Source organism: Humibacter albus DSM 18994 (assembly GCF_000421825.1).
GTDB classification, from domain to species: Bacteria; Actinomycetota; Actinomycetes; order Actinomycetales; family Microbacteriaceae; genus Humibacter; species Humibacter albus.
Genome location: NZ_ATXT01000013.1, coordinates 459204 through 516874, shown reverse-complemented (window position 1 = coordinate 516874; position 57671 = coordinate 459204). Strand labels below are relative to the sequence as shown.

Sequence of the window (57671 nt, the reverse complement as noted above, 5' to 3'; positions counted from 1 at the left end):
GCACCAGGCCGATCGAGGTGATGATCGTGCCGATGAACGTGAGGATCAGGCCGATGATGGCGGGGAGCATCACCCAGGAGGTCTTGAGATCCGGGTTGAACAGCGTCGAGACAGTGAGAGTCAGGGGTGCGGCGGATGCCTGTTGCGCGGATGCCTGTGCGCTCGTTCCCGACGCGTCGCTCTGCGACCCGGCACCCTGCTTCTCGCCGAGCGCGCTCCGCTCAGCGGCTTGGGCCCGCCCCGTCTGCTGCGCCAGCTGCTGCTGCACCTGCGCGAAGATCGTCTTCGCCGACTGCGCCGCGAACAGGTTCGATCCGTCGATGTAGACATGTGCCTTGGCCGAAGGAGCAGCGGCGCTCGCGGAGGTGCCGGATGGGATCGCGTAGATCGCGACATCGGCGAGGTCATCGCGAAGCTGCCGGGCGCCATCCGCTTTCGTTCCGTGGGTGTCGGTGACTGTCACGTTCAGGTGGTCGTTCAGCTTGGCGTTGTCGTGGATCAGCTTCGTCACCGTCTGCGCCTCGCTGCCGTAGACGGCGACCGAGAGGTGGTCGACGGTGAAGTTGGCGGCGTATCCGAAGATGACGAGCAGCAACAGGGGCATGACGACCAGGAGTGCGAGCGTGCGGCGATCACGTCGCAGTTCCTGGAACTCTTTCAGCACGATGGCGCGCATGGCGGCCTCCCCTGTGACGCATCGGCGGTGTCACGCCGACGGCACGTCGACGACGCGTGTGCGCCGTCCCGGTTAACAATTCATCGCGTGATGAATTCTGTCAAGAGCTGCGTCTGCTGCCCGGAGTGTGCTGCTTCAGTCGCTTGCGTTCTTGAGAGCCACCGAGTGCCTTTGGGCACGGACAAGGCCCGCGCAAGCCTGACGGTGGCCTGCGCAGCACAAAGCGCTGGAGCCGAGGCGGTCAGACCCCGGCTCCAGCGCTCGGCGACATCAGAAGTTGTACTTCGAGTAGTTGTCCTTCGTGAACTCGAGCGGCTTCGAGAAGATGATGGTCCCCTTGGCCGGGTCGTTCGATACCGTGAACGACCCCAAGTCACCCGCGGTGAAGGTCGGAGTCGCACCCTTGATGGTTCCGTCGGCGACACCCCGGGCGAGGTAGGCGATGAGCTGCCCTTGCTTGACCTCGTCCCAGAGGAAGAGGCCCGTCAGCGAACCGTCCTCGAAGTACTGCTTGTTCGGGTTGGGGTCGCCGATGCCGAAGACGCTGATCTTGCCGACCGCGCCCTGGGACTTCACGGCGGCCAGTGCACCGGGCACCGCCGCTCCGTCGATCGGGATGAGCGCCTTCAGGTCCGGGTTCGAGTTGATCAGGTTCGTCGCCTGGCTCTGGCTCGTAGCCTGGTTCGACTGGCCGTATGCGATGTCGGCGAGCCGGAGGTTCGGGTACTTCTTGGCCGCATACGACTTCATCGCATCGATCCAGGCGTTCTGCACCGTGGCATCCTTCGTCGACGAGAGGATCGCATATGAACCGGTGTCGCCGTCCTTCTTGGCGACCGCATCGATCAAGGCCTGTCCCATCGCGGGGTACGACGTGTCCTGGATGAAGTAGCTACGGGCGGATGCCGTGACATCCGAGTCGAAGCCGATCACCTTGATGCCGGCCTTCGTCGCTGCGTTCAGGGCGGGAACAATCGATGTCGGGTCGTTGGCCGAGTACGCGATGACGTCGGGCCTGTTGTTGCTGTTGACCAGGCCCATGATGACCTGCGCCTGATCCGCGCCGCTCGCCTTGACCGACGCGGTGTAGTCGATCTTCTCCTTCAGCTTGCTTGCGACCTGCTTCGCGCCCTTGACGTTGGCTTCGAACACGGGCAGTCCGAGAAGCTTCGGGACGATGGCGACCGTGATCTCCTGACCCTTCTTCGAGGCGCTGTCGTTCGCCGAGGCCGACGTTCCCGTGGCAGAACATCCGACCAGCGCCAGTGCGAGGGCGGTCATGGCGGCAGCGGTGACTCCCGCTCGCCGGTACTTCTTCGAGTGCGTCATTGGAACTCCTTGAGCTGTGATGTGTGTTGGGCCGGTTGGCCCGGATCAGGAATGCGCTGGGTCTCTCGGTTCTGCTGCGGCTTTTTCGGAACCTCCCTTCGCACCACGGCCGACTCCGGGCGAACCACCCGTTCGTGCGGCGAATCGGCGCCGGAGCGTTCCGAGGAACGACTCTCCCGACCGTCGTTCGAAGGCGATCTTCACGACGAGGGCGACGATGAGGAGCAGGCCGGTCACCATGGTTGCGGTGAGGGAGCTGACGCCCGAGTTGAGCAGGCCCTGTGTGAGGTACCCGAGCACCAGTACCGCCAACACAACCTCACCGATCCGTCCGCGCCCGCCGAAGATGTCGACGCCGCCCAGTACCACGCAGGTGATGGCGGGGAGGAGCAGGCTCATGCCCGAGTCAGATCTGCCCGCGTTGAAGTACGCGGCGAGAACGATGCCCGCGATGCCTGCCACCAACCCGCTCATAGTGAAAACGCCGACGAAGGTTCGCATCACTCGAACACCGGTGAAGCGGGCCGCAGATGGGTTGTAGCCGATCAGGACGATGCGCCTGCCGAACCCGGTGCGTCCGATGAGGAGCATCACCAGGGCGGCGATGACCAGAAAGATCAAGAGCGCGATAGGCACCGGCCCGACCGTGCCTTCGCCGAGGGCGAGGAACATGTCAGGGAAGCCGAACGGCGGATTGTCTCCGGCGACCGAAACCGCCAGGCTGCTGGCGATGAACTGCGTCGCCAGCGTGACGAGCAGAGAGTCGATCCCGAACAGCGTGATGATCAGCCCGTTGACCAGTCCGATGATGGTGCTGACCGCGAGAGCGATACCGATGGCGAGCACCGGATTGACGTGATGCAGGATGAGCACCCCTACCAGCACCGAGGACAAGCTCGCGGTCGCGCCGACCGACAGGTCGATGGCCCCCGTGAGGATGACCGGGGCCAAGCCCAGCGCCACGATGCCAGTGGGTAGGAAGAGTTCGATCTGGCTGAGCATCCCGGCACCGCCGCCGAAGAAGTGCGTGTTCGTCAGCGAGAACACCATGAGTTCGACGACGAGAGCCGCTGCCAGCACGGTGCCCCAGACCGGGAGCCGCCGGCGGCTGGGCGCGATCGTGGTCGTCGTCATCGTCTTCTCCTTCTGCGGCCGGTGAACAGCCCCTTGAGTGTTCCGCCTTGCCGCGCGCGCGGGTCGGCGATGACGGCGAGCAGGATCAGGACACCGATTCCCGCGGGCTGCCATTCGTCGGGTATGTGGGCGGCGATGCCCATCGCCGACACGGTGAGGGCGAGGAAGATGCTGCCGAGCAGCGCTCCCGCCGCATTCCCCCGACCGCCGGTGAGTGCGGCGCCGCCGATGAGCGCCGCGGCGATCGCATTGAGGTTCTCGTTGGTCTGCGTCCCGGTCAGGGCGTCCGCCGAGCCGGTCCTAGCGAGGTAGACGACGCCGGCGATGCCGGACAGCAGACCGCACAGCACGTACGCGATGAAGATGACGCGGCGCGTCGGTATGCCGGCCCGGAACGCCGCCTCGAAGTCGTCTCCGGTCGCGTAGACATTGCGCCCGTAGACGGTGTAGCGCAGAAGCAGGCCGACGCAGACCGTGGCGAAGACGCCGACCACGAGCAGCATCGGGACACCGGGAATGATCGTGTTGGTCGCGACGCCGAGGTTCGTGTACTCGGCGGGAACCTGGTTCACCTGACTGCCGCCCGTGATGATGAACTGCAGGCCGCCATACACGCTGAACGTGCCGAGCGTCGCAATGATCGGCGGCAGACCGAGAAGGCTCACGAGCACGGCGTTGCCCGCCCCCAGTACCGCCCCTACCCCCGCGCCGACGAGGAGGCCGAGCCACAGCGGCATGCCGTGGTCTTGCGCCTGGAATCCGACGATCACGGCGGCGAGGCCGAGGATCGGTGCGACCGAGAGATCGATGCCCTTCGTCAGCATGACCACGGTCTGGCCGAGCGCCACGAACGTGGTGACCATCGCCGTGATGAAGATGCTGGAGATAACACGAGAGCTGAGGAAGTCCGGGCTGGCGATGGCGCTGACGATCGCGATGACGAGCATGATCGGGACGAGCTGGACATCCCGCCGCCCGATGAATTCCCGAACGGAACGACCGAACGCGATCGAGGAGAATGAGGTGACGTTCGGGGTGGTCATGCCGCACCCACCGCCAGCTGTCCGACGGCGTCGCTGGTGATCGCATCGCCACGCAGCTCTCCGACGACACGACCCTCGTACACCGCATACACGCGGTCGCACAGCCGCACGAGCTCGTCCAGTTCGGAGGAGATCACGAGTGTGGCGAGTCCGTCATCGGTGAGCGACTCGATCATCTCGTAGATGCCCTCTTTGGCGCCGACGTCGACGCCTCGAGTGGGCTCGTCGAAGATTGCGACCTTCGGCTGGGCCATCATCCAGCGTGCGAGAAGCACCTTCTGCTGGTTGCCGCCGGACAGCGACTTGATCGGAAGGCCCATGTTCGCAGCCTTGACGCCCGCGTTCTGCAGCGCCCCTTGCGTCATGGTCTCCTCCTGCCTCTTCCGAATGAGACGGCCCTTGCGCGGCAGCCGACCGATGACGGATGCGCTCGCATTCCGCGTCAGATCGACGTCAGCGAAGATGCCGTTGCGACCGCGGTCCTCGCCGAGGTAGATCAGCCCGGCGTCGATGCAGTCCTGAGGTGCACGACCCGTCACATCGACTCCATCGACCGTGACGACGCCGGCCGACGACGGCCGAAGCCCGAAGACCGCCTCGCTGAGTTCGGTTCGGCCGCTGCCGACGAGGCCGCCGAGTCCGACGATCTCCCCCGCCCGCACCTGGATCGAGATGTCTTCGACCTCGGGCTTGCTGACCACGTGACGGACATCCAGGATCGGAGCGCCGCTTCGCTCGGGCCTGGTCTTCCGCTTCGCCATCGTCAGTTCACGACCGACCATTGCGTTGATGATGCTGGCGCGATCGGACTCGCCTCGGAGGTGATGTGCGACGACCGCCCCGTCGCGCATGACGGAGATCCGGTCGGACAGCTCTTCGACCTCGTCGAAGCGATGGCTGATGAATCCCAGCGTCATCTGCTGGCGCCGCAGGTCGTCCATCACTGAGAAGAGCGTCTCGGCCTCGTGCGAGGTGAGCGGCGAGGTTGGCTCGTCGAAGAAGATGATCGTGCAGCCATGCGCGAGCGCCCGAGCGCATTCGAGTAGCTGCTGGTGGGCCAGAGGCAGCCGGCCGGCGAGAGACCGCGGATCGACGCTGAGCCCCACGCGGGACAGCACGTCGCCCGCCGAGTTATTGATCATCTTCCAGTTCACGGTGAAGCCGAAGCGGCCCCGCGGCAGCGATCCGAGGTAGAGGTTTTCCGCGATCGACAGGTCGGGCATGAGCCGCGGCTCCTGCGGAACCAGGTAAATGCCGCGGCGCTGGGCCGTCGCGGGAGAGAGCGGGCCGAGCGCCTCCCCCTCCAGCTCAAGCGATCCGGAGTCGGCGGAGTAGACCCCGGACATGATTTTGAGGAGGGTGGACTTGCCCGCGCCGTTCTCACCGACGAGGGTGTGGATCTCTCCCGGACGGAATGCGAGGTCGATGCCTTCGAGCACCGGGACGCCGGAAAACGCCTTGCTGACATTCCGCGCGCTGTACGTACGGGCTGTCGTGTCGGCGTCTGCGGACACGGGAACCGGGCGCGGCCTTTCCATGCTCACGCTCACCGCGCGGCGGCCGACGTCGGGGCGCCGCTCCGAGCGCGGATTGCCGGGTCGAACTTCTTCGTCAAGTCGCAACATCTCCTTCGATCTGTGACATCCGGCCACCATTGGCGAGCCTTCACTGACTCACATTCAACATTGTGAGCGTTAACAGTCGAAGGCAGTAAAGCAGAGGTTCCGTCAACAAGTCAAGGAACGGCTGGTGCGAAGGGGAGACTCTGCCCTCAACCTGAAACGACATGCCGTGAGCGTTCACACGATCCCAGATCGTGCTGGCATCCGCCGACTCTCGAGGAGGTCATTCGGCGCGTCCCGTTCGGGCCGAGCTCAGACCGAGACCCGGTTGACTGTTGGCACTCCTGTCGAAGCCCGCACGACGAGCTGCGGGATGATCGGGGCGCGTTCATCGCCCGCCTCCCCCGACAGCAACTCAGCGAGGCTGTCCATGATCTGCCGTCCGAGGGTGGCGAAGTCCTGACGCAGGGTCGTTAACGGCGGTGCGAGATGCGCCGCCTCGGGGATGTCATCGAACCCGACGAGGCTCACCTCGTCCGGCACTCGGCGCCCGTGCGCGCGCAGGCTGTGCATGAGACCGAGTGCCATCTGGTCGTTGGCGACGAAAACCGCCGAGAAGTCGGCTGCTGAGAGCGTCTCGCCTGCCCGGAACCCGCTGTCGGGACTCCAATCGCCTACTAGAGGCTCGACGGCCGCCAAGCCGCTGGCCGCCATCACGTCACGCCACCCGCGCGCCCGTTCGCCGGCGTCCACCGAATCGAGAGGTCCCGCTAGGTGCAGGATCTTCCGGTGTCCGAGGGAGAGAAGATGCTCGACGGCGATCCGTGCGCCCTGATATTGGTCGATGGCGACCGCATGCTCGGCTCGACCCGTTGGATCGACGGCGACCAGCGGGATACCGGTCTCGATGCGCAGCACCGCATCGAGCACGCCGACACGTTCGGTGATGAGCACCAGCGCCTCGACGTTCTGACGGAGCAGAAGCTCGACCGCTTCGCGAACTGACGCGAGGTCCGACTCGACCACATTGGCCATGCTGACGGCATAGCGTTGCGCACGTGCGGCCTCGTTGAAGCCCAGCATGGTACTGGAGGGACCGTAATCAGGGCCGCCCGTTGCGATAGCGCCGATCGTGCGCGTGCGGCGCGTGACGAGCGCGCGGGCCGCAGGGGACGGCACATACCGCAGCTGCTTGATCGCAAGCTCGACGCGCTGTTTCGTCGATGCTCGGACGTTCGGCAGATCGTTGAGCACACGTGAGACCGTCTGATGCGACACACCGGCAAGGCGCGCGACGTCGAAGATGGTGGCCGGCCGCCCCGGCTTCTCAGCCATCCCGAAGCCCTCCTCGCCCGACGTCACTGGCCCACGCCCGGGCCCGTGCGCCCGGCTCCTCGGGCTTCGAGCCACCGCTGTCCGCCCGACGACGGCGCAGGACGAGCCGCTGCACCAGCACGAAGACCAAGAGCAGGGCGCCCGCGATGATCTTGGACCACCATGTTCCGAGAGTCCCGTCGAACGTGATCAGCGCGTTCACGGTGCCGAGCACGAGCACACCGAGAATCGAGCCCCACAAATAGCCGGAACCTCCGCTGAGTACAGTGCCGCCGATGACGACGGCCGCGATCGTGTCCAGCTCGAGACCGACGCCCGTCAAGCTGTACCCCGACAGTGTATAGAAGGAGAACAGGATGCCCGCCAGCGCGGCACAGAAACCGCTGATGACGTAGACGAGAACGACCGTGCGGGCCACCGGCACACCCATCAGCGACGCCGCGCGTCCCCCGTTACCGACCGCGTACACCGTGCGACCGAACATGGTCCAGTGCAGGACCAGCACACCGGCCAGCACCACGAGGAGCGCAACCGGCACGCTGGGGCTCACCTCGAGGCCGAATCCGACAGGCAGCTGCGCCTGCGCCATGCCGAGGAAGAAGGGGTCCGAGATCGCGATCGAGTCCGGACTCAACACGTAGCACAGTCCTCGAGCGAAGAACATCGAGATGAGGGTCGCAACGAAGGGCTGGATGCTCAAGTAGTGAATGCCCAGGCCCACGAGAAGGCCGAGAGCCGACCCGACGAGCAGCACCACGATGATCACCGCACCGGGGCTCCAGTGCGCGCGCAGCAGCGCCGCGGCGATGACGGTGGAGAGCCCGAGGACCGATCCGACCGACAGATCGAGTCCGCCGCTGATCACGACGAACGTCATCCCTACCGCGAGGACGATCAGGTAGGCGTTGTCCACGAAGAGATCGAGGACGACCTGCCCGGATACGAACCCGGGAAAGCGGATCGCGCCGAAGATGAACAGCACGATCAGTAGCCCCAGCGACACGGTCCACGAGAGATGTCGCCGCTTCGGCAGGCGTCGGAGCCCGTTCGGCCCGGCGCCGCTCACGAGCGGACTCCCGCGCGTGGTCTCGACGGGACGCGCCGCTGCGCCCTCGAGCGCACACGCGGTGCCTGCATGACACACACGGCCGCGACGACGATCGCCTTGAGCACGAGCATCACCCCGGGCGCGATGCCCGCCGTGTACGCCGTAGCGGTGAGCGTCTGGATGATGAACGCGCCCACCAGCGTGCCGCTCAGCGAGAAGCGGCCACCGCCGACAGGCGTGCCTCCGATGACGACCGCAAGGATGGCATCCAGCTCGATCCAAAGCCCTGCGCTGTTCGAGTCGGCCGCGGTCACGTTCGAGCTGATCATGAGCCCGGCGACGCCCGCACAGAGGCCGCTGAACGCGTATACGCTCCAGTTGATGCCCTTGACGGGCACGCCGGCGATCCGGCTGGCGATCGGGTTGACGCCAACCGCATCGATGAGCATGCCGAGCGCCGTCTTGCGGGTGAGTAGGGCTGCCGCAGCGTAGATCACGGCTGCGATCAGGATGGACACCGGAAGCCCGAGTGCGAACCCGGCACCGATCACGCGATACGCCGCGCTGGAGACCGTCACGATCTGGCCCTGCGTGATCAGCAGCGCGAGACCACGTCCGGCCGTCATCAGGATCAGTGTCGCGACGATGGGCGGGATCCCGACGACGGCAACCAGAAAGCCGTTCCAGGCGCCGAGGACGAGTGCGGCGGCGAGGGCGGCAGCCACGGCGACGATGACGACGGGAACGTTCGCCTCAGACCCCGAGGACGCGAGGATCGAACATGCCACGGCTCCGGCTATGGCGACGATGGAACCCACCGAGAGATCCAGCCCCCTGGTCGCGATGACGAGCGTCATGCCGAGCGCGACGAGCACGGTCGGCGCCCCGTTGCGCACGATGTCGATCAGGCTTCCGTACAGGTGGCCGTCCTGCACGCGGATCGAGAAGAAGTTGGGCTGGAGCACGAAGTTCAGGAGCAGCAGTGCGGCAAGCGCGACTACCGGCCAGGTGAGCCGAGCGGCGAGCAGATTCTTCACGGGGCCCCTCCACCGGCGATCATGGTGAGGACCTTTCCAGATGACGCGCCGTCGTTCGCGATGTCGGCCATCATTTCGCGGTCGCGCATGACGACGATCCGCGTGCTGAGTCTCAGCACTTCGTCCAGCTCGGCCGAAATGAAGACGACGGCCATGCCGTTGGCTGCGAGGTCATTGACGAGACGCTGCACCTCCGCCTTGGTGCCGATATCGATGCCGCGGGTCGGCTCGTCGAGGATCAGCAGGCGCGGCGCAATGGCGAGCCACCGTGCCAGGAGGACTTTCTGCTGGTTTCCGCCGCTCAGATCGCGCACCACGGCATCCGGATCGGCAGGTCTGATGTTCAGCGCCTGGATGTAACTCGTGGCCAGTTCCTCCTGCCGACGCCGAGAGATGGGCCGGTACCAGCCGCGATCCGCCTGGAGCGCGATCAGGATGTTGTCCCGCACCGAGAAGCTCTCGATGATTCCCTCGTTCTGGCGGTTCTCGGACGCGTACACGATGCGGTGTCTCAGGGCGGTCCGCGGCGTCCGAACCCGGCGTCCGGCGCCGGAGACCCTCAATCTGCCCGTATCCGGACGGTCGACAGCCGACAACAGTCGGGCGACCTCCGTGCGACCGGAGCCGAGGAGGCCGGCGATCCCCACGACTTCGCCCTCCCGCGCGACGAAATCGAACGGGGCGACGCGCCCGCGGCGTCCCAGCCCGACGGCCTCGACGACGGGACCCGAGTCACCGGCGAACTGCTGCGAGAAGTCGACCGGAGCAACGTCCTCGATGGCCGCATACTGCGGTCCGATCATCTTGTGCACGAGCTCGATCCGCAGGATGTCGTCGGTGCGGTACTCGCCCACGAGGGCGCCGTCGCGCAGCACCGTCAGGCGGTCGGCGATCTCGTAGACCTGGTCGAGGAAATGGGAGACGAAAAGGATCGCCGTCCCTCGTCTCTTGAGGTGACGGATGACGCGGAAAAGGTCGGCGACCTCGTCACCGTCGAGGCTCGCCGTGGGCTCGTCGAGCACGAGCACCTTGGCATCGATTCCGATGGCTCGCGCGACCGCCACCAGCTGCTGGAGCGCGAACGGTAGCTCTCCTAGCTCCGCGGCGGGGTCGATGTCGAGGGCGAGCTCTTTTAGCAGGGCCCGCGCTCGAGCCTGGGTTGCGCTCCGGTCGATGAAGGGTCCCCACCGGGACTCTCGTCCCAGCATGATGTTCTCCGTGACTGAGAGTGTGGGCAGGAGGTTCGTGTCCTGATAGACGGTGCTCACGCCCAAAGCCTGCGATTTGCGAGGGCTCGCCTGCTCCAGGGGTCTACCGTCGACGGCGATGCTGCCGGAGTCGGGGCGCAGCGCACCGGTGAGTGCCTTGACGAGCGTAGACTTTCCCGCGCCGTTTTCGCCCATCAGCGAATGGACCTCTCCGGGAAACATCCGAAAGTCCACCCCGTCCAATGCGCGCACGCCGGGGAACGTCACGGTCACGTCGCGCATCTCCACGACGGGCGTTGCTGCTGGCACGTCAGTACTTCCTCGTCGGCAGCGCGGCGATCGCCTGCTCCTGGGTGAACGTCCTCTCCGGCGGCTCGATCCGCCTCGGCACGGACTTTCCTGCCGTCACCTTTTTCACGAGCTTGACGAGCTCGTCACCGAGCAGCGGATTGCACTCCACGATGAAGTTGATCTTGCCCTGGGCGAGCGCCTCCATGCCGTCATGAGTCGCGTCAACCGAGATCACCTTGATCTGTTTGCCCGGGCGCTCACCTGCCCCCTCGATCGCCTGTATCGCCCCGAGCGCCATGTCGTCATTCTGGGCATAGACGAGATCGACGTCGGGGTGCGCCTTCAGCTGGGCCTCCATGACCTGTTCACCGCCCGCGCGCGTGAAACCGCCGTCTTGCGAGTCGACGATCGAGAACTTGCTGTCGTCGCCGATCTCCTTCTCGAACCCTTTCGTGCGGCCGATGGCGGGCGCGGACCCCGTCGTCCCCTCGATCTCGAGCACCTTGACAGAGGATGCCGCGGCGAACTCCTTCTTTGCCCAGACTCCCGCTTTCTCGCCCTCTTTGGTGAAGTCGCTGCCGAGCCTGGTCACGTACAGCGACGGGTCGTCGGTCGAGATGGCGCGGTCAGTCAGGATGACGGGAATTCCTGCGGCCTTGGCCTCTTGCAGCACCGTGTCCCAGCCCGACTCGACGACGGGTGAGAATGCGATGACACTCACGCGCTGCTGGATGTACGAGCGAATGGCGGCGATCTGGTTCGCCTGCTGCTGTTCGGCATCCGAGAACCGGAGCGTTATTCCTGCGTGCTGGAATGCCGACTCGATGTCCTTCGTGTTCGCGGTGCGCCAACTGCTCTCCGCTCCGACCTGGGCGAACCCGACAACGAGGTGGGAGGTCCCAGGCGATCCCCCGTGGCCCGCTTGGCAACCCGCGAGCAGGATCGTCGCACAGGCGGCAATCGCGGCTCCGATCAGTCTCCTTCGACTCACGGCGTCAAACCTCCTCGTTTGTGTCGGGTCTACGAGGTCTCCGACCGTGGTCTCCGACCGTGGTCTCCGACCGTGGTCTCCGCACGCATCGCGACGATCGGCCCGGGCTGTGAGCGCTAACAGCAGACGCTATCCACCGCGGTGAAGGGCTGTCAAGTTCTCCGCGAACCACCGCGCGTTGGATGGTGGCGGGCCGTCTCGCGCGATAACGCGCGCGGTGCCCCAGTAGAACGCGCGGTGCCCCCAGTAGAAAGAGGGCTACTCCAGCGAATCCAGAGTCGGCTCATCAGAAGTCAGTAGAAAAATAACGAACAGGCAACTAGCGCCCCGTTACCTGTTCGTTATAGAGTGCAAGAGCACCGGTTGTTTGCTGTGGCGGCCGGTGTGGAATGTGATTGCAGGACACTCTTGGTGCAAGGGAGAGGGCCGGTCGTAAGCCTCTACGACCGGCCCTCGTTTTGCGTTCTGAGGCACGGGCGTCCACAGCTGCACGCGCGGCAGATCGTCTCGGCGGAGTACGTCAACAGGACATCAGCGCGAAAACATGCCCATTCGGCATGTCGCCGGCGAGAGAGCGCGAACCGTCGTGCCGACCTGCTGCATTGCGCGGGAGCGCAGCCGGCCGGGCGCAACGGAGGCGACACGATGGCGCCGAACGCGGCGGCGCGGGAACCGGCGGTTCTGCACGGCACGAAGCTCACACCGCGCCGCAGCCACCGGGGTGGGGCAGCTCAGGCGTAGTGACCGTTCGTCAGCAGCGTGACGACGAACCCGGCGGCGGCGATCACCGCGATGACGACGGCGGTCCACATCCAGGCTCCGGATGCTCCGGTGCGGGCGGGATAGGTGGGGTGACGGTCATCCATGCTTCGAGGCTAACGCTCCGGCGAGAGAACAGACGACCTCCGGGGTCGCTGGCCTTTGCATGGTCGGCATCCCTGCGCGGCTTCGAGCGGGCAGCACGGAAAGCACGGAAAGCACGGGAAGCACGCGAAACAGCCCAAGCAGTACCAGGGCCGTACGCTGGGAGACGACGTTCCCCCGATGCACCCGAAGGGAGCAGCAGCGTGACCAAGAAGTCTGCGATCAGCGCATGGGAGTCGCTGTTCCGCGCCCAGGTGACGGTGATGCGCACGCTCACTGCCGAGTTCCCGCGCGATGCCGACCTGAGCCTGACCGAATACGACGTGCTGTTCACCATCTCGAAGCAGCAGGACCGGAGCATCCGCATGCGCGATCTGCGCAGGCAGGTGCTGCTCACCCAGCCGAGCGTGAGCCGTCTGGTCGACCGGCTCATCGAGCGCGGGCTGCTGTCGAAGTGCCCCGAGCCGGATGACGGCCGAGGCTCCATCGTCCGCCTCACCGATGCCGGATACGAGCTGTACCGGCACTGCGCCGTGCTGCACGGGCGTTCGATCATCGACCATGTCGGCAGCGCGCTGAGCCCCGACGAACTGGCACAGCTGGAAGCGCTCTGCGAGAAGCTGCGGCTCTCGGTCGAGTCCTGACGCTCGCCCCCCGCCCCGCCTCTCTCGCCCCATCCCCTCGTCCCGCCCTGCCTCGCGCACCCGGCCGGCCAGCCGGGCGCGCCGTGAGACATACCGATTCGGCCGAAACGGCCCGCGAGGACTGATGTTTCGGCCGAATCGGTATGTCTCGCTGCGGTAGGTGGCACGCGCGGCATCGTGGGCACGTGCGCGCGGCAGCGCAGGCGCGCCGTGGCGTGCGGCAGCGCAGGCGCATCGTGGCGCGCCGCGGCCCGGCGCACCGCAGGCGCACCTAGGGTGTCGCCATGAGCGACAACACCGCCGTGCCCGCTTCGTCGACGGGCGCGAGCTCGGGTACCGGGCGCACGGCGTCCCCTTCGGCGAGCGAGCCGATCGGAACGAATGCATCAGGAGCATCCGACGACACGCGGTCCGCGAGCCCAGAAGTCCCGAGCCCAAAGACGTCCGGACCGGCGTCGGATGCGGCCGCCGTCGCCTCACACGAGGCCGTGCCTTCGCGCACATTCTGGGCCAACCTGAACCATCCGTTCGTGATGGGCTTCAGCCTCACCCTCGGCGGGCTCGTCGCACTGCTGCTCGGACTCGCCTTCCAGAACCTCTCCACGGTCATCATCTACATCGTGTTCGGCATCTTCGCGGCGCTCGGCCTCGACCCGATCGTGCGCATGCTGGAGCGGCACAGCGTGAAGCGGCCGTGGGGCATCGTGATCGTGTTCACCGGATTCGCGATCGTGCTGGTCGGCGTGCTCTGGCTGATCATTCCCACGATCGTGCGCCAGATTACGCAGTTCGTGAGCAACTTCCCGCAGACGATCACCGCATTCCAGCACTCCGACTTCTACGACTGGCTGCAGGCCAACTTCGGCGACCAGGTGGGCTCGATCACCGATCAGATCAAGGACTTCATCACCAATCCGTCGAACATCGCGGCCATCGGCGGCGGCGTGGTGCAGGTGGGTCTGACTATCGGCAGCATCATCTCCGGCATCATCATCGTGCTGGTGCTGAGCCTGTACTTCCTGGCCTCGCTTCCGACCGTCAAGACGTCGTTCACCAGGCTCGCCCCCGCACGGAGCCGCCCGACCGTCTCCTCGATGATCGAGCAGATCTCGTCCGGCATCGGCGGATACCTCGGCGGGATGGTCGTGCTCGCGTTCTTCAACGCGGTGGTCGTGTTCTTCCTCTACCTCTTCCTCGGATTGCCGTTCCCCCTGCTGATGGCCGTCGTCGCTTTCTGCATCACGCTCATCCCGCTCGTCGGATCGGTACTGTTCTGGCTCATCGGCACCGTCGTCGCGCTGTTCTCCAGTCCGATCAGCGCGTTGGTCTTCGCCGTGATCTACATCGTCTACATGCAGGTCGAGGCGTACGTGCTGACCCCGCGGGTGATGAACAAGGCCATCTCGGTTCCCGGCTCGCTCGTGGTGATCGGCGCGCTGGTCGGCGGCACCCTGCTCGGCCTCCTCGGAGCGCTCGTCGCGATCCCGGTGACGGCATCGATCCTGCTGATCATCAAACAGATCTTCATACCCCGGCAGGACGCGAAGGTTTGACCGGGCGGCGCTACGTCGTCGCGAGCTCGAAGGCGCGCCACATCGCGGCGTACGCTCCGTCGCGCTCCAACAGCTCGTCGTGCGTGCCCGCCTCGATGACCCGTCCGTGGTCGAGCATCACGATGCGGTGCGCCCCCATCGCCGTCTGCAGGCGGTGGGCAATGAGAACGGTGGTTCGGTCGCGCGCGAGGCGATGCATGGCATCCGTCACGCGAGCCTCGGTGGCGAGGTCGAGGTTGCTGGTCGCCTCGTCGAGCAGCAGCACGGCCGGGTCGACGAGCTCCGCTCTCGCGAGGGCGATCAGCTGACGCTGCCCCGCCGACAACGATTTGCCGCGCTCGGCTATCTCGGTGCCGTAGCCGAACGGCAGCCCCTCGATCATGTGGTGAGCGCCCACGGCGCGCGCGGCGGCCTCGATGGCGGAGGCGGGGGCATCCGGACGTCCGTACGCGATGTTGTCGGCGATGGTGCCGGTGAACAGGAACGACTCCTGCGGAACGTAGCCGAGCTCGCGGCGGTAGCCGCCGAGGTCGAGCGCGCGCAGGTCTGTGCCGTCGGCACGCACGGCGCCGCGGTCGGGATCGTAGAAACGGGCGAGCAGCTTCATGACGGTCGACTTGCCCGCCCCCGTCTCACCGACGAGCGCCACTGTCTCGCCGGGACGCAGATGTAGTCGGATGCCCGCCAGCGCCTCCGGAGGACGGGTCGCCGCAGCGTCGCGCGAGCGGATGTCACGGGCATCCTTCGGTCCTCTCCTCTCGACCGAGACGGGTGCGGTCGGGTAAGCGAAGTGCACGTCGTCGATGTCGACGTCGCCGCTCAACCCCTCGACCGGCAACGGGTGCTCGGCCTGCGGAGTCAGCGTCTTCAGCTTCATGAGACCGGAGATGCGGGAGACCGACACCCGCGTCTGCTGCCACGCGTCGAACACCTGCGACAGTTGCTGGATGGGCGAGAAGAACATGTCGATGTAGAGCAGGAAGGCGATCAGCGCACCCGCGCTGAGCTGTCCCTGAGCGATGAGCGCGGCGCCGAGCCCGAGCACGATCACGTCGGCGATCGCCGAGAGGAACTGCACGAACGGGAAGTACGTCGCCACCAGACGCTGGGCCGCGACCCGCGAGCGCAGGTACGCACTGCCGTGGCCGTGGAAGCGCCGCATGGTCGCTTCCTCGTGCGTGAACGCCTGCGACTCGCGCACGCCGGAGAGGCTCTCCTGGAATGCCGCATTCACGATCGCGATCCGCTCGCGCGAAAGGTCGTAGAGCTTCGACGACCGTTTGCGGAACCACACGGTCGCCAAGGCCAGCGGGATCACGACGGTGAGCACGGCCAGGCCGAGCGGAGCATCCACGATGACCAGCGCGACGCCGACGCCCACGAAGGTGACGAAGGCCACGAGTGCACCGAGCAGGCCGTTCTGCAGCAACGACTCGAACTGGTCGATGTCGGTCGTCATGCGCGTCATGATGCGCCCGGCCATCTCGCGCTCGTAGTAGTCGAGCGAGAGGCGCTGCAGCTGGGCGAAGACGCGGATGCGCAGTGACAGCATGATGCGCTGCGCCGCCCTGCCTGTCACGAACGACTCGGCCATGCCGTTGAACATGTCTGCGACGGTGATGACGAGGTAGATGCCGGATGCCGCGAACAGCACGGCCGCGGCGCCTGTGGTGACTCCTTGGTCGATACCCGTCTTCACGACGGCCGGACCGAGCAGGCCGGCCAGCGCGTCGATCACGACGAACACGAGCGCCGCGAGCAGCGGGCGACGGAACTCGCGCAGCACCTTCACCAGTGAGAAGTCGTCGTCGGCGCGGGACTCGCGGTCGAGGTCGATGGCCGGCACGTCGCGCACCGGTGGGAGCGCCGCGACGCGGGCAAGCAGGTCAGGTGTCGGAGCGAGGCCGGCGCTCATGCCGCGCATGCCGCCACCGCCTCCGCCGAGACCCATTCCGAGCGCGGGGGCGCCGGCGGCACGGCGTGGGCGGGCGCTGGGGCCGGTGCCCGCTGAGCGGGCCGCCTCCGTGCTCGCCGCATGAGCCGTCCCCGTGTCCGCTGAGCGGCCTGCACCTTCCGTGCTCGCAGAGCGAGCCGCCGACGAGTCGAAGCGTGCGGGCCCTTCGACTCGCTGCGCTCGCTCAGGGAGCACATCTCGCTCCGCTCGCTCAGGGAGCATTACCTGTTGCACCCGCTCAGGGCGCACGGATGGCTCCGGTACCGCGGACGCGATGTCTGCCCCCGCCAGCGCGTCGATGTCGCCGTGACGCGCGGCATCCGTCGCCCCGAAGAGCGCACGGTACGTGTCGCTGCGGTCGATGAGCTCGTCGTGCGTGCCCTGATCGACGATGTGGCCGTTCTCGAGCACGACGATGCGATCGGCCAGATGCAGCGTGGAGTGCCGATGCGCGACGAGCAGTACTGTTCGGCCCTCCATCACGGTGCGCAGCGCGTCGTGGATGCTCTGCTCCGTGCGCGCGTCGATCGCGCTCGTGGCGTCATCGAGCACCAGAATCGCGGGGTCGCGCAGAATCGCCCGTGCCAGCGCGATGCGCTGCCGCTGCCCGCCGGAGAGACTCAGCCCGCGCTCGCCCACGACCGTGTCGTAGCCGCGCGGCAGCTCCATGATGAAGTCGTGCGCCTGAGCGGCACGTGCGGCGGTCTCGATCTCGTCGTCCGTGGCATCCGGAGCGCCGTAGGAGATGTTGTCGAGCACCGACTCCGAGAACAGGAACGCGTCCTCGAACGCCATGCCCACGGCCTGACGCAGGGAGCCGAGACGGATGTCCCGCACGTCTTCTCCGCCGATCGTCACCACGCCCGCGTCGGGGTCGTAGTACCGCACGAGCAGCCGACCGACCGTGGACTTGCCGCTGCCGCTCGCCCCGACGAGGGCGACACGCTCGCCCGCGCGCACGGTGAGCGAGAAGTCGTGCAGCACCGGAGCATCCGGGTCGTAGCCGAACGTGACGTTCCGGAACTCGATCGTTCCGACGCCTGCTCCGGCGGCCGTTCCCGTAGCAATTCCGGCTTCCGCTCCTCCGACCGCTCCCGAACGGCCGACGGAGGCCGGCAGATCGACGGCGTCCGGAGCATCCCGAATCGTGGGTGTCATGTCGAGCAGCTGGAAGATGCGCTCCAGGCCGGCGCGCGCCTGCTGCCCGATGGTGAGGATGCCCGCCAGCTGCCTGGCCGGTGCCATCAGCTGCGCGATGTAGGTGGAGAACGCGAGGAACGTGCCGAGCGTGATATTGCCGGTGAGCGCTAGCCACCCGCCGAGCGCGAGGATGCCCACCTGTCCGAGCACGGGCACGGCCTCGAGCAGCGGCTGGTACTTCGCCTGGATGCGCACCGTGCGCATCTGCGACCCGTACAACGAGGATGCCGTGCCCGTCAGCCGCTCCAGCTCGCGCCGCTCCTGGCCGAACGCCTTCACGACGCGCACGCCGCCGACATCCTCGTCGACGATCTCGGCGAGATCGCCCTCCTTCTGCTGACCGTCCCAGCTGGCCGGGAAGACCATGCGACGCATGCGGTAGCTCACGATGAGCAGCGCCGGCACGACCGCAAGGCTGACGAGCGCGAGCAACGGCGAGAGTATGAACATCACGACGAGCGACAGCAGCATCATCAGTACGTTGCCGGTGACGAGTGGCAGAAAGTTCAGCAGTCCCTGCACGAGCGCCGAGTCGGAGTTCGCGCGCGCCACGAGCTGGCCGGCGGGCATGGTGTCGAGAGTGGCGGCATCCAGACGCTGGAGCTTGTCGTGCATCTCGTTGCGCAGGTCGTTCTGCACGTCGAGCGCGACGCGGCCGCCGCGATAGCGCCGCAGGTAGGCGAAGCCGAACGCGATCAGCGCGAGCACGACGAGCAGAGCAAGCCATGGCAGCAGCGGGGCGGACTTGTCGACGATGACGTCGTCCACGATCTGGCGGGCGATCAGCGGGGTCGCGACCTGGCATGAGGAGCCGAGGATCGCGGCGCCCACCGCGATCGACACGTTGACGCGATGGCGCCACAGGTAGTGGCCGAGGCGGCGGAGCCAGCCGGGGCCGGTGAGGTCGGTCGGGTCGGCGGACGTGGTGGGTGCGGGTCCGGCACCCCCGGTTCCCGTCGCCCCGGCGCCGCTCGTTCCTACCGTTCCGGCGGGCGCACCCGCGTCGTCGCGCGTCGTCATCGGGCCTCCCCGTCGTCGGCCGCCGATTCCCGCCGCCGCGGGGCCCTCGCCGCGTTCGCCCCTCCGGCGGCTCTGCGCGCCGCCGCGATGGACGCCTGCCGCGCCTCGATCGCACCCCCCAGGTCTGCGAGGGCGGCGAGCACGGCTTCCGGATGCTCCGTGCGACTCACGAGGTCGAGCACCACCCCGGCGAGCCCGGACTCCGCCGCCTCGAGCATGGCATCTCCGTCGGCGGTGAGCGCGAGGTCGACCGCGCGTTGGTCGGCGCCGTGCGCCTCTCGGCGCACGAACCCGCGACGCACGAGCGAGTCGACAGTGGAGCTGATGGTCGGCTTGCCGACCGCGAGCCGTGCCGCAAGGCGGGATGCCCGCGCTTCCCCCGCGCCGATCGTCGCGAGCACGCGGAAGTCGGCGAGGCTCAGCACAGCCGTACCCTCGATGTCCGGCGCGCACAGCGTCCGCTCCAGGATGCGCGACGCCCGCGTCAGCGCGTGAACGGCGACCCGGGCTCGCGGGTCGTCGACAGAGTCCGGCCCGTCGGCGACAGAGGCCTCTCCGGATAGTTCGATCACCGAACCATCGTATGCCCGGGGTTCCGTCGCCGTCGTCGGACCGACGTGTCCGCCGCCGAGGCCTAGGACGACGCCCTGACGATGCCTACGGCCGACTCCCGAAGGGGTCGAGTCGCATCCATTCCGCAGGACAGACGACGGGTCGAGGGCCGCTACGGCAGCACGTGCCCCGCCGCGGTGAACAGGCGGTACCACTCGGGGCGGGTGAGGGGCAGGTCGGAGCCGGCCGAGGCATCCTTCACGCGCTGCGGATTCGTCGTGCCGAGCACGACCTGCATGTTGGCCGGGTGCCGGGTGATCCAGGCGACGGCGATCGCAGTCGGCGTCACTCCGTGCGCGGCGGCGATCTCGTCGATGGCGTCGTTGAGTTCCGCGTAGTTCTCCCGGTCGCCGAGGAAGACGCCGTCGAAGAACCCCTTCTGGAACGGCGACCACGCCTGCAGCGTGATGTCGTTCAGGCGAGCATATTCGAGGATGCCGTTGTCTCGATCGATCGACTGGTCCAGCCCGTTCATGTTGGCGGCGATGCCCTGAGCGAGGAGGTTCGCGTGCGTGATGCTCAACTGCACCTGGTTGGCGATCAGCGGCTGCTCGACCGAACGCCGCAGCAGCTCGGTCTGCCCGGGCGTCTGGTTCGAGACGCCGAAATGGCGAACCTTGCCGGCGTCGTGGAGGGTGGTGAAGGCGGCCGCGATCTCCTCCGGCTCCATCAGCGTGTCGGGGCGGTGCAGCAAGAGCACGTCGAGGTATTCGGTGCGGAGCGCCTTCAGCGACGCGTCCACCGACTCGAGGATGTGCTCCTTCGAGAAGTCCCAGAACCCATCGCGGATACCGACCTTCGACTGGAGATAGACCTTCTCGCGCTCCGAGGAAGAGAACGTGACGGCGTCGCCGAAACGGCGCTCGCACGCATGGTCGCCGCCATAGACATCCGCATGGTCGAAGAAGTCGATGCCGGCGTCACGGGCGGTTGCGACAAGAGTACGGATCGCCTCGTCGTCGAGGTCGAGGATGCGCATGAGACCGAGGATGACGTTGCTCGCGTCGATACTCGTGCCGGGAAGGGTGAAGTGCTTCATGCCTCCATCCTGCCGGTCCCGGCACGGTCGCGTGAGCACTGGTTCACCCCGCGCTCAGGCTCGGGAGCGCGGAACGATCGACCTGCCACGGCTGGCGCGATCTACGATGACGCCGGCTCGATGCTGTCGAACACCGGATGCGCGATCCGCAGGTAGGCGCCGCGGTCGAACCCCGACACGAATTCCGTCTGCACGAGAGCGCCCTGCAGCAGGCCGCCGACGAGTGAGGCGAGGCCGTCGGCGAGGGCATCCGCTTCGTCGTCCGCCAACTCCTTCACCTCGGTGAGCCAGAGCACGATCTGCGCCCGGATGCCGCCCAGCAGCCCCCCGAACACGGTGAGGAACGCATGCCGCAAGTTGTCGTCGACCGTCGCCTCACCCCAGACTTGAAGGGGAAGCCCGCTACCGCCGACGGTGCTGAGCAGGTTGTCGGACACCCGGTCCGCGAAGTCGAGCGGGTGCAGCGGCACTCCGTTGTCGTCGCGCACCGGCTGAAACCTCGGCTGCGCCGGCGCGAACACCTGCTCGGCGACAGCCGCGATGAGTTCGCTCTTACTCGCGTAATGCCCGTAGATGGCGCCAACGGAGAGGCCCGCCTCACCGATGATGTCGCTCATCGAGGTGTCGTGGAATCCTTTGCGGGCGAAGCTGCGCTCCGCCGCATCGAGGATCTGCTTGCGCCGCTGTTCGCGATGCTCCTCGCTGACCTTCGGCATGGTCTTCCTCCCTCGGGTCTTCCGACCCTACAGCGCACCTCCGGCGGTTCCGGAGCCGAGGCACCGGCCCTCGCTCGCCCCGAGAACGCACCGTGGGCCGTCGACCGCATTGCCGCCGTCGCAACCGTCGTCGGGGCCCGTCGGCGAATCCGGTCACGCGACACGGGCCGGTGCTCGCCTTGACGATCAGACAAGAGAGATTGTACGATAAAGAACGAGCATTCGTTTTTCTTTACGACACGTGGTTCTCACGTCGAGGCGGACGAATGCGACCGATCACGGGTCGATGCGGCCCCGCGAGCAGAACCGCCCCGCGGCGCCGGCATCCCTGCAGCGAATCCGCGAAGCGATCGGAACGACAGGAGAGTCACCATGACCGACAACAGATCTGCGACGCGGCACACCAAGTGGGGGCGCGTCATCCTGATGGCCGTGGGCGCAGCGATCGCCGTCGGCGTCGTGGTGCTCGCCTTCCTCTGGCCGTCGGTGACCTCGAGCGCCAAGGACTTCCCGCTCGCCGTCACAGGCCCGGCCGCGCAGGTGTCCCACATCGAGAAGGCACTGAGCAAGAGCGGCGACACGTTCGACATCACCACGGTGAACAGCCGAGCGGATGCCGTCAGCGGCATCCGCGATCGCACCTACGACGGCGCGATCGTGCTCGGCGGCGATGCACCCGAGGTGCTGACGGCATCCGCGTCGAGCCCGGTGACCACGCAGATCATGTCCGGTGTGCAGTCCCGGCTGCAGAAACAGGTGGATTCGCAGGTCATCGCGGGCATCAACGCGAAGATCGCGGCGATGCGGAAGGCCGCCGCCGGGGCGCAAGCGGGCGGGGGCGCGGGAACGATCCCGACTGTTCACGTGAAGCTCACCGACGTGGTGTCCCTCGCAGACTCCGACCCTCGCGGCGCGGGCATGGCCGCAGCGGCGTTCCCGTTCACCATCGGCGGACTGATCGGCGGCATCGTGATCTCGCTGCTCGTGTCGGGAACCGCCCGCCGTTTGACCGCCGTCTCGGTGTACGCGGTGATCGTGGGAGTGATCGTCGTCTCGATCATGCAACCCTGGCTCGGCGTTCTGCAGGGCTCCTTCGCGCTCAACGCGATGGCCGCAGCACTGGCGTTCTTCGCCACGGGGGTCTTCATCGTGGGAACCACATCCCTTCTCGGCTCGGTCGGCATCGGCGTGGGCGCCGTGATCACGATGCTGGTCGGCAACCCCTTGTCGTCTGCGACGGCGCCCGTGCAGTTCCTTCCCGGAGTCTGGGGCGCGGTCGGGCAATGGTTCGTGCCCGGAGCATCCGCAACACTTCTGCGCGACCTGTCGTACTTCCCCGATGCGGACTCGGCGCAGTCCTGGCTGGCGCTGGGCGCGTGGGCGGTGTGCGGTCTTCTGCTCTCGTTGGTCGGCCACTTCCGCAACCGTGAGCTGGTACACCCCGACGGATGGGATGAAGAGGATGTCGTGAGCACGACCGAGACCGGTGGCGGTGCAGGCACGGCGACGCCAGTATCAGGCCGTGGCGCCCCCGAACCGGCCACCGTGTGACGATAACGGACCACGAACGAGGGGCTGAGCGGAGAATCCCGCCCGGCCCCTCGTTCGTTCCGAGCTGCAGCAGATCCTCGAGCAGTGGCCCGGCGCTCAGTCCGACGTGCAGACGCCGGTCGCCACGGGCGTCGTGCCGACCTTCGTCAGCAGCGGGCTGACCTCATCGAGGGTCAGCGCGTAACCGGTGTCGGAACTCGTGGTCGAGCGAGCGAAGACCATTCCGACCACCTCGCCGCTGTCGTCGAACAGAGGGCCGCCGGAGTTCCCCGGACGCACCGTGGCGCGGAGGGAGTACACCTGCCGCACCACCGTGTTGCGCTGGTAGATGTCGGTGCCGACCGCGCTCAGTTCGGCGCGCACCCGGGCGGAGCCGAGGGTATATGCGCCGCCACCGGGGTACCCCGCGACCACCGCAGGATCGCCTGCGCCGAGGGACGGTCCTCGCGCGAGCGCGGGCGCGTTCAGATCCGGTACGCGCAGCACCGCGACGTCGCGCTGGGCGTCGAAGCCGACGACCGTCGCCGTGTAGCTGCGGCCATCCTGTACGACGGCGACCGTGGAGGAGCCCGCCACGACGTGCGCGTTCGTCACGACGACGCCGTTGGCCTCGACCCAGCCGCTGCCACTGGACTCCATCGAACAGCTGACCTGGATCGCCTCGATCTTCACGACGCTCTCCGACTCGGCCTTCACTGCTGCGGGGATCGTCGGGTCGGGGGCCGCGGCATCCGGAATGGTCTCCTCGCCCGAGAACACCTCGGGCAGTCCGGCCCCGGCGAGTGCGTCGTCGAGCGCACCGAGGGCGGTGGACGGCGCCACGGGCGCGAGACGGTCGAGCACCGACACGATGCGCGATGACGACGCCAGCTGCGACGCGGGATACAACGACGACGTCTGCACGAACCCCGCGACCAGCCACACCACGGCGGCCCACGCGATGAGCCCCACCAGCGAGCCGCCCGCGGCGTCCACCTTGTTCAAGGCGCCCTTGCGACCGATCCGCCCCCGCAACAGAGTGCCGAGCGTGGACGCCAGGCCGTAGAGCACCGCGCCGCAGACGAGCACGACCGCTGCGGCGAGCACGGTGCGGGAGATCGTGCTGCCGTGACCCTGCGGCATCGCCCAGCCGACCATGGCGGGGGCGAGCAGGAGGCCGATCCAGAGGCCCGCGATGAGGCCGACCATCGAGAACGCGGTGACGAGCGCGCCGCGCCGCCAGCCGATCACGATCGCCGCGACGGCGGCGAGCGCGAGCACGATGTCGACCGAGACCTCCACCCGTCTACCTTCGCCGTCTTTGCTGTGGGGGTGCTGGGGTAGGGCCGCGGCCGCGCTGGCGTAGGGCTGTGGTCGTGCTGCAGCGTGCTGGGGCCGCTGCGCAACCTGGACGAGCCGCCGCGGTGAGAACAGCAGGCGTGCTTCGTCACAGCACACATCGTGCTGTTTTCGGCTCGGTAAGGCGGATCCTGCTGTTTTCACGGCGGTGCTGACCGCGAGCGCTTGCAGAGCGCGCGGTGCATCCGACCGCCGGGCTCTCTAGGCTCGGGACGTGGCATCCGGTAATGACGTATCCGATAGGGACGCGACTGTCATCGTCGTGGGCTCGATCAACGCCGACCTGGTCGTGACGGCGCCGACGATCGTGCGACCCGGTGAGACGATCGCCGGCTCGGCGTTCAGCACCGGGCAGGGCGGCAAGGGCGCGAATCAGGCCTGTGCCGCGGCGAGCGCGGGCGCGCACGTGGTCATGGTGGCGCGGGTCGGCGACGACGCCTACGGACGTGACGCCGTGAGCGCTTTGGATGCCTGCGGCGTCGACACGACGCACGTCGCCTCCGCCGACGCCCCGACGGGCGTCGCGCTCATCCAGGTCGACGCACGCGGCGAGAACGCCATCACCGTGGTGGCCGGCGCGAACGCGCGGCTCTCGCCGCACGACGTGGACGCGGGGTTCGACACGTTCGCCACGTCGAACACCACCGGCGTCCGGCCGGCCGACAGCACCGCCGCGATCGTCGTGCTCTGCCTGGAGATCCCTCTCGAAACGGTGACAGGCGCGGCCATTGCGGCGCGTCGGCGGGGCTGGACCGTGGTGCTCAATCCGGCGCCGGCGCCCACGGAGCCGCTCCCACCGGAGCTTCTCGCGGCGGTCGATGTGATCGTGCCGAACGAACGCGAGGCGGCTGCCCTCGGGATGGAGCCCGTCGCAGAAGTCGTTGCGCCTCCTGCCGCCGAGCGCGGTGCGGCCGCTTCCGGTGCGCCCGCTGCCGCGGCACGACGTGCCGATGCGCACCACACCGGCCCGGCGGTACTGCTCACGCGCGGTGCCCGAGGCGCGACACTGCTCCGCGGCGACGAACGGCATGAGCTCCCCGCACCGCGCGTGCAGCCGATCGACACGACAGGAGCGGGAGACGCGTTCATCGGCGTGCTGGCGGCATCCCTCGCGCAGGGCGTCGACCTCGTCGATGCCGCACGTCGTGCGGTGGCGGGCGGCGCGATCGCCACGCTCGGCGAGGGTGCTCGCGGTTCGCTGCCGACGGCATCCGCGATCGATCGGCTGCTGGCGTCGCACGGCTGAGACCGCGACGGCCCCGACGCCAGGTCATTCCAGCAGCGGGCCTGCAGCCCACCGTCGCCGACCCGTCGGGCCCGCTGCGATCGGTCAGACGATCGTCGCCGTCGGTCGGGCCAGCGAGCACCTTCGTCCGGAGGCGTCAGGTCGGCCGGCGACCGTAATCGGGCTTTTCGTCTTCGTGAACGCTCGGACCGAACATCATCGCGACCTCCGACGCCGGCCGCGCGAAATCGCTCCCCGAGGCGTAGCCGGCCGTCCACGCGATCGTGATGTACACGGCGAGGTCGAGCCGCTGAATGAGCCAGCCCACCTGCGCGTGATTCTCGGCCCCCAGCGACAGCACCTCGAACAACTGCTCGCCCCACGCCTGCATCGCGCGGCGACCCGAGCCTGATTCGAGCGACGATGCGAGCTCCGTTCGGGACCAGACGGCGACGGCCTCGTCTCGAAGCGTGACGGGCTTGCGCAACGCGCCCCGGGCATCCGGCTCGTAGACGGCGGCGAGCCGCTGCTCGGCCGAACTCAGCGTGTGCAGAAGTGACTCGCCGTAACGGGCGCGCCGGTCGCGCCGCGAACTCCGCGCCGCGACGGCGAACGAGATGAGGCCGCCGAGCAGCGCGCCCAGCAGCGCGGACACGACGTACACGAGGCCGATCCCCACAGGAACGAATCTATCCGCGCTCGGCCCGGCGGCAAGGGAATTCGCGTGCGACCCGCCTCGCGGCGTGCATTCCGGACCCTACGACCGCCGCAGTTCCACGTGAGGCACGCCTGGCGGCGTGAAGCCCAGCACCGCGCCGTAGAACCCGAGCTCGCGCTCGAGCGAGTCGACCTTCGTCTCGACCCGGCGGAACCCGTGCGACTCCCCCTCGTAGAACTTGTAGGCGTGCGGAATCCCCTTGGATGCCAGCGCCTCGATGAACCTGTGCGCCTGCGACGGCGGGACGATCGGGTCGTCGAGGCCCTGCAGGAGCAGCACGGGCGTCGCCAGCGAGGCGACGTTGTTCAGCGGCGCGCGCGACTCGTACAGGGCGGATGCCTCCGGGAGCGGCCCGATGAGCGAGTCCAGATAGCGGGACTCGAAGTCGTGGGTCTCCTTCGCGAACTCGGTGAGCTCGGCCACGCCGAAGTACGAGGTGCCCGCGGCGAACGCGTCGGAGCCCGTGAGCGCCGAGAGCACGGTCCAGCCACCGGCTGATCCGCCTCGGATCAGGAGGCGCTCGGGGTCGGCGACGCCGGCATCCGCGAGTCCTAGCGCGGCTGCGATCGTGTCTTCGACGTCGACGACGCCCCACTGTCCGCGCAACCGTTCCCGGTACTCGCGCCCGTAGCCGGTCGAACCGCCGTAGTTCACGTCCACGACGCCGATGCCTCGGCTGGTCCAGTAGGCGATCGCGAGGTCGAGCTGCGGGCGCGCGAGCGAGGTGGGCCCGCCGTGCACCAGGGCGAGGAACGGCGGGCGCTCCCCCGCCGGCGCGACGAAATCGCGGTTCTTCGGCCGGTAGACGATCGCGTGCACGTCACGCTCCGGCCCCTGGAATGCCATGAGCTCGGCATCCGGAAGGTAGCCGGCGTCGGGGAGTCGACCGCCCTGCACGCGGATGTCTTCGGCCCGGAATCCTTCACTGGGGATGTCTCCGCTGCGGTTCGCTTCACGACGCGACGAGTCCGCGCGGTCGGCGTCTGCGCCCCGCTCGTCCGCGTCCCGCTCGTCCGCGTCCCGGTCCTCCGTGCCGTCATCGTGCTTCAGAAGCCGGATGCCCGTGGCCGCCGCCGCACTCCCCGCCACCACCAGCACCGTCCCGTCGCGCTCCCCGCACAGACTGATCGCGGCGAACGGTGTGGCGAGCTCGGTGATGGATGCTCCCGGTGCGGCCGGAGCATCACTTCCGGAACCCGCAGAGGGGCGGCCGGGGTCGATCCGTAACAGCCGGTCAGTGCCGCGAGTGGCGACGGCCAGGATCGATCCGTCGCTCGCGACGAGGTACGACCCGTTCGAGAGAGTCCACATCGGGCCGCCCAGGTCTTGCTCGAGCGCCGTCACTGCGATGGGCTCACCGCTCGGCGCCGCACAGTACAGCCCTGCCGCCGCATCGGAGTCCGCCACCGCGTCGGAGTCGGCCGCCGCGCTCGGGCCGACCGCCGCGATTGGGCCGGCGCCGGCCGCCCCCTCTCCGATCGGCACTCGGTACAGGTTCCACCACCCGGTGCGGTCGCTCACCGCGTACAGCTCGCCGTCCGCCGACCAGGCCGGCTGCATCACGGACTCGGCCGGACCGCCGAGAACGCGACGCCACCACGTGACGCCACCCGCGGCATCCACGTCGCCCACCCGCAGCTCGGTGCCGTCCCACGGCATGTTCGGGTGGTCCCAGGCGATCCAGGCGAGGCGGGAGCCGTCGGGCGAATACGCCGGCTGCGCCAGGAACCACGACCCTGCGACGACGGAGACGATGCGCTCGGAGTCGTCGGCCGCCGACCCGTCGAGCGGCACGAGCACGATGTCGCGGCTCAGCTCGCTCGGCCCGTCGCCGTGATGCGTCTCGCGCACGGCGAGCACGTGGTCGATTCCGTCCGCGCCGCGGTGCAGCGTCAGGCCACCGAAGCGGAAGCCGCCGTCTGCCGGCGTCAGCGGGCGCGGCTCGCCGCCCACGGGCATCCGATACAGGCGCTGATCGCTGAACTCGACGAACACGAGGTCGCCGTCGACGGCGACCCACGAACCGCCTCCGTACTCGTGCACACGGCTGCGTGCGTTCCACGGCGCGGGCAGGATGTCTTCCACGCCGCCCTGCGCGCGCCGCCGCACGCTCATGCGGCCGGCCTCCTCGGGCACGAGCTCGAGCCACCACACGTCGTCGCCGACGAACGCCGGCGAGCCGACAGAGCCGCCGGCCAGTGCCGCATCCCGTGCACTGATCGGCGATACCCACTCGCCGTAGGGAGCGACGGCGGGCGTGGCGCCGGTGACCGCACCACCTGTGCCCGCAGCACGCATGCCCGCAGCACGCCTGTCGGGAGCATCCCTGCCGGGAGCATCTCTGCCGGAGGAGACCACGTGCGGCTCGGCACCCGCAGCGTTATCGGATATGGGCGGATCCGGCTCGTTCATGCCGATCAGGCTATGCGGTCAGCCCAAGCGCGGGCGATCTCAGCCGGGATCACTTCACCCGGCCGTTCATAACTCAGGCCGCGATGGTCGTCCCCGAGCGCGCCGGGCCCAGAACCACGGAGAACCGCGGGACCGGCCGAGGTCGCGCCCGGCGCGTCCTGAGTTATGAACGGTGGAACGCCCGCCTCGGCCCTCGGCCGCCGACGCCGTCTTGCACAGAACGCCGCTCCGCGGGGGACCTCGCGACGCTCAGGCCGCGACGCGCCGGCGACAGGAGGCGCGGTACCCCGGACGAAATGCCCGAAGTCGATATCTATTCGCGACCGAAATGCCGTGACGGGCCACAGGGCGAGTTGGGAGAATGACACAAATCGTCAGGGCGAAGCAGAAGAACGGGTGAGACGCGCCAGTGTGATCATCGGCCCGGGCGACCGTGCGTTTCGAAGGAGAACCCATGACGACCCTGGCGAGCGAGGGCGCAGCGGCCGCCCTACCCGACGCGTCCACCGGGACCGAGAAGCCGGCCATTGCGATCCGGCACGTGACCAAACGCTTCGGCGACTCGATCGCCGTCGACGACATCGACCTGCAGCTCGCTCAGGGCGAGTTCTTCGCTCTGCTCGGTCCTTCCGGCTGCGGCAAGACGACCACGCTGCGCATGGTCGGTGGCTTCGAGCTGCCGAGTCTCGGCCACATCTACCTGGACGGCCGCGAGGTGACCATGCTGCCGCCGTACAAGCGCGACGTGAACACGGTGTTCCAGTCGTACGCGCTCTTCCCGCACCTCACGGTGTTCGACAACGTGGCCTTCGGTCTGCGGCGCCGCAAGGTGCCATCGGCCGAGATCCGCGACAAGGTCGAGCGCCACCTCGAGATGGTCGGCCTGGCCGGCTACGGCAAACGCCGTCCCCTTCAGCTTTCCGGAGGCCAGCAGCAGCGCGTTGCGCTCGCCCGCTCGCTGGTCAACGAGCCCAAGGTGCTGCTGCTGGACGAGCCGATGGGCGCGCTCGACGCCAAGATCCGCAAGTCGATGCAGCTGGAGCTCAAGCGCATCCAGCGCGAGGTCGGCATCACCTTCCTCTACGTGACGCACGACCAGAACGAGGCCATGTCGATGGCCGACCGGCTCGCCGTGATGAACGCCGGCCGCACCGAAGACATCGGAACGCCCGACCGCGTGTACGACCGGCCGGCAACCCGCTTCGTCGCGGAGTTCCTCGGAACGTGCAACGTCATCGCTCCGGAATCCGGGGCCGACGGACTACGGCTGCCCGACGGGACACCGCTGGCCGTCGAGTCCGCACAGGTGAGGCTGCCTGCGGGCGCGCGGGTGGGCATCCGCCCCGAGAAGTTCGTGGTGACCCGAGCGGATATCTCCACCACGCCCACCGGGACCGTCAACTCCGTGCGCGGCCGGGTCGTCACCGCCACCTACCTCGGCGCCAGCACCGAGTATGAGGTCACGGCTCCATGGGGCGGCGTGCTCAAGGCGTTCGCGCAGAACCTCGCCGATTCGTCGCGCGCTCGCCCCGGCGAGGAGGTCGTCCTGACCTGGGATGCCTCGCACGCGTTCGTGCTCGCGCCCTCCCCCGAGCCGACTCCCGTGGCCGTGGAGAAGGCCGAGGAGCAGGCGGCGAGCGAGCCTGCTGCATCGTCGCGGGCATCCGAGGTGTCCCGGTGAACGACCGGATGCCCGACCCGGCCCTGCTGCGCGGCCTCACCCGGCGACGCATCTCGCGGCGCACGATGCTGCAGGGCATGCTCGGCGGTGTCAGCATGGCGGCGGTCGCGGCGAGCCTCGCAGGCTGCAGCATTCAAGGATCGGTCTCGAGCCAGGCGCAGCAGAAGGTGGACTGGAACGCGTTCTGGGCGAAGCAGAAGCCGACCAAGAAGCTGAACTTCGCGAACTGGCCGCTGTACATCGATCAGTCGCACGGCAAGTACCCGTCGCTCGAGGCCTTCACGAAGAAGACCGGCATCGCCGTGAACTATCAGCAGGTCATCCAGAACAACGCTCCCTTCTACGCTGCCGTCGCACCGGAGCTGCGGGCGCATGAGGACACCGGCTACGACATCGTCGTGATGACGAACGGCTGGGAGCTCACCGAGATGATCGTCAACGGCTTCGTGATGGAGCTCGACCACTCGCGCCTGCCGAACTTCGCGAAGTACGGGGCCGAGAACGTCAAGAACCCGCCGTACGACCCGAAGAACAAGCACTCCGTGGTCTGGCAGACCGGGTTCACAGGACTGGCCTACAACGAGAAGCTGGCGCCGAAGCCGGTGACGAGCTTCCAGGACCTGCTCGATCCGGTGTTCAAGGGCCACATCGGCATGATGAACGACAACACGGAGCTCGGCAGCGCCGGACTGCTCGCCATCGGCGTCAACCCGACCACCTCCACTCCCTCCGACTGGCGCAAGGCGGCGGCCTGGCTGAAGAAGCAACGGCCGCTGGTGTCGGGCTACTACGACCAGAGCTACATCGACCGGCTCTCCAACGGTGACACGTGGGTCTCGCAGGCATGGTCGGGCGACATCTTCCAGGCGATCGCCGGTGGCAACAAGCACCTCAAGTTCGTCATCCCCGAAGAGGGCCAGATGATCTGGCACGACAACATGATGATCCCGATGCAGGCGCAGAACCCGCTCTCGGCCCTGTCGTGGATGAACTTCTACTACACCCCCGAGATCGCGGGCATGGTCGAGGACTGGGTGAACTACGTGTGCCCCGTTCCCGACGCGAAGGATTACATCCTCCACACCCTGAAGGATCCCGACGTGGCCAACAGCCCGCTCGTGTTCCCCGATGCCGCCACCGACAAGAAGTCGCACGACTTCTACGTCTTCAAGAACTACGACGAGTACGAGGAGTGGAACAAGGTGTTCAACCCTGTGATCCAGTCATGACCGCCGTCGTGCAGACCGCGCCGCTGGGACGCGCACCGCTCGACTTCAAGGAAGGCGGCTTCCGGCGCAACCTCAAGCGGCACAGCACGCCCTACCTGCTCGGCCTTGTCGGCATGGCGTGGCTCCTCATCCTCTTCGTGATCCCGCTGATCTCGGGGCTCGCCGTCTCGCTGATGAGCGGCAACCCGCAAGACGGCTACACGTTCACGTGGAACTGGAGCGTGTACTCCGACATCTTCGTGAACTCGGATGTCCCCTACGTCACGTTCCTCATCCGCGGCCTGGTGTACGCGGCATCCGCCACGATCGTGACGATCATCGTCGGCTTCCCGCTCGCCTACTTCATCGCGTTCCGCGTCTCCCGACGATGGAAGAACGCGCTGCTCCTCCTGGTCACGCTGAGCTTCTTCGTCTCCTTCGTGATCCGCACCGACATGTGGGCGTTCGTGCTCTCCGACCAAGGCCCGGTGCTCACGGTGCTGCGCGACCTGCACCTGGCGAGCAAGGACTTCCACATCCTCGGGACGGCCGGTGCCGTGATCGGCGGACTCGCCTACAACGATCTCGCGTTCATGGTGCTGCCGATCTACGTGGCTCTGGAGCGCATCGATCCTCGGCTGATCGAGGCATCCGCCGATCTGTACGGCAACAAGACGAACACGTTCATGCGCACGATCCTGCCGCTCACGCGGTCGGGCATCTTCGCCGGTGTGCTGCTCGTGTTCATCGATTGCGCGGGCGACCCCGTGAACGCGTCGCTGCTCGGCGGCACGCACACCTATGTGATCGGCCAGGCGATCCAGGATGCCTACCTCACCAACCAGCAATACAACGTGGCCGCCGCGCTCTCGACCATCCTCATGATCGTGCTCGGCATCATCCTCTTCGCCTACGCCCGCATCGTCGGCACCGACAACATCGAGGACCTGGTATGACCGCCGTACTCGAAACCGAGCCCGTCACCACCGCTCAGCCGGTCGGGGAGCCGATCGGCGAGCGCCGGGATCGCAAACGGCCGCTGCTGCCGATCATCTACTGGGTCGTCATCGGCATCACGCTGATCCCGATCCTCGTGATGATCATCTACAGCTTCAACAACACGCCCACCAACCGCATCACCTTCCAGTGGCACGGCTTCACGTTCTACTGGTACGCGAACCTCACTCAGGTCAGCGGACTGGGACAGTCGTTCTTGGTCTCCATCGAGATCGCCGTGCTGGCGGCGATCATCTCGATCGCCGTGGGCGTCCCACTGGCCATGGCGCTGGAGCGCCACCGCTTCGCACTGCGCGGCCCGCTGAGTGCGGTCGTTTTCGCAGACATCGCGGCCCCGTCCATCGTTGTCGGCGCGGCATCCCTGTCGTTCTTCCTCTCGGCCGGCGTGCCCCTGGGATACCTGACCATCCTTCTCGTGCACGTCACGTTCTGCATCGCCTACGTCGTGGTCGTGATCCGAGCGCGGCTGTCGGGCATGGGGCATGTGCTCGAGGAGGCCGCCGGCGACCTCGGCGCGAACCCGCTCACGGCGTTCTCCCGCGTGACGCTGCCGCTGCTGCTGCCGGGCATGCTCGCCGGTGCCGCACTCGCGCTGGCGATGTCGATCGACGACTATGTGATCACGAGCTTCGTCGCCGGACCGACGGTGACGTTCCCGCTGTTCGTATACGGCGCCGCGAAGGTCGGTCTGCCGCCGCAGGTGCTCTGCTTCGGCACGATCATCTTCTTGGTCGCGCTGCTGATCGCCCTGCTGAACGCCGTGGTGACGAGGCGCGGGCGGGCAGCGCGATGAGCGTTTGCACCAGGCGAAGCTAGGCGGGTAGATGGGCGGAGTCACGCTCGATAGCCACCAATCCCTTGCGTAGCTAGCTCTTGAGCGCTCTTCCATCCGTCGATGCACGTACCACGAGTTCAGTGGCGATGCGGCTGTCGCGTGCAGGCTCGGTGGGATCGGCGATCCGAGAAAGCAGAAAGGCGACGGCGTTCCGTGCCAGTGATCCGACAGGCTGTCGCACCGTGGTGATGGGCGGGTTATAGATCTCAGACAATTGCGTGCCATCAAATCCGGTCACGAGAACCTGATCCGGGACGTCGACCCCCCGCTCCCGGAGACGCGCGATGACACCGACCGCATTCATGTCGGACCCGGCGACGATCGCATCGGGAAGATCTCCGCGACGAAGGAGCTCATCAGCCGCATCGCGCCCTGCTTCGACGCTGAAGTTGTCGATGATGTGCGGGTCCGAAGTGAGGCCAAGCTCAGAAACATGCCGCTCGAAGGCCTCACGGCGCGCGCGGCCGACGGAGTTGAGGTCGTCGGCTGACGTCAGAACGACTCTATGGACTCCTTGCTCGACAAGGTGATCGAGGATGAGACGCATCGCAGGGTCGTCGTCGATGCCCACGAAGTCGCACTTGACGCCATTCACCTTGCGGTCGATCTGCACGACTGGTGCGGCGCGCATCGACTCACGGATGGCTGGAACCGACTTCTTAGCGTCGTGCGAGACGAGCAGGATTCCGTCGACGCGACGGTCAACGAGAGTACGGAGTCGCTTCGCCTGCTGCTGCACCTCGGCATGGGAGTCGGAGATGATCAGTTCCAGGCCGAAGGCCTGCAACTCGTCTTCGATCGCGGCGATGAGCTCAGCAAAGTGCGGATTGCCGATGATAGGAACAACCATGCCCACAGTGCGCGTGGATCCCTCACGTAGGGCGCGAGCGATCGGATCCACGCGATAGCCGAGCCGCTCGGCGGCTTCCAGCACGATCTTGGCGGTCTCGCGAGAGACCCTCTTCTTGCCCCCGAGGGCGCGAGAAGCAGTGGCAATGGAGACTCCAGCCGCCTCAGCGACATCGTGCAGCTTTATGGCTTGCGGTAACGTTTCCATCAATCTCCTCGCGCTCCACTCCCATAATAGCTGCGTTTTTCGTGCATTCTCGCGTGAGGGTTGACATCCGAGAAACAAAATTGTGTAATCGATTTCGCACTTCGATTGCGGAAACGATTCCGCGACCTGCGACTCAGAGGAGAGACTCATGGCGGTGCCGATCATCATTGACTGCGACCCGGGACACGACGACGTCCTTGCCATCTGGTTGGCCGCGGGCAACCCCGACATCGACCTTCGAGCGATCACGACGGTCGCCGGAAACGGCAGTCTCGAGCACACGACGCTGAACGCGCGCGTCGCGACGACCGTGGCGGCCATCGCAGGTGTTCCGATCGCCGCCGGCGCGGCAGGACCTCTTACTCGGAAGCTGCGTACGGCACCTCACATCCACGGTGACAACGCGTTGGGGGGAGTCGAACTACCCGAGCCGACGACGCCGCTGGACCCTCGTACTGCGATCGAACTCATCGTCGACACGCTGAATTCCTCGACCGAGACGGTCACGCTGGTCCCCACCGGTCCGCTGACCAACATCGGGCAGCTGATCCAGGAGCATCCCGAGGTGCTGCCGAAGGTCGAGCGGATCGTGTGGATGGGCGGCTCGACGACCCGCGGCAACATGACGGCCTACGCGGAGTTCAACGCCTGGGTCGATCCGGAGGCGATCGACATCGTAGTGAAGTCGGGCATCCCCTTCACGATGGTCGGCCTCAACATCACTCACCAAGCGCTGATCACACAGGACGTGATCGAACGCATCGCTGCGATCGGCAACCAGACTTCAGCATTCGGGGTGCAGCTGCTCAGGTTCTTCAACTCCACGTACGAGGCAGCGGAGGGAATGTCCGACGGACCGTTGCACGATCCGATCACGGTGGCGCTGCTGGCCGATCCGAACGTCGTGGAGAGCATCGAGAGCCACATCGACGTCGAGGTGAACGGAACCTACACGGCCGGCGCCACCTGCATCGACATCCACGACATGCTCGGCCAGCCGAACAATGTCACGGTACCGATCCGGCTGAACGTCGATCGGTACTGGGACCTCATCGTCGACGCGATCGCCCACCTGCGCTGACGGGCGGGCGGACACGCACTCAGGTGTCCCACGGCGTCACCCGCGTCGCGTGGACACACCAAGAACCCGACCCGATGTCTCACCTCGAGTCGGCTGGATCAAAGGAGACCAGCAAATGAAATCACGTGCACAAGGCATCGCCAGCGTGGCGGTGACGCTCGGCGCAGCGCTGCTGCTGACGGCGTGTGGTGCCGCTCCGGCAACAGGATCCGCGAAGGCCTCATCGACAGGCCTGCCGTGCGTCGTCTCGGATGACGGCGGATTCAACGATCACTCGTTCAACCAGTTGAGCCTGGAGGGAATCCAGGCCGGGGCCAAGAAGACCGGATCTGCATATAAGTCCGTGCAGTCCAAGACCACCAACGACTATGCACCCAACGTGAACCAACTGGTGTCTGCCAAGTGCACGCTCGTCGTGGCCGCGGGTTTTCCGCTGGTTCCCGCGGTGAAGGCAGCATCCAAGGCGAACCCGAAGACTGATTTCGCTGTGGTCGACAACGACCAGATCACGTCGGCGAACGTGAAGAACATCGTCTTCCAGTCGAACGAAGCGGCCTTCATGGGCGGGTACACGGCAGCCGCGTACAGCAAGACCGGGGTGGTGGCCACGTACGGCGGCCAGGAGATCCCTCCGGTGACGCTGTACATGGACGGCTTCTGGGACGGCGTGCAGTACTACAACAAGCAGAAGAACAAAGACGTGAGGGTGCTCGGCTGGAATGAGGAGACGCAGAAGGGCACATTCGTCGGCAACTTCACCGACCAGAACGCGTCGAAGACCATCGCGACGAATTTCATCGATCAGCGGGCTGACGTCATAGTTCCCGTCGCCGGCACGCTCTACCAGGGCGCCGGCGCCGCGATCCGCGCGGCAGGCAACACCGCGGTTCTCGAGGGGGTCGACGCAGACCTCTATGCGACGGACACGAACGGGTATCAAGACCTGATGCTCACCTCGATCCTCAAGAACGTCAAGACGGCAGTCGAGGCGGTGGTGGTCCAGTCGGCGGATGCCGGCACGTTCGACAACGCCGAGTACGTGGGAACGCTGAAGAACGGTGGAGTCGGATTGGCGCCGTTCCACCGCTTCGCATCGAAGGTACCGAGTTCCCTGTCGCAGGAGCTCGCGCAGATCAAGGCCGGCATCATCGACGGCTCGATCAAGGTTCCATCGTCGTCCGCCATCAAGTAACAACGCACCCCACGGTGGGTCACGATGCACGGGCAGACGTGCCTGCCGGCGCCTGGCCCACCCTGGACACATCGAAGAAGTGAGTCCCATGAAGCTCGAACTGCGGGGAATAACCAAGCGTTTCGGCCGTCTGGTCGCCAATGACCACATCGATCTGGTCGTCAACCCCGGCGAAATCCATTGCCTGCTCGGTGAGAACGGTGCCGGCAAGTCGACGCTGATGAATCAGCTCTACGGCCTCCTGCAGCCCGATGAGGGCGACATCCTCGTCGACGACACGCTGCAGCGCTTCTCCGGTCCTGGCGACGCCATGCGGGCGGGGATCGGCATGGTGCATCAGCACTTCATGCTCGTTCCCGTATTCACGGTCGCCGAGAACCTCATGCTCGGCCACGAGCACACGAGGTTCGGCGGACGGCTGAACCTGCCGGCGGCGCGCGATCGCGTGCGCGCGATTGCGGAACGGTTCGGCTTCGACATCGACCCCGACGCGATCGTCGAGCACCTTCCCGTTGGCGTGCAGCAGCGCGTGGAGATCATCAAGGCCCTCTCCCGGGAGGCGAAGATTCTGGTGTTCGACGAGCCCACGGCCGTGCTCACACCGCAGGAGACCGATGAACTCATGGAGATCATGCGGCAGCTCAAGGCGGAGGGCGCCGCGATCGTCTTCATCACCCACAAACTGCGCGAGGTGCGCGAAGTCGCCGACCGGATCACCGTGATGCGGCTCGGCAAGGTGGTGGGGGAAGCCAGTCCGCAGGCGTCCAACGCCGATCTCGCCTCGATGATGGTCGGACGGTCTGTCGAACTGACGGTATCGAAGGAGCCGTCTCAACCGGGGCCCGCCTCGCTTGCCGTCGACGGGCTCACCGTTGTCGACCACACCGGCCAGGCCGTCGTGCGCAACGTGAGCTTCGACGTGCGTGCCGGCGAGATCCTCGCGGTCGCCGGCGTGCAAGGCAACGGTCAGACGGAGCTGACGGAGGCACTCTTCGGCCTTCAGCGCGACACGACAGGATCCATCACCCTCAACGGCCTGGAGTTGCGCGGCCAGAGCGTGCAACACATCTTGGATGCTGGCGCTGGGTTCGTGCCTGAAGACCGGCAGGAAGACGGGCTGGTTCCGGAGTTCAGCATCGCCGAGAACCTGATACTCGACCGATCAACTCACGAGCCGTTCGCGAAGGCAGGAAGCCTTCAGCTCTCCTACCTGCGCGAATTCGCCGATCAAACCATCCGGGAGTTCGACATCCGCGCGCAGGGGGCCGCCACCCCGGTCGGCCGGCTTTCTGGCGGGAACCAGCAGAAGGTCGTGGTCGCTCGTGAACTGAGTCGGCAGTTGAAGCTCTTCGTCGCCGCACAACCCACGCGAGGTGTGGACGTCGGCTCGATCGAGTTCATCCACAAGCGCATCGTCGAGGCACGCGACTCGGGCATCCCGGTCATCGTCGTGTCCACTGAACTCGATGAGGTCATCGCCCTCGCCGACCGCATCGCGGTGATGTACCGCGGGGAGATTGTGGGCATCGTGCCCGGAGACACGCCCCGAGACGTTCTCGGAATCATGATGGCGGGCGAGCTGCCCGCCGATGCGGAGGTGGCAGCATGAGCTTGGAAAGCGGTGGACCCACCGTCGCCGAGACTGGGGCCGAAGAGGACGACTCCCTCGAGCTCGACCAGATCGAGGCGACGCAGCGGGCTGAACAGCCCGACGAGGATGGTCCGCGCTGGTCGCGTGCGCTCCACGACATCACGGGTGGCTCCACCATCATCACAGTCTTGGCCGTGGTGGCCTCCCTTATCGTGGGCGCGATTCTCATTGCGCTGACGAACCCGCAGGTGCAGGCAGCCCTGGGCTACTTCTTCGCCCGGCCGTCGGCGACTTTCGCAGCGATCGGGCAAGTGGTCGGCGGTGCTTACTCATCGCTATTCCAGGGCGGCGTCTACGACTTCAGCCAAGTATCGTTCGTCGACGGCATCCAGCCGCTCTTCACCAGTCTCGGATTCGCGACGCCGTTGATCGCTGCCGGACTCGGCATCGGCATCGGGTTCCGCGCGGGCGTGTTCAACATCGGTGCCCAGGGACAGATCCTGGTGGCGGGCGCTCTCGCCGGTTGGATCGGCTACACGCTTCCGCTCCCGCCGGGCCTGCACTTGATCGTCGCTATCCTCGGCGCGCTGCTCGGCGGTGCTGTTTACGCCGGCATCGCCGGTGTGCTCAAGGCGAGTACCGGAGCGCACGAGGTGATCGTCACGATCATGCTCAACTACGTGGCCTACTACGGCTTGAGTTTTCTGCTCAGCAACGTCCTCAAGGCTCCAGGATCGAACAACCCGATCAGCCCTGCCGAGGCGTCCTCGGCTGTGCTCCCTTCGTTGTTCGGTTCTCCGCGCGCACTCAACCTCGGTCTCGTCATCGTCATCGTGCTCACCGTCATCGCCTGGTGGTTCATGACGCGCTCGAGTCTGGGCTTCCGCTTTCGCGCAGTGGGCGAGAACCCGAAGGCCGCCCTCACGGCGGGCATCAGTGTCAAGCGCACTGTCATCTACACGATGCTCGTCTCCGGCGCGTTCGTCGGATTCGCTGGCGCATACCAAGTGCTCGCGCAGACCACGACTGGCTTTACCAATGCGTTGGACGCCGGGATCGGGTTCAACGCGATCACCGTCGCACTTCTGGGACGCAACAAGCCCTGGGGGATCTTCTGGGCGGGCATCCTATTCGGCATCTTCCAGGCTGGCGGATACACGATGCAGGCCACGCAGGGTATCGACGTCGACATCGTGCAGGTACTGCAGTCGATCATCGTGCTCTTCATCGCCGCACCGCCACTGGTGCGAGCACTCTTCCGCTTGCCCGCGCCGAACTCGCTTAGGCGAGCACGGCGTGTTCGCCACACCACAGCGCCCGAGGAGGCGATCGCACGATGACCACGTTCGAAGCAGCCGCTGCCGCAGCAGCCAGAAGGGGCATGACCCCGCGACTCAGGGACTGGAAGGCGCCCATCTTCCTGGGCGCCGTCGCGATCCTGGCGGTAATCCTGCTGATCGTGTTCGGGCGCAGCGGCACCTCGACGTTCAGCTTCGCGTCGCGGCGCACCGATGTCTTCTCGTTGCCGAATCTGTCCATTCCCGTCCAGGAACTCGGTCTCGTTGCGGCCGCGACCGCTGTGGCGATGGCCGCGGGGAGCACACTCTACGTGCGGGCGCGACGCAAGGTGCCGACCTGGTACATCGCGGTCTTCTCCGTCGTCCTGTTGGTCGCGTTCTTGGCTTGGGCGTCCGCCGGGCACACCATTCCGCTCACCGGGCTCCTGGCCGGCGCGCTCGCGCTCAGCGTTCCGTTGATCTTCGGCGCCATGGGCGGTGTGATCTCGGAGCGAGCCGGCGTCATCAATGTAGCTATCGAGGGCCAGCTCCTCAGCGGCGCCTTCGTGTCCGCCGTCGTGGCCTCCGCCACCCGCTCGGCCATCGCAGGCCTGCTGGCAGCGATGATCGCCGGCGTGCTCGTCTCGTTCGTGCTCGCGGCGTTCGCCATCAAGTACTTCGTCGATCAGGTGATCGTCGGGATCGTGCTCAACGGCCTCGTGCTCGGGCTGACCAACTTTCTCTATCAGACCTCGCTCTCGCAGGATGCGGGCACGCTTAACTCGCCCACGCAGCTGCCAACAATCGCCATCCCCGGACTGTCCGCCGTCCCCGTGATCGGGCCGGTGCTCTTCAACCAGACGATCATCGTCTACCTCATGTACATCGCCGTCGCCGCGGTGTCGTTCGGACTCTTCTTCACACGGTGGGGGTTACGTCTGCGATCGGTGGGCGAGCATCCGCAAGCCGCTGACACGGTAGGCATCAACGTGAATGGCACACGGTTCTGGAACGTCTCGTTGGCGGGCGCTGTGGCAGGCCTCGGGGGCGCGTACTTTACGCTCGGCTCGGTGGGCGCTTTCACCGAAGATGTCACCAGCGGGGCCGGTTACATCGCTCTCGCGGCGGTCATCTTCGGTGGCTGGAGCCCATTGAGAGCGACCCTCGCGGCTCTGCTCTTCGGCTTCGCCAACGAATTGCAGTCCGTGCTCGGCATCATCGGCTCTCCGGTGCCCAGCGACCTGCTCCTGATGCTGCCGTACCTGGTCACGATCGTCGCGGTGGCTGGCCTGGTCGGGCAGTCGCGGGGGCCTGCCGCCAGTGGCAAGCCCTACTTCAAGTCGTGACGGCCAGGCCGGTCGACAGTCTCAAGCTAGCGAGGTCTACGTCGTGAACAAGTTCCCCGACCCATCTGATCACGAAGGGTCGACCGACGGCCGCGTCATCATCGTGGGTTCTATCAATGTGGACTCGATCCTGGCCGTGCATCAGCTGCCACACGCGGGAGAGACCATCCACTCCACACGCCGCAGCACCCGATTCGGTGGTAAAGGCGCCAACCAGGCCGTCGCATCCGCACGTTTCGCGGGCCGAACTACTCTCATCAGCTGCGTCGGTACCGACCATGCCGGAGACGACGCCGTCGCCAATCTGCGGGCCAATGGCGTCGATACCCACGCCATCTCCCGATCGAACTCGCCGACGGGCACGGCCGTCGTGCTCGTCGATGATGCCGGCGAGAACGAGATAGTGGTCTCCGCCGGCGCCAATGCCGATCTGGATGTCTCCACCGTGCGCCTCGCACTCGCCGACGTGAACCTGCGGTCCGAAGACATCGTGGCCGTGGGTTTCGAGGTGCGCGACGAGGTTGTCATCGCCGCCATCGATGCGGCCACGCGATCCGGAGCCCACCTGGTGCTCAATCCGTCGCCTGTGCGCGCCGTACCCGCTTCGATTTTCGGATGCAGGTCCACGATCATCCTGAACGAAGCGGAGGCCTCGTGCCTGGCGTCCGCTAACACCGCACCGGACGCCGCCGCGCACCTCGCGGCCGAGTTCGACAGCAGCGTGGTACTCACCCTCGGCTCCAACGGTGTCCTCCTGAGGGTGCACGGCGAGGCGGTCCGCGTGCCGTCGTTGAAAGTCGAGGCGATCGACACAGTAGGTGCCGGTGACACCTTGTTCGGCACGTACTGCGCCCGCCTCGCGGCCGGAAGCACGTCTGAGCAGGCGGCCGAACTCGCCGTGACCGCGGCCGCGCTCGCCGTCACCTCGCCCGGTGCTCAAGATGGCATGCCTACACTCTCGCAGGTGAATTCTTTGCTCTCCGAGAGCGGGCCCTTCACCGAGCACGCTCCAGCAGCCCCTCGCATTTAGAGGCGGGATGGCCTCGTCTGTTATTCAGGGCTGCCAGCATCAGGTCCACCGACGGGCATCCCCGGCCTCTCATGCCGTCCTCGGCGCCCGCCGGCCGCCGCTCAGCGCCCGGCGCGGCGCGCGAGCAACGCCGTGTGCAGCGCGCTGACCACTTCGCCGTCGTCGAGCGAGATGCCGAGCAATTCCTCGATCAGCGCGATCCGCTGATAGAAGACCGATCGCGAGAGATGGCTGGCCGTCGCGGCGCGCGTGCGGTTGCCCGGGTAGGCGAGGTAAGCCGTGAGCACGTCGAGCAGATCGCCCCCACGACGCAGGTCGTACTCGATGAGCGGGGCGAGCATCCGTTCGCTGTGCGCCTGCAGCCGCGGGTCGCTGCCGAAGGAGTTGAGCAGCCGAAGCAACGGCCGGTCTTCGACGCGCACGATCAGCGGCCCCCGGCGACGGTGATCATCCCACGGTGTGAGCAGTTCGAGCGCCTGCTCCAACGAGGCCAGCAGACCCGGGATGCCATCGGCGTCCGCCCCGACGGCGATCGTCACCTCCGCGGGCGGTGCATCCGCCGCCTTCGCGACGGCGGCCGCGAACGACGACAGCACCTGGTCGGAGAGCCGGCCGCCGCGCGACAGCGAGACGATGACCGCGCTGGTGCCGACATCCGCCGAAGGATGCGCGGACGAGACCGCGGGCGAGCCGAGCTCTCGCAGCGACGATGCCGTCGCCGCGGCTGCCACGCCGCTCCCCCTCACGCGCACTGCCAGCCCGACGAGCGCGCGGCCCACCACCGGCAGCCCGCTCGCCTCCAGCCGGTCGGCGATCGAGGCTTCACCGGAGAACCGGCGACCGAGCAGCGCGTTGACGATGCGCTCGTGGCTGGTGCGCGTCCACTCGTCGGTTCCGCGGTCGGCGAGCCGGCCCAGGGCCAGTGCGATGGCCGCCTGCTCGAGCACGTTCGTCCGCCCCGCCGGGTGCGGTCTTCCGGGCAGCGCCACGAGATATCCCCAGCGAATGCCGCGAGCCTCCACGGGGACGATGGTCCAGTCGTCTGCTCCCGTGATGGCGTCGCGTGCGATCGCGTCGGCCGCTCGGTCGTGCGCGTCGCGCGAGCGCTGCTCCCACTCGTGCAGCACGCGCGCATCGTCCCCCATCGCCTCCACGGCGATGACCCGGTGAGTGAGGTCTTCGAGCACGACGGGAGAGCCGAGGGTGCGACCGACCTGGGCGACGATGTAGTCGGCGGGACTGCCGTGCAGGCTGAGCTGGGTGAAGAGAGCGTGGATCTCGTCGCGGGCACGGAGCGCCGCCATCTGGTCGGCGATGATGCGTGCGTGCACCGCCTCCGTGATGGCGACGAAACGCGCTTCGCGGTGCAGCACGACGAACGGGAGCTGGTGGTGGCGCGCCGCATCGAGGAACGCGGCGGGCGGTTCCGGGAATCGGTGACCGAGCTCGAGCACGATTCCGGCGATCGCGGCATCGACCAGGCGAGCGGCGAACTCGCGCTGGGCCGGGGCGTCCCTGGGCCAGCCGACACCGGTGGAGAGGATGAGCTCGCCGCCCTTGACCAGGTGCGTCACGTCGGCCGTCTCGCTCACGTGCACCCACCGCACCGGGCGATCCAGACCGGCCTCGCCGACGAGCACCTCGGGTAGAGACGTGACCACCTCTTCGAGGCGGAGCACCTCCCGAATAGTCGGCAGCACCGCTTGCCGCGACACCGCCTGACGCTTGGCGGCACGGTCGAATCCGGCACCGGATGCCGGCGCACCCGCGCCCTCACGGGCCGCGCGCTCCGGGTTCGGACGATCTGTGCGACCACCCGCGAAGCCGTGACGTTCTGGCACCGCTATCGATTCCACTTCTCTGTGAACATGGGACCACAGCCTAATAGATCCCACCCGTCGATTCGTCCGGCCACCCTCCGAGTGGGGGCGCGGCCGCGGTGAGAGGCGGGACGGCGATGGTCGAGCATCCGACTTCGATGCCGATCGAGACGGCCCACACTCACGCACGAGAGCACCAACGAAAGGACCGCCCATGGCCCTCATCCAGCACTTCATCGCCGGCGCCGAGGCCGGGGACGCGCAGCGTACCGGCGACGTCTTCAACCCTGCCACGGGCGAGGTGCAGCACCGGGTGATCATGGCGAGCGAAGCGGATGCCCACGCCGCCATCGCCGCCGCCAAGGCCGCGCTCCCGACGTGGCGCGCCACGAGCCTGACGAAGCGCGCCGACGTGCTGTTCCGCCTGCGCCACCTGCTGGCCGAGCGCAAAGACGAGCTCGCCGCGATCATCACGAGCGAGCACGGCAAGGTGCTCTCCGATGCTGCGGGCGAGGTCTCGCGCGGCCTCGAGAACGTCGAGTACGCGGCCGGCCTCATCGAACACCTCAAGGGCGACTACAGCGAGCAGATCTCCACCGGCGTCGACGTGCACAGCGTCAAGCAGCCGGTGGGCGTGGTCGGCTGCATCACACCGTTCAACTTCCCGGTGATGGTGCCGCTCTGGATGCTCGCGAGTGCCATCGCGTGCGGCAACACCGTGGTGCTCAAGCCGAGCGAGAAGGACCCGTCGGCGGCGGTGTTCCTCGCGAAGCTGTTCGCCGAGGCGGGCCTCCCCGACGGCGTGCTGAACGTCCTGCACGGCGACAAGGTGGCCGTCGACGCCCTCCTCGATTCGCCCGACGTCGCGGCGATCAGCTTCGTCGGCTCGACGCCGATCGCGAAGTCCATCTACGAGCGTGCCGCCGCGAACGGCAAGCGGGTTCAGGCGCTCGGTGGCGCGAAGAACCACATGGTCGTGATGGGTGACGCCGACATGGATGCCGCCGCGGATGCCGCGGTTTCGGCCGCATATGGATCCGCCGGGGAACGCTGCATGGCCGTCAGCGTGCTGGTCGCGGTGGGTGACGCGGGCGACGCGCTGGTTCCGGCCATCCAGAAGCGCATCGACGAGCTCGTGATCGGCGACGGCACGGATGCGGCCAGCGGCATGGGCCCGCTCGTGACGGCGGCGCACCGCGAGCGCGTGCTCTCCTACGTCAAGGGTGCCGCCGACGAAGGCGCGATCGTCGTGGTCGACGGGTCGCAGAAGCAGTTCGACTCCGACGGGTTCTTCCTCGGCGCCACGCTGCTCGACGACGTGCCCCTGAACTCGAAGACCTACTGCGACGAGATCTTCGGGCCGGTGCTCGCAGTGGTGCGCGTCGACACGCTCGAGATGGCGATCGAGCTCATCAACGACAACCCGTACGGCAACGGCGTGGCGATCTTCACCCGCGACGGCGGCGCAGCGCGCGAGTTCGAGTTCCGCATCGAGGTGGGCATGGTCGGTGTGAACGTGCCGATCCCGGTGCCGGTCGGGTCGTTCTCGTTCGGCGGCTGGAAGAACTCCCTGTTCGGCGACTCGCACATCTACGGGCCGGAGTCGTTCCACTTCTACACGCGCTCCAAGGTGGTCACGAGCCGGTGGCCGCGCGCGAGCTCCGAGCCGGCCGGCTCGAAGGTCGAGCTGGCGTTCCCCGGCAACCACTGACCGACATTCGCTGACTACGAAAGAAGCCGACCATGACCGTCATCGACGAAAGCACCGGTTCTTCGCGCACCGCAGATGGCTCCACCGGCTACACCGACCGCACGGGCTCATTCCATGCGTTCGGCGACACCGACGCCGAGAAGCAGGTGCGTGGGGATGACCGTGCCCACGTCTTCCACTCCTGGAGCGCGCAGGCGCACATCAACCCGCTGCCGATCGCGGCCGGCGAGGGCTCCACGTTCTGGGACTACGACGGCAACCCGTATCTCGACTTCAGCTCGCAGCTGGTGAACCTGAATCTGGGCCACCAGCATCCGGACCTCGTGCGGGCGATCCAGGAGCAGGCCGGCCGGCTCGCCACCATCCAACCGGCGATGGCGAACGACGTGCGCGGCGAGCTGGCACGCCGCATCGCCGAGGTGGCGCCGGGCGATCTGAACCACGTGTTCTTCACCAACGGCGGTGCGGATGCCAACGAGAACGCCGTCCGCATGGCGCGCCGCTACACCGGCCGCTCGAAGGTGCTAGCGATGTACCGCTCGTACCATGGCAACACGAACACGGCGATCGCGGCCACCGGCGACCCACGACGTTGGGCGAACCAGCCGTACGCCGACGGCAATGTCGCGCACTTCTTCGGACCGTATCCGTACCGATCGGCGTTCCACGCGGCATCCGTCGAAGAAGAAGGGCAGCGCGCACTCGAGCACCTCGAGCAGGTGATCGTGCTCGAGGGTGCGCAGACCGTCGCCGCAGTGCTCATCGAGACGGTCGTCGGCACGAACGGCGTGCTCATGCCGCCTCCCGGGTACCTGAAAGGCGTGCGCGAACTGTGCGACAAGTACGGCATCGTCTACATCGCGGACGAGGTCATGGTCGGCTTCGGCCGCATCGGCGAGTGGTTCGCGGTGGATGCCTACGACGTCATCCCCGACCTCGTCACCTTCGCGAAGGGCGTGAACTCCGGCTACGTGCCCCTCGGCGGCGTCATCATCTCGGATGCCATCGCGCACTTCTTCGACGACGTCTCGTTTCAGGGCGGGCTGACGTATTCCGGGCATCCGCTCGGGTGCGCCGCGGGCGTCGCGACGTTCGAGGTGTTCGAGCGCGACGGCATCCTGGAACGCGTGCGCGACCTCGGCTCGCGCATCGTCGAACCCACCGTCACGGTCTGGCTCGACACGCACCCGTCGCTCGGCGAGGTGCGCGGGAGAGGCCTGTTCTGGGCGCTGGAGCTCGTGATCGACAGGGAGACGCGCGAGCCGCTCGTGCCGTTCAACGCGTCGGGTGCCGAGGCCGCCCCGATGGGCGAGGTCGCGGCGGCGTGCAAGGCGGAAGGTGTCTGGCCGTTCACACACTTCAACCGCATGCACATCGCCCCGCCGCTGGTGATCGCCGAGGACGAGCTGCGCCGCGGATTGGACGCCTACGACAAGGCCCTCAGCGTCGCCGACCGCTACGTGCGCTGACGCCCGTGCCCGTTGGCGCCTCTGCCTGTTGGCGCCCCTACGCACCGACGCCCCTGTGCCTCTGCGCCGGCGGCGCCCCTGCCCACTGATGCCCCTGTGCCTCTGGCGCCCCCGCTCACCGAGCGGGCGCAGCTCCCAACCCCTGCAGGCACACGGCACTGCGCCCGCTCACTCCGCTCGGGCCGCACTGTCTGTCACTAATTCAGGCCATGTCTGATCAGACGGCGTATATGTCGATGTGAACCGGTATGGCCTGAATTAGTGTCGGCGCGACGTCAGCGGCGCCGTCGGCGCTCGACGTCAGCCGCGCCGTCGGCCCCCGACGTCAGCGGCGACCCATACCGTGGAGGCATGGCGGGCATCCGGTACGAGTTCGAGTCCACGCTGTTTCCCTGGGAGGCTCGGCGCGAACTCTGGGTGTTCGCGCGGCTGCCGCTCGACATCTCGGAGGAGATCCACGACTCCCCGTACCCTCCCGCGGGCTTCAACTCGGTGAAGGTGGAGGCGACGCTCGGATCGTCGCGCTGGCGGACATCCATCTTTCCGGAGAACGACGGCAGCTACGTGCTCGCCATCAAGAAGGCGATCCGCACCCGTGAGGGCGTCGGCGTAGGCGACACCGTGCGCATGGCCGTCGAGACCCAGTTCTGACGCCCGGCCCGTGCCGCAAAGAGCTGCACTCCGGCCGCTCTTGCCCTGCGCCACCCGGACGTGCACCGCCTCGGGCCCGCATCACCTCGGACCCGCGCCACCTCGGACCTGCATCACCCCGCCGTGCCTTGCCTACGCCGCCCTGCCGGTCGACCAAGGAACTATTTCAGGCCATTTCCGATCAGACCACGTATATGTCGATCTGGCTCGAAATCTCCTGAAATAGTGCACGGGTGACGGCAGGAGGCCGCGCGTGGTGGAGCGAGGCCCCGCGTGGTGGAGGGAAGCCACGCGTGACGGCAGGATGCCACGCGTGACGGCAGGATGCCCCGCGCGACGGCAGGATGCCGCGCATGACGGCGGGAAGCCACGCGCGACGGCGCGAGGCCGCGCGGGACGGAGGGATGCCACGCGTGACAGAGGGGGGGCCCCGCGCGATGGCGGGAAAGCCGCGCGGGACGGCTCAGCCGTGGACCGTGAAACCCCGTCACGCGGCGCCGGCCCAGTCACGCGGCGCCGGCCCAGTCGCCCGGCGCCGGCCCAGTCGCCCGGCGGCGGCCTAGTCGCCCGGCGTGACCAGGCAGAACGGATGCCCCGCCGGGTCGAGATAGACCCGGAATGTCTCGCGGTCGAAGCCGGCCTTCACGGCGCCGAGCGCGAGCACCTGCTGTTCGGCGGCATCCATGTCGTCGACCTTGACGTCGAGGTGCATCTGCTGCGGCACGTCCTGGCCCGGCCACTGCGGGGGCGTGTAGTCCTGCTCGACCTTCTGGAAGGCCAGAAGCGGGCGCGCGCCGGGGTCGGCGGCGAGCGTGACCCAACCCTCTTCTTGTTCGACGATCCGCATCGGCAGCAGTTCCTCGTAGAACCGAGCGAGCGAAAGCGGATCAGGGCAGTCGATGACGAGTATGTCCCATGTTCCGATCATGCGGTCAGGCTATGGCCGGCCTCCGACACTCCGAAGGGCTTGACGCTGGGCTCCGGTTGCGGTGCGCCACGGCGCATGGCCCTCTACCTGCGACCCCCGTCTCTCTGCCGCTCGGCTCTCGTGCGTCGTCCGAGCGAGCGGGCACTCACGTCCGCCATCCGGGCCACCGGCCGCTCTCGTGCATCGTCCGGGCGACCGGCCGCTCACGTCCGCCGTCCCGGCGACCGGCCGCTCACGTCCGCTATCCCGGCAGGCGGCCGCTCTCGTGGTCAAGGCGAGTAGCGTCGGAGGCGGCGAGAGGCGGCATTCATGGGCGAGCAGAACGACCGGGACATCGTGACCCTGTTCACGAAGGCGTTGCGTGCCCTCGGCCAAGCCGGTCGCGCTGACGAGGCGAGCCGGCTCGCCGCCCAGGCGTGGTGGGGGCTCAAAGATACCGATCCCCGTGCTGCCGAGCGCATCAACGGAACCATGCACTATCTGGCGCGGCTGATGGAGCGACCCCAGGTCGACGACGGAGTCACAGCCGGTGACAGAGACGCAGCCAGCGACGAAGCCGCGGCCCACGACGAAACGGACGCTGAGCGGGCGGCGACCTGAACGAGAAGCGCGCCGTGGCATCCGTGGTCAACTTGTCTGCGTGTCGACCTTCGCGCTGAGCCCCGACCCCTCCGGCACCACCGTCAGCAGGCGCGCGTGGTGGGCGCTCGTCGTTCTGCTCGCCGGCATGTTCATGGCGTTGCTCGACACGAGCATCGTCAATGTCGCGCTGCAGACGATCCGCACGAGCCTGAACGCGAACGAGGCGACGCTCTCGTGGGTGATCTCCGGGTACGCGCTGGCGTTCGGCCTGCTGCTCATCCCCGCCGGACGCTTCGGCGACAGGTTCGGCCACAAGTGGATTTTCATCGTCGGCGTGAGCGTCTTCGTGCTCTCCAGCGTGTGGTGCGGGCTCGCCCAGTCGAGCACCGAGCTCGTGGTCGCGCGCGTGGTGCAGGGCGTCGGCGGCGGCATCTACGTGCCGGCGGTGGCATCCCTCATCCAGCTGATGTTCCCCGGCCGCATCCGTGGCCGGGCCTTCGGCGTGATGGGCGCCGTGATCGGCATCTCGACCGCGCTCGGCCCGCTCGTCGGCGGGCTGCTCATCCAGGCTTTCGGTGAGGCGGAGGGATGGCGGTCCATCTTCTTCGTGAACGCGCCCATCGGCATCCTCACCGTCATCGCCGCGATCGCGCTGGTGCCCGGCGGCGCCGAGGGCAAACGACTCTCGACGGATGCCGTGGGCCTGCTTCTCGCGATCGCCGCCCTGGTTGCGCTCCTCGTTCCGCTCATCGAGGGTGAAGATCTGGGCTGGCCGCTCTGGACCTGGCTGAGCCTCGCCGGTGGCGTCGTGCTGCTCATTGGCTTCGCCTTCTGGGAGCGGCACGTGGCGAAAACGACGACGGAGCCGCTCGTGCCGCCCCACCTGTTCTCGCATCCGCAGTTCACCGGCGGAGTGCTGCTCGCGTTCGTCTACTTCGCGGCGTTCACGAGCATCTTCTTCACGATCTCGCTGCTTTGGCAGGCCGGCCTCGGGCACACGGCACTGGAGTCCGGACTCGTCTCGCTCCCGTTCTCGATCGGCAACATCGTGGGCGCGACGGCCAGCGATCGCGTGGCACGACGGCTCGGGCGCAACGTGCTGAGCCTCGGGACCGGACTCGTCGCGATCGGCCTGATCAGCCTGTGGCTGCTGCTCTGGCTCTCGCCGACGCAGGACCTCACCAACTGGGGTCTGCTCCCCGAGCTCTTCGTCGCGGGCGTCGGCAGCGGCCTCTTCGTGGCGCCGAACGCGCGATTCATCGTCGCCACCGTCGACAACTCCGAGGCGGGTGCGGCGAACGGGGTCATCCAGACCGTGCAGCGCGTCGGCTCGGCGATCGGCATCGCGATCATCGGCAGCGTGCTGTTCGCGCAGATCCCGTCGTCGTTCGCACCGAGCAAGGCGAAGGCGGCGCAGATCGCACAGCAGCATGCTGCGGGCGGACCGGATGCCATCAAGCACGCCATTGCGCAGTACATCGACCACGGTCTCGCGGTTGCGTTCGGCAACGGCGCCGCCCTGGCCATGCTCACCAGCGCGATCTTCGCGGTCTGCGCCTTCCTGCTGGTGTTCGCGCTGCCGAAGAAGGTCGGCCTGGAGTAGGGCGACCGCGTGTCGCTTCCGGCTACCGGTTCGCGGGTGCCGAATACCGGGACCCCGAGGCGGCTACGGTGCGACCACCGGCGCCCCGGCCGTTGGCGTCATCCCGTCGGTTGCACCGGACGCCGACGGAGTCCGGCCGCTCGAATGGGGCGCGGGCGTGATCGGATCGGGCTCACCCCTCCCTGACGGAACCGGAGCCGCCGCGAGCCCGCGCGTTCGTCGCGCCCGGAACCCGGCGAGGAAGAAGGCGAGCGCGAGAAGGCTCACAACCACTCCGGCGACCGGCACGAGCCACGGACCGGCCCCGGCGAGCGCGGCGTTGCCGAGTGGCGGCGCAATCGCGATGCCGAGGTACATCGCCGTCGAGTACCACGCCATGGTCTGCTGCGCATGCTCGGGCGCGATGGCCACCAGCCGGTGCTGCACCGGAATCGTCACCGCCGCCGCGACAACTCCCCAGACCGCGAACACGACGATGGATGCCCCGAACGACCACTCGAGGACCGCCAGCGCCGACAGCGCCGCGCTCTGCACAGCCAGGGCGACCGTCGCGGTGCCGCGGCTGCCGAACCTGTCAGTCGCCGGGCCCGCGAAGACGTTGCCGATCACCCCGGCCACCCCGTACACGAGTAGGAGCACGGCAAGAAGTGCACCCGATCCCCCGGTCGAGGACCGCGTGACCTCGGCGGAGAAGATGTACACGACGTTGAAGCCGGTGGTGGCGAAGAGTGCGGCCGCGAGCGTGGCCAGCACACGGGCATCCGTCAGCGGTTCGAGACGTCGGCGCAACGACACGACGGGCGGCTGAGGCACCGTGCGGAACAGTACCGGGATCGCGACAGCCACGACGGCGCCGAGCCCGACAAGGCACCACATGGCCGCGCGCCAGCCGAACAGGGTGCCCAGTTCCGTTCCGAGCGGCGATCCGACCGCCACCGACAGCGTGAAGCCGGCCCCGACGATCGCCAGCGCACGTCCCCGTCGGTGCGGCGGCACGAGTGTGGTCGCCGCCGCCGTAGCCGTCGGCACGAGCGCCGCACCGCCGAACGCGGCGATCACCCGGGCGAGAACGAACGTCGTCAGCGAGTCGCCGACCGCCGCGACGCCGACTCCGACGGTGAACAGGAGCGCACCGGATGCCATCAGCCACCCTCTCGAGACCCGCGACAGCAGGATCGACACCAGCGGCGACGCCATCGCGACGAGCAGCGCATACACCGTGATCGAGTAGCTGACCGATGCTTGGCTCGCGTCGAGATCGCCTGCGATGCGCGGGAGGAGTCCGGCGATGACGAAGGCATTCGTGCCTACGCCGAACATGCCGAGAGCGAGAAAGAGGAGTCGAAGGGTCGAACCGCGATATGATTGTTCGATAACCGTCATACCGTCAAGGTAGATCAATGGTTCGATGATCGTCAAACTATTTATTGGAGCGTGGCGTGCCCGAACGCGATCCGCACGACGACTGCACTCCGCTCGGCGTCGAGCACTACCCGGTTCCGCCCATGTCCGAGGTACAGCTCGTGGAGTTGCTGCGTGCCGTGGCAGACCCCATCCGGCTCGAGATCGTGCGCACCCTCTCCGACGGTGAGCCTCGTCCGAAGTCTGAGCTCGTCAGCGACTTCAGCGTTCAGAAGTCGACGCTGTCCCACCACTTCAAGACGTTGCGCGAGTCCGGTCTCACGCAGTGGACCGTCGTCGGTCGCACACACATGATCCGCCTGCGTCGCTCCGAGCTAGACGAACGCTTCCCCGGTCTCATCGACGCGCTGGTGGTCGAGGCCGCGTAGCCGCGGCGGCTCGCTGTCAGGGGGCCGATCTCGGTATCGATCCGGACGCGCGAACGGCGGGAGCTGGCATCCGCGGGCCCGCCCAGACGTCCGCCAGGAACTCGGCGATCGCCTCGGCCCGTCCGGCGTCCTCGCATCCGTCTCCGCCCGAGCAGTGCCCGTGCGGCAGCACGTGCACCCACGTCGGGCCGGCGAGCGCGTTCGCCACGGCGAACTGCCCAGGCACCGGCACCGACGGATCCGCCAGCGCCGGCAGCACGAGCACCGGAACGCGCACGCGCAGCGCCGCCGTGGCGGCATCCGCGTACCACAGCGTGCGGAGAACAGCTGGGTGCTCGCGCACCCGTTCACGCACCCGGCTCGCCGATCCCGTGCTCGGCACGGCTACGCGCCAGGGGTGATGGCCGAAACTGGGCACCTCGAGCACGCCGGCGTCGAAGCAGTCGCCGAATCCGAGCGCGAGCGCGCCGATCCCGCCGCCGAAGCTCGCACCGACGTACGAGACCTGCCGCGCGCCGGGGAACACCATGCGGGCGACGCGGGCGGCGAGCCAGACATCCGCCACCGAGCCGACGTGACTGTACGTGCGGGGCGAGTGGATGCCCCACAGCACGTGATGCACGCCCGTCGCGCCTCCGACCCCCGGCACCTCGCTCCGCGTGGGAAGCCCCCGTGCGACAGGGAACACCGCGCCAGCGTCGTGGGGCACGTCCGCGAGCGTCGGCGCGTCCCGGCCGCCGTATCCGTGGCCCACCACGACGACGCGCGAGACCGCGTCGCCGACGTCCTTCCCGCTCGCCCCGCCGCTCGCGGCAGGCCGTGTGACCCAGCCGCCGATCCGCACGCCGTCCACACTGTGATACGACAGGTCGGCCGCCTCGATGCCGGGTTCGAGCTCGCGCCATGCGCCGACCTGCGGCACTGGATCGACGCCGGCCGCCTCGCTCGCGACGCCCGCCCAGAAGCTGTCAAGATCGGCAGGCTCGTCGCCCGGCGGCCCGACCTGCAGCAGTGCAGACAGGTCGAAGCCGTGCGTCGGGTCGAAGCCGAATCGCTCGCGCATCAACGTGGCGGTCGTAGCGCCGGTCAGCCGCACCCGAGGCATCAGCCGCCGTCCGGCCCGCCGAGCCGGTACCACTCGCGTGCCGTACCGCCCTCGATGCGCATGCGCGCCGCGCGCTCCCCCACCAGTCCGATCGTCGTCTCCAGGGTCGCATCGTAGGTGCGGGCCGCTTCGCACAGCGGCCAGTCAGAGCCGAGCATCACCCGCTCGGCGCCGAACGCCTCGAGGGCGACGTCGACGTGGGGGCGCAGCTGGTCGGGCGCATGCCCGACGCGCGGCTGCGTGAGCAGCCCGGAGAGCTTGACCGCCACGTTCGCTCGGCGGGCCAGCGCGCGCATGCCGCGGCTCCAGGCGGCGAAGCCCGACCTGCCGGTCTCCGGCTTCGCGAGGTGATCCACGACGATCCGCGACTCGGGGACGGCCTCCGCGAGAACGAGCGCATCCGGCAGCCTGCTCGGCGTGAGCAACAAATCGAGTGCCAGTCCTCGCTCGGCGACCGCACGCATCCCGCGCGCCACCGCCGATTCCGGGAAGCGCCCACCGGTGTCGGGGACCATCGTGCGGATGCCCGCGAGCCGACCTCCTCCGGGCCCGGTACGCAGACGGTCGAGCCGCGCACCGGCATCCGGCCGCGTCAGATCAACCCAGCCGACCACGCCGGCGACGAACCCGTACGAGTCGCCGCGCGCATCACCCGTGGAGTCACCGGCGTCGCCCCTGGCGTCGCCGCGCGCATCACCCGCGGCGAGCGCCAGCAGTCCTTCGGTCTCCCGCTCGCTGCCCACGGTCTGCACGAGAACGACCGCGTCCACCCCCGCGGTGAGCGCGAGCGGACGCAGCCGCTCGATCGTGTCGACGCGGGCGAGCACGCCACCGCCGCGCCCGAGGTCATCGAGCGCGGCAGTGTGCGCGTGGACGTGCGCGTCGATCTTCATCGTCGCGATCGCGTCGCTCCTGCCGCCCACTTTCGGGCTCCGTACTGGTAGGCCCCGAGGCTGGGCACCGGGTCTGTCGACCCGTCGGTGATGCCCGCGATCGGAATGGCCGCGTTGCGTGCAGGAGACCCGGCCTGCAACGTGTAGTCGTTCTTCGCCGGATCGGTGAACAGCGGATCGACGTCGGAGCCCATGTTGTTCGTGAGCACCATGCCGCCGTCGGTCGCGTCCGTCGTGCCGACGAGTGCTCCGATGTTGTTCTCCACCACGGTTCCCGTCGACTCCCCCGCGCCCTTGACGTACATCATGTAGACGCCGCCCGTGTTGTTGTAGACGCTGTTGTTCAGCGATCCGCTGCCCAGCCCGTTCAGCATGACGGTCTGAGTTGGGTTGTTCCAGCCCACGTTGTTCGCGATCGTCAGATCGCTCTGCCCGTTGTCGGCGTAGACGCCTGCCATCGCGAACGTCTCACTGGTGCCGATCGCCGGCGTGGCGTCGTGCAGCAGGTTGTGGTCGATGGATGTCCCCGCCATCGAGGCGCCACAGCAGGTGTAGACCGCCGCGGTGTCGAGGCTGAGGTTCCCGTACTCGGAGATGTCGTTGTACGCGATCCGGTCCGCCGTTCCCGCCGTCGCCCCGTAGGGCAGGGTCCACTGCAGGTTGATGCCGCTGCGCCCGACCTTCGAGATGGTGTTGTGCGTCACCGTCTGGCCGAATCCCTGCACGGCGATTCCGGCCGCGTACGTCCCGGCATAGTCGACATCGCTGATCACGTTGTTCGTCGCCGTGTTGCCGTAGCCGAGCAGCGCGATGCCGTTGCCCGCGCTCAGCGAGAGCGTGCTGTTCTTCACCGTGTTGCCGATGCCCTTCACGACGATCCCGGTGTCAGTGATTCCACGGTTGACCGTCGTGCCGCAGTTCGTGGCGCCCTGCGTGATGTCGGTGTACTGCGACAGGTAGGTGCCGTCGATGCTGTCGAGCGTCACGTCCCTGCTGTCATCGCCGGTGGTCATCGAGGTCCCGAACAGGTGCACGTTCTTCACCGTGGTGTAGCTGGATGCGGTCAGGTCGAAGCCGAGCTGGCGCTGCTTGGCCTCGATGTGGTGCCGCATCGGAGAGTCCTGGCTGTCGAGGTAGAGGCGCTTGGCCGTCGCGTCGTAATACCACTCTCCCGAGTGCGAGAGCTCGGCGATCTGCCCGGCGAGCGAGTAGCGCGTCTGGTTCGGCTCGATGGTGTGCACACAGGCGGGCGCGACGTCGAGCGTGAGCGACCCGGTCGAGGAGCCGACGACCGTGCCGGTCTCGGTGGCGTACCAGTAGCTCGTGAGCACGCGCGCACCGTCCCAGTAGCCGGCCGGCTGCGTGAGCGCAGGGTCGACCAGCGTCGCGCCGGTGCTGCCGGCCGCCGCGCGCTCGACGGTCGTCGGACGAACCGGGTCCGTTCCCGGATACGGCCACTGCGCCTCGACGTCCATCGCGCCGTCGGTGAACACCTGCACCGGGCTCACGTCGTCGCCCAGATCGATGGCGACGCTGTAGACGTCGCCATCGTCGACAGCCTGGCTGAAGGCGGAACCGACGACATACGGGTCGGCGGCGGAGAGCGTGTTCACATCGGATGCCGTCACGCGCCTCCAGCCCCGCACGGTATCCGCTCCGGAGACGGTCACCTTCGCCCCGCGCGCCGCCGTGTACGTGATCGGCGCCAGAGAAGTGCCCGACGCCTTCGGGGTGACCGTCTCGTGATACGTGCCGCTGCCGATCACGCACGTGTCACCGGCGACCATGACGTCGGCACACTTCTGGATGCTCGCGAACGCGTGATGCATCGAGCGCCCGTTCGCCCTGTCGTTGCCGTGCGTCGAGACGTAGTAAGTCGCGCCGTGCACGGGAACGGCGGCGGCCGAGCCCGGGATCGCGACGGCCGCGGCCGTCAGCGCGACGAGGGCGACCGCCCAGGTGCGCCCGAGCCGGCGGGCGCCGAGCGCGGCCCTGGCCGTTCTGCTCCGGGCCCGTTGCTGGGTGCGATGTCGATCGTGCGCCGTGGACGACGATCGGTGTGTGCGGTTGCGGATAGCAAGCATCCTCGCTCCTATCGATAGGGTATAATCGATGAAACTAGCGGGATGTCATCAGCCCGTCAACACCTATCCGCAGGATTATCGATAGATAGACTCATGCCCGTGTCGAACAGTTCGGCTTTTCAGCCTGAGACGAGCGCCGAGGGGGGCTCCCCCGTTTCCTCGGCGAACAGTGCCGCCGCGGCCGATCCTGCTGCCCGGGAGGCACTGCGGCGCAGCCTCGAAGCGGAGCGCGGCAACTTCGGACGAGACCTGATCTCCGACCAGGTGTACGACCTGGTGCGCCGGCTCGTGATGGAGGGCGCCCTCAAACCGGGCGATCGCGTCGTCGAGCTCGAGCTCTCCCAGCGTCTCGGCATCAGCCAGGCCCCGGTGCGCGACGCCGTCAAGCGACTCGCGTACGAGGGCGTGCTCACCCATGTTCCGCGTCGCGGGCACTTCGTGACCGTCGCGCTGGAGGAAGACCTCGAGCACGCGGTCGTCGCCCGTACCATGATCGAGCGCACGTCTGCGCGTCTCGCCGCGGCGGAGCTGACCGATGAGGCCCGCGCCGAGCTCGAGTCCGTCGTGGAGCGGATGCGCGAGGCGGCCGGGCGTGAAGACGTCGCGGTGTTCCGCGTGCTCGACTTCACGTTCCACCGCCAGGTGTGCGCCGCGAGCGGCAACCCGTTGATCGTCAAGTGCTGGGATGTCATCGAGCCGGCACTGCGCTCCTCTCGCGCCGTCGGCGACCCGCTGTTCCAGGGCGACTGGTCGAGGGTGGCCGACGACCACGCGAAGCTGCTCGCACTGCTGCACCCGAAGTCCGCCGACAAGGCCGCCGACGCCTTCGGCCGTCACGCCTCGTTGCAGAGCCCGTAGCGGCGGGCTCGCGACACAGCCGCCCTGCACTGCAGCGCTGACGGAGTTCTCCGCGCACACCTTGGTCCCGGCAATTTGCCGTACACTGACAGCATGTCTCCCACCACGCCGCTCAAGGCCGCCCGCATCGAGGTTCGGGTGACCGTCGAGCAGAAGAAACTCATCGAGCGCGCCGCCGCGCTCAAGGGGCGCAGCATCACGGACTTCGTCTCGATGCTTGCCGCCGAGGAAGCGGAGGAGATTCTGCGCGCCGAACACTCGATCGCCCTGCCCGCCGAAACGTTCGATGCGCTCCTTCGGGCTCTGGATGAGCCGCCCCGCGCCCTGCCCGAACTCAAGCGGCTCTTCGAAGAGCAACCGGT

General features: G+C 67.6%; 47 protein-coding genes (2 of these 47 cut by a window edge). 22 read left to right on the top strand and 25 right to left on the bottom strand.

Going from position 1 to position 57671, the window contains the following annotated elements; translation table 11 throughout:
• The 11 genes from H623_RS18445 to H623_RS22255 form a co-directional block, all read right to left on the bottom strand.
• Nucleotides 1–676, bottom strand: the 5' portion of a protein-coding gene (locus tag H623_RS18445; RefSeq protein ID WP_022900243.1) for an ABC transporter permease. 578 nt of this gene lie to the left of the window's left edge; only the first 676 of its 1254 coding nucleotides appear in the window; its start codon is at nt 674–676; its stop codon lies off the left edge, out of view.
• Between the two features lie 270 nt (nt 677–946).
• The gene (locus H623_RS0107065) at nt 947–2005 is read right to left on the bottom strand and encodes a substrate-binding domain-containing protein (RefSeq protein ID WP_022900242.1); all 1059 of its coding nucleotides are present in this window, start codon (nt 2003–2005) and stop codon (nt 947–949) included.
• 45 nt (nt 2006–2050) lie between these two features.
• A complete protein-coding gene (locus H623_RS18440) occupies nt 2051–3139 on the bottom strand; it encodes an ABC transporter permease (RefSeq protein ID WP_022900241.1) in 1089 nt (362 codons plus the stop codon).
• The gene (locus H623_RS0107055; RefSeq protein WP_022900240.1) at nt 3136–4182 is read right to left on the bottom strand and encodes an ABC transporter permease; all 1047 of its coding nucleotides are present in this window, start codon (nt 4180–4182) and stop codon (nt 3136–3138) included. The genes H623_RS18440 and H623_RS0107055 overlap by 4 nt, the downstream gene beginning before the upstream one ends.
• Nucleotides 4179–5696, bottom strand: a complete 1518-nt coding sequence (locus H623_RS18435) for a sugar ABC transporter ATP-binding protein (protein WP_169514904.1) — start codon at nt 5694–5696, stop codon at nt 4179–4181. Before H623_RS18435 ends, H623_RS0107055 begins: the two co-directional genes overlap by 4 nt.
• Nucleotides 5697–6056: 360 nt before the next feature.
• Complete coding sequence (locus H623_RS0107045; RefSeq protein ID WP_026940042.1) at nt 6057–7079, bottom strand: LacI family DNA-binding transcriptional regulator; 1023 nt, start codon at nt 7077–7079, stop codon at nt 6057–6059.
• A complete protein-coding gene (gene yjfF, locus H623_RS18430) occupies nt 7072–8145 on the bottom strand; it encodes a galactofuranose ABC transporter, permease protein YjfF (RefSeq protein ID WP_022900237.1) in 1074 nt (357 codons plus the stop codon). Before yjfF ends, H623_RS0107045 begins: the two co-directional genes overlap by 8 nt.
• Nucleotides 8142–9164: an ABC transporter permease gene (locus tag H623_RS0107035; protein ID WP_022900236.1), complete on the bottom strand. Its 1023-nt coding sequence runs from the start codon at nt 9162–9164 to the stop codon at nt 8142–8144. Before H623_RS0107035 ends, yjfF begins: the two co-directional genes overlap by 4 nt.
• Nucleotides 9161–10681: an ATP-binding cassette domain-containing protein gene (locus H623_RS0107030; protein WP_022900235.1), complete on the bottom strand. Its 1521-nt coding sequence runs from the start codon at nt 10679–10681 to the stop codon at nt 9161–9163. Before H623_RS0107030 ends, H623_RS0107035 begins: the two co-directional genes overlap by 4 nt.
• Nucleotide 10682: 1 nt before the next feature.
• Nucleotides 10683–11654 (bottom strand): ABC transporter substrate-binding protein, encoded by a 972-nt coding sequence (locus H623_RS0107025; RefSeq protein WP_022900234.1) that lies wholly within the window; start codon nt 11652–11654, stop codon nt 10683–10685.
• Nucleotides 11655–12385: 731 nt separating this feature from the next.
• Nucleotides 12386–12520 carry a hypothetical protein gene (locus tag H623_RS22255; RefSeq protein WP_281169280.1) on the bottom strand — a complete coding sequence of 45 codons (135 nt, stop codon included), beginning with the start codon at nt 12518–12520 and terminating at the stop codon, nt 12386–12388.
• Nucleotides 12521–12721: 201 nt separating this feature from the next.
• Here H623_RS22255 and H623_RS0107015 point away from each other — a divergent pair, with 201 nt between their 5' ends.
• Both H623_RS0107015 and H623_RS0107005 read left to right on the top strand, forming a co-directional pair.
• Nucleotides 12722–13162: a MarR family winged helix-turn-helix transcriptional regulator gene (locus tag H623_RS0107015; protein ID WP_026940040.1), complete on the top strand. Its 441-nt coding sequence runs from the start codon at nt 12722–12724 to the stop codon at nt 13160–13162.
• Between the two features lie 284 nt (nt 13163–13446).
• Nucleotides 13447–14715 (top strand): AI-2E family transporter, encoded by a 1269-nt coding sequence (locus H623_RS0107005; RefSeq protein WP_084485722.1) that lies wholly within the window; start codon nt 13447–13449, stop codon nt 14713–14715.
• 10 nt (nt 14716–14725) lie between these two features.
• On the opposite strand, the gene H623_RS18425 is transcribed toward H623_RS0107005, so the two are convergent.
• The 4 genes from H623_RS18425 to H623_RS20955 form a co-directional block, all read right to left on the bottom strand.
• The gene (locus H623_RS18425) at nt 14726–18889 is read right to left on the bottom strand and encodes an ABC transporter ATP-binding protein (RefSeq protein WP_022900230.1); all 4164 of its coding nucleotides are present in this window, start codon (nt 18887–18889) and stop codon (nt 14726–14728) included.
• The gene (locus H623_RS18420; RefSeq protein WP_022900229.1) at nt 18886–19461 is read right to left on the bottom strand and encodes a MarR family winged helix-turn-helix transcriptional regulator; all 576 of its coding nucleotides are present in this window, start codon (nt 19459–19461) and stop codon (nt 18886–18888) included. The genes H623_RS18425 and H623_RS18420 overlap by 4 nt, the downstream gene beginning before the upstream one ends.
• Nucleotides 19462–19613: 152 nt before the next feature.
• Nucleotides 19614–20540 carry an aldo/keto reductase gene (locus tag H623_RS0106990; protein ID WP_022900228.1) on the bottom strand — a complete coding sequence of 309 codons (927 nt, stop codon included), beginning with the start codon at nt 20538–20540 and terminating at the stop codon, nt 19614–19616.
• Nucleotides 20541–20641: 101 nt separating this feature from the next.
• The gene (locus H623_RS20955) at nt 20642–21256 is read right to left on the bottom strand and encodes a TetR/AcrR family transcriptional regulator (RefSeq protein ID WP_022900227.1); all 615 of its coding nucleotides are present in this window, start codon (nt 21254–21256) and stop codon (nt 20642–20644) included.
• A 372-nt stretch (nt 21257–21628) separates the two neighbouring features.
• On the opposite strand from H623_RS20955, the gene H623_RS20950 reads away from it, so the two are divergent.
• Nucleotides 21629–22807: a membrane protein gene (locus H623_RS20950; RefSeq protein ID WP_022900226.1), complete on the top strand. Its 1179-nt coding sequence runs from the start codon at nt 21629–21631 to the stop codon at nt 22805–22807.
• A 96-nt stretch (nt 22808–22903) separates the two neighbouring features.
• Here H623_RS20950 and H623_RS0106975 read toward each other — a convergent pair whose 3' ends face one another.
• Nucleotides 22904–24088 carry a MarP family serine protease gene (locus H623_RS0106975; RefSeq protein WP_022900225.1) on the bottom strand — a complete coding sequence of 395 codons (1185 nt, stop codon included), beginning with the start codon at nt 24086–24088 and terminating at the stop codon, nt 22904–22906.
• A gap of 271 nt (nt 24089–24359) precedes the next feature.
• On the opposite strand from H623_RS0106975, the gene H623_RS0106970 reads away from it, so the two are divergent.
• Nucleotides 24360–25391, top strand: a complete 1032-nt coding sequence (locus H623_RS0106970) for a ribokinase (protein ID WP_022900224.1) — start codon at nt 24360–24362, stop codon at nt 25389–25391.
• 136 nt (nt 25392–25527) lie between these two features.
• Here H623_RS0106970 and H623_RS0106965 read toward each other — a convergent pair whose 3' ends face one another.
• Complete coding sequence (locus H623_RS0106965) at nt 25528–26049, bottom strand: hypothetical protein (protein ID WP_022900223.1); 522 nt, start codon at nt 26047–26049, stop codon at nt 25528–25530.
• 78 nt (nt 26050–26127) lie between these two features.
• Complete coding sequence (locus H623_RS22035; protein ID WP_245558926.1) at nt 26128–28500, bottom strand: prolyl oligopeptidase family serine peptidase; 2373 nt, start codon at nt 28498–28500, stop codon at nt 26128–26130.
• Between the two features lie 454 nt (nt 28501–28954).
• On the opposite strand from H623_RS22035, the gene H623_RS18400 reads away from it, so the two are divergent.
• The 4 genes from H623_RS18400 to H623_RS0106940 are packed head-to-tail and all read left to right on the top strand — an operon-like array spanning nt 28955 to nt 33199.
• Nucleotides 28955–30181 (top strand): ABC transporter ATP-binding protein, encoded by a 1227-nt coding sequence (locus H623_RS18400; RefSeq protein WP_022900221.1) that lies wholly within the window; start codon nt 28955–28957, stop codon nt 30179–30181.
• A gap of 8 nt (nt 30182–30189) precedes the next feature.
• Nucleotides 30190–31410, top strand: coding sequence for a polyamine ABC transporter substrate-binding protein (locus H623_RS0106950; RefSeq protein ID WP_033371382.1), 1221 nt, complete (start codon nt 30190–30192; stop codon nt 31408–31410).
• On the top strand, nt 31407–32345 hold the full coding sequence (locus H623_RS0106945; protein WP_022900219.1) for an ABC transporter permease: 939 nt from the start codon (nt 31407–31409) through the stop codon (nt 32343–32345). The genes H623_RS0106950 and H623_RS0106945 overlap by 4 nt, the downstream gene beginning before the upstream one ends.
• Nucleotides 32342–33199: an ABC transporter permease gene (locus H623_RS0106940; RefSeq protein WP_022900218.1), complete on the top strand. Its 858-nt coding sequence runs from the start codon at nt 32342–32344 to the stop codon at nt 33197–33199. The genes H623_RS0106945 and H623_RS0106940 overlap by 4 nt, the downstream gene beginning before the upstream one ends.
• A 73-nt stretch (nt 33200–33272) precedes the next feature.
• On the opposite strand, the gene H623_RS0106935 is transcribed toward H623_RS0106940, so the two are convergent.
• Nucleotides 33273–34463: a LacI family DNA-binding transcriptional regulator gene (locus H623_RS0106935; protein WP_169514903.1), complete on the bottom strand. Its 1191-nt coding sequence runs from the start codon at nt 34461–34463 to the stop codon at nt 33273–33275.
• On the opposite strand from H623_RS0106935, the gene H623_RS0106930 reads away from it, so the two are divergent.
• From H623_RS0106930 to H623_RS18390, 6 genes are all read left to right on the top strand, one after another.
• Nucleotides 34453–35379: a nucleoside hydrolase gene (locus tag H623_RS0106930; protein ID WP_211217977.1), complete on the top strand. Its 927-nt coding sequence runs from the start codon at nt 34453–34455 to the stop codon at nt 35377–35379. The two genes, H623_RS0106935 and H623_RS0106930, sit on opposite strands and share 11 nt — an antisense overlap.
• Nucleotides 35380–35494: 115 nt before the next feature.
• The gene (locus H623_RS0106925) at nt 35495–36571 is read left to right on the top strand and encodes a BMP family lipoprotein (protein ID WP_022900215.1); all 1077 of its coding nucleotides are present in this window, start codon (nt 35495–35497) and stop codon (nt 36569–36571) included.
• Nucleotides 36572–36659: 88 nt separating this feature from the next.
• Nucleotides 36660–38180, top strand: coding sequence for an ABC transporter ATP-binding protein (locus H623_RS0106920; RefSeq protein ID WP_022900214.1), 1521 nt, complete (start codon nt 36660–36662; stop codon nt 38178–38180).
• Nucleotides 38177–39502, top strand: coding sequence for an ABC transporter permease (locus H623_RS18395; protein WP_022900213.1), 1326 nt, complete (start codon nt 38177–38179; stop codon nt 39500–39502). Before H623_RS0106920 ends, H623_RS18395 begins: the two co-directional genes overlap by 4 nt.
• Nucleotides 39499–40785 (top strand): ABC transporter permease, encoded by a 1287-nt coding sequence (locus H623_RS0106910; RefSeq protein WP_026940035.1) that lies wholly within the window; start codon nt 39499–39501, stop codon nt 40783–40785. The genes H623_RS18395 and H623_RS0106910 overlap by 4 nt, the downstream gene beginning before the upstream one ends.
• A 43-nt stretch (nt 40786–40828) precedes the next feature.
• Entirely contained in the window at nt 40829–41815 is a 987-nt protein-coding gene (locus tag H623_RS18390; RefSeq protein ID WP_022900211.1) for a ribokinase, read from the top strand.
• A 101-nt stretch (nt 41816–41916) separates the two neighbouring features.
• On the opposite strand, the gene H623_RS0106900 is transcribed toward H623_RS18390, so the two are convergent.
• Nucleotides 41917–43656: a PucR family transcriptional regulator gene (locus tag H623_RS0106900; protein WP_022900210.1), complete on the bottom strand. Its 1740-nt coding sequence runs from the start codon at nt 43654–43656 to the stop codon at nt 41917–41919.
• Between the two features lie 193 nt (nt 43657–43849).
• Here H623_RS0106900 and H623_RS0106895 point away from each other — a divergent pair, with 193 nt between their 5' ends.
• The 3 genes from H623_RS0106895 to H623_RS0106885 all read left to right on the top strand — a co-directional run bounded on the left by H623_RS0106895 (nt 43850) and on the right by H623_RS0106885 (nt 47466).
• Complete coding sequence (locus H623_RS0106895) at nt 43850–45346, top strand: CoA-acylating methylmalonate-semialdehyde dehydrogenase (protein WP_022900209.1); 1497 nt, start codon at nt 43850–43852, stop codon at nt 45344–45346.
• 32 nt (nt 45347–45378) lie between these two features.
• Entirely contained in the window at nt 45379–46815 is a 1437-nt protein-coding gene (locus tag H623_RS0106890; RefSeq protein WP_022900208.1) for an aspartate aminotransferase family protein, read from the top strand.
• Nucleotides 46816–47166: 351 nt separating this feature from the next.
• Nucleotides 47167–47466, top strand: coding sequence for a DUF1905 domain-containing protein (locus H623_RS0106885; protein WP_022900207.1), 300 nt, complete (start codon nt 47167–47169; stop codon nt 47464–47466).
• A 559-nt stretch (nt 47467–48025) separates the two neighbouring features.
• Here the strand turns inward: H623_RS0106885 and H623_RS0106880 are convergent.
• Nucleotides 48026–48394 carry a VOC family protein gene (locus H623_RS0106880; protein ID WP_022900206.1) on the bottom strand — a complete coding sequence of 123 codons (369 nt, stop codon included), beginning with the start codon at nt 48392–48394 and terminating at the stop codon, nt 48026–48028.
• Nucleotides 48395–48703: 309 nt separating this feature from the next.
• On the opposite strand from H623_RS0106880, the gene H623_RS0106875 reads away from it, so the two are divergent.
• Entirely contained in the window at nt 48704–48994 is a 291-nt protein-coding gene (locus tag H623_RS0106875) for a hypothetical protein (RefSeq protein ID WP_022900205.1), read from the top strand.
• Between the two features lie 40 nt (nt 48995–49034).
• Nucleotides 49035–50579: an MFS transporter gene (locus H623_RS0106870; protein ID WP_022900204.1), complete on the top strand. Its 1545-nt coding sequence runs from the start codon at nt 49035–49037 to the stop codon at nt 50577–50579.
• Nucleotides 50580–50642: 63 nt separating this feature from the next.
• Here H623_RS0106870 and H623_RS18385 read toward each other — a convergent pair whose 3' ends face one another.
• Entirely contained in the window at nt 50643–51962 is a 1320-nt protein-coding gene (locus H623_RS18385) for an MFS transporter (RefSeq protein WP_022900203.1), read from the bottom strand.
• 56 nt (nt 51963–52018) lie between these two features.
• Here H623_RS18385 and H623_RS0106860 point away from each other — a divergent pair, with 56 nt between their 5' ends.
• The gene (locus H623_RS0106860) at nt 52019–52369 is read left to right on the top strand and encodes an ArsR/SmtB family transcription factor (RefSeq protein WP_022900202.1); all 351 of its coding nucleotides are present in this window, start codon (nt 52019–52021) and stop codon (nt 52367–52369) included.
• 16 nt (nt 52370–52385) lie between these two features.
• Here H623_RS0106860 and H623_RS18380 read toward each other — a convergent pair whose 3' ends face one another.
• From H623_RS18380 to H623_RS20725, 3 genes are read right to left on the bottom strand one after another with little or no spacing between them, the layout of a single operon-like run.
• Entirely contained in the window at nt 52386–53432 is a 1047-nt protein-coding gene (locus tag H623_RS18380) for an acetylxylan esterase (RefSeq protein WP_169514902.1), read from the bottom strand.
• 41 nt (nt 53433–53473) lie between these two features.
• Complete coding sequence (locus H623_RS18375) at nt 53474–54397, bottom strand: amidohydrolase family protein (RefSeq protein WP_051143107.1); 924 nt, start codon at nt 54395–54397, stop codon at nt 53474–53476.
• Nucleotides 54364–56451, bottom strand: a complete 2088-nt coding sequence (locus H623_RS20725) for a right-handed parallel beta-helix repeat-containing protein (RefSeq protein ID WP_245558924.1) — start codon at nt 56449–56451, stop codon at nt 54364–54366. The genes H623_RS18375 and H623_RS20725 overlap by 34 nt, the downstream gene beginning before the upstream one ends.
• A 99-nt stretch (nt 56452–56550) precedes the next feature.
• Between H623_RS20725 and H623_RS0106840 the strand changes: the two genes are divergently transcribed.
• Together H623_RS0106840 and H623_RS18370 are read left to right on the top strand one after the other, a co-directional pair.
• Nucleotides 56551–57309 carry a GntR family transcriptional regulator gene (locus H623_RS0106840; RefSeq protein ID WP_169514901.1) on the top strand — a complete coding sequence of 253 codons (759 nt, stop codon included), beginning with the start codon at nt 56551–56553 and terminating at the stop codon, nt 57307–57309.
• A 93-nt stretch (nt 57310–57402) separates the two neighbouring features.
• Nucleotides 57403–57671 carry the 5' portion of a type II toxin-antitoxin system TacA family antitoxin gene (locus H623_RS18370; RefSeq protein WP_022900199.1) on the top strand. Its footprint extends 58 nt past the window's final position, so only the first 269 of its 327 coding nucleotides appear in the window; the start codon lies at nt 57403–57405; its stop codon lies off the right edge, out of view.

Coding starts and splice junctions, on each gene's coding strand:
- H623_RS0107065 (WP_022900242.1), bottom strand. CDS start 2,005: ATGACGCACTCGAAGAAGTACCGGCGAGCGGGAGTCACCGCTGCCGCC.
- H623_RS18440 (WP_022900241.1), bottom strand. CDS start 3,139: ATGACGACGACCACGATCGCGCCCAGCCGCCGGCGGCTCCCGGTCTGG.
- H623_RS0107055 (WP_022900240.1), bottom strand. CDS start 4,182: ATGACCACCCCGAACGTCACCTCATTCTCCTCGATCGCGTTCGGTCGT.
- H623_RS0107045 (WP_026940042.1), bottom strand. CDS start 7,079: ATGGCTGAGAAGCCGGGGCGGCCGGCCACCATCTTCGACGTCGCGCGC.
- H623_RS22255 (WP_281169280.1), bottom strand. CDS start 12,520: ATGGATGACCGTCACCCCACCTATCCCGCCCGCACCGGAGCATCCGGA.
- H623_RS0107005 (WP_084485722.1), top strand. CDS start 13,447: ATGAGCGACAACACCGCCGTGCCCGCTTCGTCGACGGGCGCGAGCTCG.
- H623_RS18425 (WP_022900230.1), bottom strand. CDS start 18,889: ATGACGACGCGCGACGACGCGGGTGCGCCCGCCGGAACGGTAGGAACG.
- H623_RS0106990 (WP_022900228.1), bottom strand. CDS start 20,540: ATGAAGCACTTCACCCTTCCCGGCACGAGTATCGACGCGAGCAACGTC.
- H623_RS20955 (WP_022900227.1), bottom strand. CDS start 21,256: ATGCCGAAGGTCAGCGAGGAGCATCGCGAACAGCGGCGCAAGCAGATC.
- H623_RS20950 (WP_022900226.1), top strand. CDS start 21,629: ATGACCGACAACAGATCTGCGACGCGGCACACCAAGTGGGGGCGCGTC.
- H623_RS22035 (WP_245558926.1), bottom strand. CDS start 28,500: ATGAACGAGCCGGATCCGCCCATATCCGATAACGCTGCGGGTGCCGAG.
- H623_RS18400 (WP_022900221.1), top strand. CDS start 28,955: ATGACGACCCTGGCGAGCGAGGGCGCAGCGGCCGCCCTACCCGACGCG.
- H623_RS0106950 (WP_033371382.1), top strand. CDS start 30,190: ATGCCCGACCCGGCCCTGCTGCGCGGCCTCACCCGGCGACGCATCTCG.
- H623_RS0106945 (WP_022900219.1), top strand. CDS start 31,407: ATGACCGCCGTCGTGCAGACCGCGCCGCTGGGACGCGCACCGCTCGAC.
- H623_RS0106940 (WP_022900218.1), top strand. CDS start 32,342: ATGACCGCCGTACTCGAAACCGAGCCCGTCACCACCGCTCAGCCGGTC.
- H623_RS0106935 (WP_169514903.1), bottom strand. CDS start 34,463: ATGATCGGCACCGCCATGAGTCTCTCCTCTGAGTCGCAGGTCGCGGAA.
- H623_RS0106925 (WP_022900215.1), top strand. CDS start 35,495: ATGAAATCACGTGCACAAGGCATCGCCAGCGTGGCGGTGACGCTCGGC.
- H623_RS0106920 (WP_022900214.1), top strand. CDS start 36,660: ATGAAGCTCGAACTGCGGGGAATAACCAAGCGTTTCGGCCGTCTGGTC.
- H623_RS18395 (WP_022900213.1), top strand. CDS start 38,177: ATGAGCTTGGAAAGCGGTGGACCCACCGTCGCCGAGACTGGGGCCGAA.
- H623_RS0106910 (WP_026940035.1), top strand. CDS start 39,499: ATGACCACGTTCGAAGCAGCCGCTGCCGCAGCAGCCAGAAGGGGCATG.
- H623_RS0106895 (WP_022900209.1), top strand. CDS start 43,850: ATGGCCCTCATCCAGCACTTCATCGCCGGCGCCGAGGCCGGGGACGCG.
- H623_RS0106890 (WP_022900208.1), top strand. CDS start 45,379: ATGACCGTCATCGACGAAAGCACCGGTTCTTCGCGCACCGCAGATGGC.
- H623_RS0106885 (WP_022900207.1), top strand. CDS start 47,167: ATGGCGGGCATCCGGTACGAGTTCGAGTCCACGCTGTTTCCCTGGGAG.
- H623_RS0106880 (WP_022900206.1), bottom strand. CDS start 48,394: ATGATCGGAACATGGGACATACTCGTCATCGACTGCCCTGATCCGCTT.
- H623_RS0106875 (WP_022900205.1), top strand. CDS start 48,704: ATGGGCGAGCAGAACGACCGGGACATCGTGACCCTGTTCACGAAGGCG.
- H623_RS18385 (WP_022900203.1), bottom strand. CDS start 51,962: ATGACGGTTATCGAACAATCATATCGCGGTTCGACCCTTCGACTCCTC.
- H623_RS18380 (WP_169514902.1), bottom strand. CDS start 53,432: ATGCGCGAGCGATTCGGCTTCGACCCGACGCACGGCTTCGACCTGTCT.
- H623_RS20725 (WP_245558924.1), bottom strand. CDS start 56,451: ATGCTTGCTATCCGCAACCGCACACACCGATCGTCGTCCACGGCGCAC.